The following is a 57,671-nucleotide window of genomic DNA, read 5'->3' as shown; positions in this document are numbered from 1 at the left end:
GGAAGTTTGGTAGTGATATAAAGCTGTTCTCGCGACTGGGGCAATCCTGCGGCTAAAGCGGCACCGAGATATTCTTCGCTTTTGCCGTAACCCCTCGCGGTTTCTAAGTGATTAATTCCACAAGCAACGGCTTGATGCACCGTCTGGTAGGCATCTTCAAAGGAAGCCAGACAGCGCATCGTCCCGCAAGAAAACACTGAAAGCGGTAAATTTGTTTTTCCAAACCGCCGATAACGCATAAAAAGTAAAAAGAAAGAGCAAGAGAAAGCCGCGATCGCCCAAGTAAAAAGTTCATTTTCTTGCTTTTGGCTTTTGCCTTTTTACGTTTGCCCTTGGTGTGCTATGATTCCGTGCTGGAGCCTCCTCGCTGGATCAAATCTTCCGGTCGAAGCTTCGATACAAAATCACGGAAGGCTCGGCGTTCTGCCTCATCGGCATCGCGATCGACAGGGATAGAAGCATCAGCAATGACTTCTTCCATTACCCAAATGGGGCTGCCAGTGCGGATGGCGATCGCGATCGCATCACTAGGCCGAGCATCAATCTCCTTTTTTACCTCACCCTGCCGGACACTCAAGATCGCATAAAAGGTATTGTCCTGAAGCGAGTGAATAATGATCCGCTCTAAGGTCATATTCCAAACGTCCAGGATATTCACCAGGAGGTCATGAGTCAGGGGACGGGGAGGGGTTTGTTTTTCCAAAGCGCTGATAATTGCCTTTGCCTGATCTTGCCCAATATAAATTGGCAAGGCTCGTCGCTCCGAGGCATCTTTGAGCAACACAATCGGGCTGCGCGTCACGGCATCTAATGCAATTCCAGCGACTTTCATTTCAATCATCAGCTTGGCCTCTAGAACACGGTAGGCGTCGGGGGGGATAAAGCAAAGCTATAAACTGGTACTGGAGGTAGTGGGGTTTAACAAACACGCTTGCGGTTCTAATCACCTTACCAAGCGAAGGTACAACCAGCTATGAAGACTTGGTTAAGTTGGGATCAACAAAGCTGTATCTCCCAGTATGCCTCAGTCTTAGAACGATTCGCTGGAGATTTTACTAAAAAATATAGACCGATTGCCTTCATCCCTTCGCTGGTTGTTCGCTATCAGTTATCAGTAGGTCGAAATCCGATTAATTACATCTAATAGCAAGTTGTTTTTCGGTTTTTTCACTGAATCATGAGCGACGATCGTTTGCCAATGACCGTTATTTACCTAATTTCACTTAAAAACAGTGTTTACCGGATTAATTCAAGCTCTAGGAACTATTAATTCTCTGGGAGAAGACCGTTTTGGGCTTTCCTGCGTGGGAGATACTTGTCAGCTGATACTGTCAGATTTAGCGATTGGCGATAGTGTGGCGGTGGATGGCGTTTGTCTGACGGTAGAGGAAATTTCGCCTCAAGGCTTTGTGGCAACCGCTTCTCCGGAAACTCTTAGTCGCACCACCTTAGGACAGCGAGAACAAGCCGCCGCCTACGTGAATTTAGAAACCTCTCTCCGGGTTGGCAGCAAGCTAGGAGGACATTTTGTGACAGGGCACATAGACGGAATAGGCTGTCTGCAAGAGTCGGTACAAACTGCTACTTCCTGGGAAATGCGCTTTGAAATACCGGCAGCAGAGGATGGGGAGCAGCGCCAGATTGCTCGGTACATCATTCCCAAAGGCAGTATTGCGGTCAATGGTGTGAGTCTGACGGTGGCAGATTGCGACCCTGATGGAAGTTGGTTTACGGTAGCGGTGATTCCTCATACTTATGCCGAGACAAACCTACCTTATTTACAGACTGGCAGTTTGGTGAATTTGGAAGGAGATATTCTGGGCAAGTACGTGGAAAAATTTCTGCGTTATCCAGCACGAACATCTGAGCAGAATCCACCCGCTACGATCGGGATGGATGGAATTACACCCGCTTTCTTGGTAGAACACGGGTATTCTTAGAAATCAAAATTCAAAAAGATGAATTTTTAATTCTTAGCTACCTGGTTGCGGGGTTAACGGAGCCGATGACGTTGCTGGAGCTGCGGGAGCAGAATGGGCGGTTTGCAAAGCTTTAATCATTTGCGCCAGACCATATTCCAAGTAGGCATCTGAGTCCACCGCCATCCAGCCTTCTTGCGTTAGCTGGCGGATTTCAAAGTGAAGGTGGGGACCTGTAGAATTGCCGGTACTACCAACCCGCCCAATCACGGTTCCTTGTTCGATCTGTTGACCGGGTTGAACCAAAATTTCCGACAGGTGAGCATAGAGAGTTTCTTGGGTTTCGTTGTGTTTGAGGACAACAGCTTGACCATAGCCGCCCATCCAGTCAGCGATCGCAACCTTCCCCGCAAAAGCTGCCAGAACGGGTGTACCCAGAGGTGCCCCTAAGTCAGTACCTGCATGGAACCGGCGAGTGCCGGAAATTGGATGCGTCCGCCAACCGAAAAGCGAGGTAATTGGCGCAGGAATCGCCAGTGGGAAAATTAAACTGGTATTGCCGTTAGCCAAGCCCCGGAAAATGGTGGGAATCGGGGCTTTGTATTCGGGCACATTGAATGGAATAGAGCTTTGGCTGCTGCCAACGTTATTAGAAGCGATCGCCGTCGATCGAGTAACGGCAGAGGAACCCAAAGACCTAGATCGACGACGGTTAATTGAGCGAATGCCTTGAGGGCGATCGCTTCTTGGGCTAATTGCGACAGGACTTGCAGAGGCAACCAAGATTTGCTGACGGATCTCCCGTTCTGGCTGGTTTACCGCCAAACGGGCGCGGCTGACTCTACGATTCGCCAAGCCAGAGGTCCGTAATGCTTCCGGTACGTCTGTGTCACTTGCGTACTCCCTACGGCTTCTGGTCGGGTAGGTTAATCTAGCAGTTTCCCTTAGACGGTTGGTGTTCCTAGAAGGGATCCGTGCAACACCACAGCTTCCACCAGATAAACCTTGCCCGCTCTGCAAGACTCTTTGACATCCTGTTGACCGTTCCGACAGCACAACGGCAGGTGGTTCATCGTAAGAACGAATCGGCTCCTTGCCTCGACTCGTTGCACCAACACTATAGTCAGTCGGATCGATATAACTATTGTTGTAATCGCTGGAACTTATCCCGCTCTTTTCAGCTTTGCTCGGTCTAAGCTTGGGAGGCTTTACATAAGAAATCGTGTTTGGCTCCACCAACCTGGGAGGAGAAAGCTTTGCTTTTCTTGGAACAGCGACCGAAGTCTCTGGTGCTGATACTGGAAGCGAGCGACGACGGACAACTGCGGGTTCTGGAGCAGAACGGCGACGGCGACGGACAGATGTTGTCTCTAACGCACGCTGACGAGCCAATTGGCGACGACGGACACCCGATGAAGCGTTCTCTGCTGCTGGAGCCGAGCGACGGCGTACAACATTTGGCTCTGGTTCTGGCGCTGAAACTGAACGGCGACGAACAACCGTCGGCTCAGTTCTTCGCGGGGAGTGGGTCTCCATTTTTACAGTAGGCGGTGCCTCTTGAGTGGTAGGCGTGCCTATTGTATCTACGCTTGGATCGCTTTGTGCCCAAACTAAGCCGCTGCTGAGGACACCGATACCTCCAATCCAACTAAGTCCCTGCACCAGGGGACGGCGGCAAAACAGACCAAACTGAGTACAACTAGGGTGGTTTCGCTGGCTCATTTCCGAATCACTCCTCATCTCACTCACTCTATAGGGTCATACTGGTTAGTGTTTTTGGTGTAAAGACATGGTTATTGTCGTTTACCCCATCTATTTTCACTCCCAGAGCTTGTGGAAAATTACCCATCATAGCCAAGACTGATTGTACCGGGCTTGAGGCAGATTTCCTCGGCAGCTGCTAAAGAGTTCAAGCGGACTTGAAGTTCGCCGGTGGATGCGACACCCACAATGACTCCAGAGCGTCCGTCTACGATGACAGAACGCCCCCTGCAACTGAGAAGCTCTACGTAAGCGGGAAGTAGGGCGTCTATTCCTTCTAGGGAAACGTGTCGATATCCGGATAAAATACCCTGCAAAGTTATTGCCGCTAATCTTTCCAAGGCGTTAGCGAACCGTGCGTGTAAGGCATTCGCTTCGATTGGCTGCTGCTGCAAAAAGGATTCCAGATTGATGCCAGTTTCCGGGACTGGATTCGCCCAGTTAATTCCCACACCCACAACGGCTTTGGTAATCCGTCCTTGTTGCACTCTAGTTTCGGTGAGAATGCCCCCTAATTTGCGTTTGCACAAGATTAGGTCATTTGGCCATTTAATCAACGCTGGGATGCCGTAACTCCGCAATGTGGTAGCAATTCCCCAAGCGCTGCATAGGGTCAAATGGGCGCTATTGGTTGCGACTAAATCGGGAGCGAGCGCGATAGATAGGTAAAGTCCGCCTGTACTGGATTGCCACTGGCGTCCCCACTGACCCCGCCCAGCGGTTTGCTGAAGGGCAATGACAACGGTTCCCGGTGTTGCTCCTCGATCGAGCAGTTCCCAAAGGGTTTGATTTGTGGAAGGTAAAGTCTCAAAGATATGGAAAGAAAGCGGTAGAGAAACATCCCCTAAAAAGGCTTCCAGACAATGCCGATCGAATGCCACGGTTGCTAACAAATTGATTCGTAGCATAAGTTAGCATAATGTCACCGATATTTCAGGAGTTCCGAATGGCGATGCTTTCCCGCACCAATTTGAACCTGGGCGCAGGAGAATCACAAACTTCTATAAATACCTGGCACTGGCGGACTTGGGAAGGATTGCCCTATCTAACTTGTAGCTTGCTAGAACGCTGGTCTCACGGATTTTTTACTCAACAATTTTCGCCCCGTTCTCCGGCTGAATTAGTCAGCGTTTTACAGCCGGATGCTAGGGTTTATCGAGTGAAACAGGTGCATGGCAATACGGTGATGACGCCCTCAGGGATCGAAGCGGCAACCAGTGAAGGCCAAGAGGGGGACTCACTACCCCCCGCTGATGGGATTGTCAGCGAGCAGGTTCAGCAGGCAGTGTGGGTGTGCAGTGCCGATTGCACGCCGGTTTTAATCGCCGACCCCCACACGGGACAGGTGGCAGCGATTCATGCGGGTTGGCGCGGGACTGCTACTAGAATTGTCCCCCAAGCGATCGCCCGTTTCCTAGCTTCCGGCAGTCAACTCCAAAATCTGCTGATTGCGATGGGTCCCGCGATCGCGGGTGATGTCTATCAGGTGTCTGTAAATGTGGCATCTGAAGTCGGAGCCAGCATCTTACCAGATAAAGATCCGCAGCAAGATACAGAATCCATTCTTGATGCCTTGCAACAGTTACCACATTCACCGTTATTAGACGATTCGCAACCAGGACGGGTGCGACTGGATGTGCGGCGAGTCAATCAGCTGCAACTAGAACAACTGGGAATTTCTAGCGAACAGATCGCGATCGCGCCTCACTGCACCTACCAGGAACCAGACCGTTTCTTCTCTTACCGGCGGGACAAGCTCAAAAAAGTCCAGTGGTCGGGAATTGTAAGTAAATAAGCTGTTTTATTGTTTAGAAAGGGGGCGCACGTTGAACGTGCGCCCCCTTTGTTGTTTGTGGATATACGTGCCAAAAAAATCGCCTCCAAGTCATGGACTGGAGGCGATCGCTATACGATTTGTCTAACTCAAACTAGAACACCTTGTTGTTGGTCTATTTTCCTGCTTTCAGGAGCATGAGCTAAACCTTTGTCTTCAAACAGATAGCGCGCTATCTGTTTGAGTTGTGACTATTGTTGAGTAGCAGGGGCTGTTGTATCGCTGGATGGGGCAGCATTTAAGCCTTCTGTACCACCTGTGGTTGGAGTAGTAGTCGATGTGCTGGCGTCATCGTCATCGCCATCATCATCGCCATCATCATCGCCCTCGTCATCGGCTTCAGGAGTCGATGTGTTCGCATCATCGTCATCGCCATCGTCATCACCATCATCATCGCCATCGTCATCACCATTGTCATTGGTGTTGGTGTTGGTGTTGTCGTTAGTGTTGGTGTTGGTGTTGGTGTTGGTGTTGGTGTTGGTGTTGGTATTGTCGTTGGTGTTGGTGTTGGTGTTGTCGTTAGTGTTGGTATTGGTGTTGGTGTTGGTGTTGGTGTTGGTGTTGGTGTTGTCGTTGGTTTCAGCGCCAGCGTCACCTTCCACGTTAGTAACCTGCTCGGTTGAAACCTGACGCAGACCGACCAACCCAAAACCTAGACGGCTTTCTGGTCCCACTGACTGATAGGCTGCGACTGCCCGACCTTTCTTCTGTTTGTAGGTACCGAGAGCCAGACCTCGGCTATTTTGGCGCACAACCAGCAATCTTTGCTTGCCACGACCTTTCTCCACAAAGACTCCAACAGGGCCACTAGACGTGGAAGCAACGTTGTAGACCTTATTAGAACTTTGGACGAAGGAATTAGACAGAGAAATCAGATTGAAGGTTGTGCTGTTGTAAATGGTGATAAGCGATCCGCCGTTCCCCTCGGCGCTAGTGCTGGTACCGCTGCCGCCGCCGCTACCACCTGTACTACCAGTGCTGGTGCCGCCGCCTGTGCTACCACCTGTGCTGCCGCCTGTGCTGCCGCCTGTGCTGCCGCCGAAGCTACCACCGCCGCTGGTGCCGCCGCTGCTACCTGTACCTATGCTGCCACCACCGAAGCTGCCGCTAGAGTTGTTGATGACGGTGTTAAAGTTACCATCATTTTGGAAGATGAGGTTGTAGCTCAAGCTTGTTTTAGAACCAAAGCCTGTGTTTTGGCCTGTAGCTGCACCTGCACCTGTCGAGTAGGAGCTGCTGCTGCTCTGGTAAGAGGTATTGTTCGTAGCAACATCGTATCCACTTGTTCCACCCAATTGGCTGGCAACTGCACCAACAGTGAATTGGGTACGACCTTGACTTTCACCTTTGAGTTTGAAGGCGTTCGATCCTTCTTGCCCAAATTCAAACTGGGTTTTGCTGTTATCGCTTAGATAGCCAACCGTGGTGTTGCCATTTATCGAGGTGATGCCATTCCCTTCGCCTGTAACTTTGAACTTGATGGCAGAATTGCTAAAAGCGCTGGGATTTGTCAGCTCAAGCTTAGTGGTGCCACCGAGTTTAATGTCTGTGCCAACTCCGGTGCCCTCAATCTTGAATTTTTCGCCTTCAATTTTGAATTTGGTTTGAGCATTATTGCTGCTGAAGGCTACCTTGTTAGTGCTGCTAAAGGTTTGTGCGTCGCCGGTGCCGGTGCCACTAGCGGTTGTAATTTGACTACTTGTTTGTGAGTCGTCGCTATCGGTTGTAGTTGCGGTGTCAGTATCGCAACCGCAGGGAGTTTGAGTACCAGATTGCGTGCCGGTTGCGGTCGTAGTTCCGCTGGTTGTGCCGGTGCCGGTTGCGGTTGTGGTGCCACCTGTTGTGGTGCCACCTGTTGTGGTGCCGCCTGTTGTGGTGCCGCCTGTTGTACTAGGTTGATCGGAAAAAGTGCTGCTTAAGGTGCCGAATCCTTGACCTTCTAGCTCAAATTTTGTCTTTTGCCCCAAGCTAGTAGATGGAGGAAGAGGAACAGAGCTGCCGCCATTGAACTTCAGGGATGTCGGCAAACCAATATTGCCCGCAGTGAGTTTACCTTCAAAATTACCAACTTCTAAAACCCCAGATTTGGCAGTGTAGTTAGCCTGAGACTGAGTAGATAGTTTGACGTTTGTAACGGGCAGGAAAACCAGCGGAGCCGAACCTGTCTCCTTAGGAGCAATCAGCGAACCGCCCAAAAAGGCGCTGCTGGCAAAGGAATTCAGAGTAAAGTCTAGTTTCGTGGGGATGTTCGAGAAGGGAACAGCTGCGCCACCAGAAGTGAAGGCTAGACCGGATAGGGTACCGACTAAGCTACCTTTGTCATCTTTTCCAGGACGACCAACGTTGCCAGCACCGACGTCTTTGAAGTCTGCTGCCTGGGGTACGAAGCGAGCAGAGCTGGTGTTACCGGAAGTTGTTTGCAGTTGCAGTGTGGTGACAGCAGCGTCAAACAAAACCGGGCTACTTGCACCAGCAGTAGTCCCAGAAGTCGTCTGTGACTGTAAAGGTGAAAAGAAGGCTGCTTGTCCTCCTAACAGACCGCCTGTGATCGAGATCGACTGGGATTGAGTGCTTGTAGCGGAAGTCGTAGTAGGGGCAGGCGCACTCGTCGTAGTTGTCTGTGCGTGAGCCGTGGGAGCTAGAGCGATCGCCAAGCCTCCAGCGATACCGAAACAAACAGCATACTTAGTTGATTTCGCAATCATGTTAGGACTCCATCAGTGAGTATAAGAGGACAGGGTGAATAGCAGAATCTAGCTCAATTCGATAGTCAACAGGGGATCATAAGTTTCTTCAGCATTCATCCTGAGCAAGCTCAGAACTACAAGTATTAGAAGAGAGTAATAACAGCATCCTGATTGAATAAGCATTAGGGCAAGTGTGACTAGCATTAAGTAGAACTAGGTCATACTTGCTTGGCTTTGCTTGTGCCCGTGTTTGGATAAATGACTGTTTGGTTTCTCAACGAGTTCCCAGTTTTTTGCAAAGTTTTTGTAAAGTTATTTACCCGTTTTATATACGTAAATACACTTAAAAAATTGTTCTATTTTCGGCTGTTGCGAGGTTTGCGTTGAAATTACTTACGAAGTTATTTCTAATGTTTTTAGAAAATTATCAGGGAGATCCTTGAATGAATCTCCCTGACAAAGCGATCGCTACTTTTCAGCCCACTTTTAGAAAGTAAAAGTGGTTCGGATGGCACCGATTGTGATTGTGTCGTTGTCCTGGTTGTGAAGCGGATTAAATAATACGATCACCCCTGGCGTGACCGTAATATTGTCAGAAACCCGGAAGCGGTAGAAAGCTTCTACGTGAGTTGTACTTCCTGGCTGACCGCCTTCATCTCCAAAGCCACCCTCACTAATAAAATCAGGGTAGTTTCTTCCAATTGGCAGGTCACTACTGGTAATTTTGGGCGGCTGACCGACATAAATACCGCCGAGGTTGCCTTCACCAAGCAGATCGGGGAAATTGAGGTAAGCCATCCAATTGAATGTCTCTACATTTCCTGATATTCCTTGCGGGTCAGAAGTCGTGTAGCCGCCCCAACCGCCAATTGTAATGTTGGGCGTTGCTCGGAATTCTAAACTGGCACCAAAAGCATTCGTATTAATCGGTCCTCTGCCTGCCGGAGTCGGTAAGAGAACCAAATCATCGCCAACGCCAGTCCCCAATCTTCCAAACGGAGAGTAGGAGTTGACGTATTGCAGAGCAATATCAAGCGTATTCAGCGGCGATACGACTAACTGCAAGCCAGCTGCGGTTTCTCCATCTTGTCCACCGCCGATACCCCCACGAAAAGCATCTGCGGGTCTGCTGGCAGAGTAGACGCCTTGTAAACTGATCCGTGGATTGACTTGCCAGTCAAAGCCTAAGCCTCCACGTCCCCCGGTATTAATAATTGGGTTGCGTTGAGCAAAGCGGGAAAGCGGCCCTTGACCGGCACTTTCTACGCGGTTTGCTCCCCGGAAAACGTTCACTGGGTTAACTCCTTCCGGACCGATGATGAAGGCAAAGTTATTACCAATTAACTGACGATAAGTTAGGTCGCTCAGTACAATGTCGTTCCCGGTGTCTCCTTCATATCCCAAGAAGACCATGTCGTTATTGAGCAAACGAGGTCCCGAATTTCCAGAACCCGCTTGCAATCCAGTCAGCAGCAGGCTGCGAGGACTGAACTGGGTGAACAAACTTAACTGGACGTTGCTAATGACGTTGGGATTTGTATTCTGGTCTTCTAATTGGTTCCCAGTTGATTTTCGGTTCAGGAACAACTCAAATTCATTCTCATTCCGTCCCTGAACGCCGACAACTGCCTGTCCAAATAGCTTCGTCGTGGTTGAGAACTGATGGCTTTCCAAGAAGGCGGTACGACCTTCCAGGTTATCTACCCGCGTCCGCAGGGTCGCCAGTTCCGGTCCAAACTCATCAACGAGTCGTCGCAGGGTTTCTAAATCCGCTTCGGTAGCTGCATCAGCCGAACTAGCGGCAATTAATTTCTCAATTTGCTGAAGACAGGCATTCACCCCTGCGGCAAATTCATAGCGACTGAGTGCCCGGTTGCCGCGAAAAGTGCCATCAGGATAGCCTGCAATACAGCCGTAACGCTCTACAAGACTTCGCAATGCTTCGTAAGCCCAGTCGCTTGGTTCCACATCGCTCAACTGGGACACATTGGTGACTTGATCCAATGGGTTGGCTTCCATGTCCTCTGGGTTTCCCATTTCCAAAGGATCGCCCGCTGGAAGCACTTGTTCGCTAGCCTCTTCAGAGGGCAGCGCTTGAGCTTGCAGGGTGTTGGGATTGCTAACAGTTGCTGCGTCTACAAGAGTGCGAGCCTCTTTTGTTGTTGCAGATGCAGTGAAAGATGTATCCAAGCTGCGACGGCTAGCAGACAAAATAGGAGACTTTGTAGTCGAAAATTTTGGTAAACTAGCTGCCGGTTGCAACTGGCTTGTTTCAGTTGGGGGGGTTAAATTTACCGCAGTGGCAGATTCTTGAGTTGCCGCTAAACTAGGCGAACTTGCTGCCGATTCCGTCTGCGATGCTTTTAGTTCTGGCAGTACATTCGCCGATGCGAGTGTGCTCTCGGATGCAGCTGCCGCCAGCGAATTTGCTGTCGTTTTTGCCTTGGTTACATCCGTTCCTGTCGCTAAATCTGTAGATGTCGAGAATCCCTGAGTTGAAGACTGGACTGCCTCAGCAGCTGTGGTTGGGTCGATATCGGTGGCTGCAATCGCCGGGGAGAGGCTAACTGCTAGTAAGCCAAAGGCTGTAAACACTAGCGCTGAGGATGCTGTTTTCTCTATTCTCCACTGGGATTTCACGGGTCTAAAACTCCTCAAAACACACCATACTTGCTGGAATTCTACAACAATATTGTGTCAGTCGCTACTAACGCTTTGGATTCCTTTTCATTTGTTAGGGATTGAGGTTGGCAGGTGACGTTTACCCAAAAGGAAAGTTCCTGGCTGAGTTTCTTTTTTTTTATAATCGCTGACAAAAAATTGCTCCTAGGGATTAACGGAGAAGCAATTTTTATACACGGAGGTTTGATACTCCCCGCCTAATTACTCAAGGTCATCTGAGACAAGTGTACGATCGCACACTTGTCTGAGATAAGCACAGCCGAAACAGGCGCGATCGCTTCTTCTGGGTCAAATTAGTTTATAAATCCTAACAATGAGTGTCCGAGCGATTTTCAACATCATTTCTGTTTCGTTCGTGCAATAGAGATTGTGCAAATAATTGTCAACTTTCATCTACAATTACCAAATTCAACTGACGCTGCCGCCGGTAGTGTAGAAAAACTTCTTGCTCAATCGACTCGACTGACAAGAGTTCCAGCCTAGGTGCAAAATCTGCCAAAAATCCAGAACCTTCTACTGGCGTCGGTGCTGTCGCTCCTCCTAAAATTAACGGACAAACCGTGAACCAGAATTCATCGATTAAATCAGCCGCCACTAAAGCACCTACGAGTTCCCCACCTCCTAGGACAGCGAGATGTTCCAAGCCTAGCTCCCAGAGCTGTTGAAAAGCAGCAATCCAGCTAATTCCATCTGTCGTTGCCTCCACCTCTAGAACCCGCTCAAATTCTGAGCATCCTTGCCAGCGCTTGGCACCCGCCTCTCCTGTAAGTAACCACCGAGGTACGGGTTGACTAAAAAAGCGCCATTGGGAGTCGAAATTGGCTGATTGAGAGCAAACAATTTGGACTGGTTGGGGCGATCGCCCTCTCTGTTGTCGCCAGCGGAGCAAATCGGGATTCGTGACGCTCAGCGTCGTACCGTAAGCGCGGAGAGTCCCTGCGCCAAATAAAACTCCGTCCGCTTGGGCAATCTGTTTTTCCAGGTGCGCCAGATCCGCTGGAGACGAAAATCGGGCGCGATCGCGACGAATATCCGCAATCTTGCCATCGGCACTCATTGCCAAAACAACTGTCGTAGAAGGGCGTTTCCAGACAAATCCCGTCATCGCTGCTGGTCGCTCAAATATTTAATTAAAGTTTAAGAATTGCTTATATTACGGGAATTAGTGTAGAGATTCCACAAAGTCAACCTTTCCAGAGTATACGAGGATCTGGAACCGTTCTAGGATGGAATGGATCTGTCAAACAGTATCGCTCTACCAACACGATTAACCCAGAAAAAAGTAGGCTAATCAATACCCCCACTCTGATGGGGTGATTTTTGAGAATTCTTGCTATTGGGTTTTACACCTCAAATTAGAGAAGTCCTATGGCTAAGCCGGGTCAATCCTCCTTCCGTCGCATCCTGCTGTCACGCATTTTGCTTTTGAGCGTCCCGGTACTGCTGATGGGGGTGTATGTAACCTACAGAAAAGCACGATCTAGCATACTGGAAACCGCTCGCCAAAATCTTACCGAAAGTGCAGTGAGAAAAGGAGAGAGCATGAGCGAGTCAATTAAAGCGCTCTCTGCCAACTTAGTGACTGCAAGTGAAGCAGTCGTACTGCAATCGCGATCGCCCGAAGCGCATCAAAAATTTTTAAACCAACTCGCCCAACAATTGCCAACGCAAGTCCAGTGCATTCAACTCATCAACGTCGAGACCGGAAACATTGCTGCCAGCACTTGTGGGGAGAAACCCATTAGTACGCTAGATGCAAGTCACTGGCCCCAGCAGCAACAGGAATTACTGTTAGATACTTCCAAGGTGCAGGTGAAATCGCTGCTTCCAGGCATCTCCCCCCTGAATTCAACTGTTAAAGAGAATCAACCCAGCCCAAAAAGCCAACTAAGATTGATTTTCAGTGCGCCTGTTTATGACAGCACGGGTTCTCTGCGTTATGCCCTGAGTGTCCAATCAGCTCTACTGAAACAAGAGCGTGCCAAACCAGGGTCTCTGAGTGGCTATCCAGTGGTGATTGACCAGGATGGAACCATTTTGGCGCATCCGATTACCCAGCGAGTTGGAAGAAATATTAAGCAGGAGGCAGATGGGGAAAGGCTCGAAACGGTCATGAAAAACGCGATCGCGGGTAGAAATGATTTTCTGCACTTGTTTTCTTTCGAGAAAAACGGTGTGGAATTACTCGCAGGGTATACCCCAATTCTCAGCCCGATTAGCAACCAGCCAGATCGCCAGTGGGTTATCTTAGCCGTCACTCGCTTAGATAGTGCCTTATCGGGTCTAAAAGAAATTCAACAGGTGTTGGTGATTCTGACATTTGGCTTAATCGCCGCTAGCCTGCTGGCAACGCTGTATATCTCTCGCGAACTGGCGCTGCCATTGGAGCAATTGAGAGACTACGCTGGGTCGAAAGGGCACTTTCACTCTACAGATCGAGTTCCTCAAAACTTCAAAATCCGGGAATTCAATCAATTATCGGAGGCCCTCGATAATATGGTGGAGCGACTGAAAGCATGGGCAGAAGAAATCGAAACAGCCTGGAAAGAAGCACAAGCAGCGAATCAGCTGAAAAATGAGTTTCTAGCGAATACTTCTCACGAACTAAGAACTCCCTTGAATGCGATCATTGGTTGCATTCGCCTGGTACGCGATGACTGCTGCGATGACCGCGAAGAAGAGATGGATTTCTTACAGCGAGCGGATGATGCAGCGATTCACCTCCTGGGAATCATCAATGACGTTCTGGATATTGCCAAAATTGAAGCGGGTAAGCTTTCCGTCGTTATGGAGGCAGTCGATCTGCGAAAGTTGCTTAAGGAAGTGATTGATTTACAGGCTGTTCCGATTCAGCAAAAAGGTTTGCAGTTTAATACGCCAGATTTGCCAGAATCGATTCCTGTTCGTACTGACCCCGCAAAACTCAAGCAGGTGCTGCTAAATGTGGTTGGCAATGCGACTAAATTTACTGAAAAAGGCAGCGTTACGATTACCACCCGGATAGAGACTAGTTATGGCAAAGAACAGGCAGTGGGGAATTCTGTCCCTCCTAGCTCTCATTTATCGAATGGGGTCACTCAAGCCGCGACAGTGAGTCATGAAGAACAAACAAAAATCCAGGCGGCGGCATCTGTGAGCAATGGGCAAGAAGTTAGAGGAGAAGATGCCTCTAGCATCTCGAATGGAGCTTCTAACCTTTCTCGAAGCCTTCTAACAGGAACTGCGAACTCTCTCAAAGAGCGTCTCGTGCCTTCTGCGCGTGTTGTTGTAACAGTTCACGATACAGGGATTGGTATTGATCCGAATCAACAGCATAAGCTCTTTCGCCCCTTTGTCATGATTGATGGCACGACGACTCGGAAATTTGGCGGCACAGGTCTGGGACTCGCAATTTCTCGGAACTTAATGGAACTGATGGGAGGTAGCATTACGCTATCAAGTGCAGGAGCTGGTCTGGGCACAACTGTGGAGATTGCCGTGCCCATGATTGATACTTCAGTGTTGCCAACTCTTGAGTCTACGAATGCGGCAAAAAATTAAGAATTCAGCTATCTGTTTGACTGCGGAATGAAACCCCTCCTCGTTAACGAGGAGGGGTTTATAGAAGGCATCTCAATGATGAAAATTTACCTCAGACTCTTTCTCAATCTCTCTGTTTACATACAGGGAAACGTAAGATTTCGCGATCGCCTTGAAAGAGGAAAAATTGAAGAAGCTTTAATTTTTCACGGACTGGGGAACTGTAACCGTCAGTCCTCCCTGTTGTAAAGATTCGCTCAGACATCGAAGAATCTGTACCAGCTGGGCACCCACCCATCCCGAAGAAATCTCTGAAGATTGATTCTGGTGGATACAGCTCAAAAAGCGATCGCAAACTCGCCCTAAAGGTTCGCCCGGTTCTATGCTCAATACTTCCCGGCTTTGATTGGCGGGCGTATAAGGACCAGCACTGGTATTTTCAAAGCGTCCATGCTGAATGGTTAGCGGTGCCTCTACTTGTAACTCATCAAAAATCAAAGTTCCCTCACTCCCCACCACACACAGGCGACGCTGTTTATCAGGATTCAGCCAGCACAGATGAATGAAGGCTTGAAAGCCGCTAGGGTAGGTGAGTGTCGCCCAAACAAGGTCTCTTAAAGGATGAAGAATCAGGGATGAGGGAGGAGTCTGAGAATTGACTTCATCTTTCATTCCGGCTTCTTGGTGCAAAAAAACGGTGCCGCTGGCTTGCACCTGAGTTGGCGTTGCCTGAAGCCAATTGTTGAAAATATTAATATCGTGGATGGCTAAGTCCCAGAGTGCGTCAACATCCTGGCGCACAGGACCTAGATGGGTACGGGTGGCGTAGCCATAGCGCAAATCTCCGAGAATTCCAGATTGGATTGCGGTTTTACCGCGTTCAACCGCTGGGTGAAACAAATAGGTGTGGTCTACGAAGAGTTGCCGGTGCTGTTGTTCTGCTAATCGGCACAGTTCCAAGGATTCAGACGGATCGAGGGTGAGTGGTTTTTCTGATAAGACGTGATAGCCTTGCCGGAGAGCGTCGGCGATCAAGGTGTAGTGTGTCGTGGCTGGGGTTGCGATCGCAACTGCCTCGACTTCCGGCATCTGCTGCACCTGGGACCATTCGGTTGTTAGCAGCACGCTGTCATCTAACTTAAACCGTTCTCGAAGTGCTTCCAGGCGCTCCTGCTTCGGGTCTAATACCGCGACCAAGCGGGATTGAGGATGCTCTAGGAAATTCCGCACGAGATGTACACCCCAGCGTCCAGCCCCCAACACAGCAATTCCAGTTTTCATCGTTGTTTATTGTTCGTTGTTTATTAAAGACTGGCTAATTGTTCATTGTCATTCGCCATTAACCAGTCTTCAATTAGCCATGAACTAGGCTAATTGCTAATGGCTAAAAAAGCTTCCCTCGCCGCAGCTTGTTCGGCAGCTTTTTTAGAATGTCCCTTACCTTGACCCAATCGACGCCCTTGCAGCCAAACCTCGGCGGTGAAGCGCTCTGGATCGCCGTGAATTCGTCTGGTTTCCTGGACGCGATATTCTGGCAGCATTTGGTAATGACCTTGCGTCCATTCCTGGAGGGCGTCCTTGTAGTTTTGGTAGGCTGGGTCTGTCCGAATTTCGGATGCCAGTTGTTTAAAATGAGAATCTAGCCACGGACGCACCAGCTCTAAGGTATGCGTACTCAGGTACAGGGCACCCAACACCGCTTCAAAGGCGTCTGCCAACCGCGAGGTAAGACCTGCTTTGTCACCTGCTGCACTTTCAGAAATTAACAGGTAGCGATCTAGTCCGTAACTATCTGCAATACCGGCTAAGGTGCGATCGCTCACCAGTACCTTCCGAATTGCCGAAAATTCACCCACAGAACAATCAGGATAAACTTCCCATAAAAATTCAGACGCTGCCATCCGCACTACCGCATCCCCCAGGAACTCCAATTGCTCATAGTTCGCCGTTGTCGAAATTGTGGGGTGGGTGAGCGCTAAGTTGAGGAGCGACCACTGCACTGGTACCTGCGGTGGAAGCCCTAACTTTTGGATCAGACTTTGCAGCTGCTTTTGACGAGGAGGATAGCTGAGATTCATGGGAATGCGTTGGACTTAGGGGAACCCCAATCATTTTTGCAACATCACTGAACAGCGCCTCAACCTGAGCCATCAGTTCTCGTTGAATTGGTAAGAGGTGGACTTCTTCCCGGAGTTTTTGCTGCAAATCGCGCAGGCGGGCGATGGGTTGACGCAACTTGGAGATTGTCTGCTCTAAGTGTTTGGCACGTCTGAGTTGTAACACGACATCCCCGCTGAGCTGGGTCTTCTGTTCGATGAGTACCGCCAGCATTTTAGCGATCGCCATCACAGTCTGACCGTCTTCCTCATTCCATTGCTTCGGTTCTCTACCACCAACCGTCACCACACCGTAAACGCGACGACGACCTTGCAACGGGGCTGCCATTAACGTTTGAGCCGTGGGCATCAGGGGTTCCATCAAACCATTCTGGCGTACATCTTCGACATAAATCAATCTACCCTCACCGATTGCTTTACCGCTAGCTCCATCGCTAATTCCGACAATTGGTTTGTTGGTGCTGATGTTGCCTGCTGCGGAAACCACCATAAAATTGTCATTGTTCAAGTTGAGGGCAATGACGGCATCGGCGGCACCAAAATTGGTAAATAATATCTGCACCGCATCTCGCAATATACAAGGCAAAGGCTGATACTGCGATAGAGCGGTGGAAAATTTATGCAAGGTAGAAAGCTGCACCCAACGGCGGTGACTCGTGAGTTCGGCTTCTTTGAGCCGTCCCAGCAGGCGTCCATTAATTTCGGCAATGTGGGCACTTTGCTGAACGTAGTTTCGCGTTCGGATCGGCTGGTAAAACGTCCCCATAACTTGGGACATCAGCAACGAAACCCGCGCCACTACCTCTTCATCGTAAGACCACAGCCCATCAAAGCTTTGACTACTGCTGTTGCGTTCTGGCCCTTCCACAGCTTGAGTCAATACCGCCGTCCAGAAATCGGGGGTATCAACCAGCCAAAACCGCTCCCTGGACAAGGCTGAGTTAGGCTCAAGCCCAATAAATTCGATTCCCGGAATTTCGGGGGGATGAACGTCGGGAACACCAAATATAAAGACCCGCCGACATACCTCGCCTAAGTAACTATATCGACGGAGATGTTCGAGGAAGTGAGAGAAACGCTGGAAGCCAGCAAACAAATCAACCGGAAGTTTGTGGTTGAGCAACTGATCTTCGAGCAGATCGCCGATAACGTTCATCGTTGCGATCGTGTGAATACCGCGCAATTCTTGGTATTGGTTCGCAATCGAGCGGAACAATGATATGTCCACTAAGCCACCCTGATTAACAAGAGTTCAAAATCGTGTAAATATCGCTTCTGGCAGACAGATTACCGCTAAATGCTACGGGTGGCTATGCAAAATTTCTTGAAGTCTTGACTTTTGTGACTGCATCAAGAGAAAAACAAGCTCATTTTTACATGAAGCTTCACTGAATTCATTAATTAAATTGATTTAGCCTTAGAAAAGGATTACTTTTCCGACCGCTCGTTTGTACAGCCTCTACAAGCGCGATCGCGATCGCCAACTAACACTGGGCTTTGCTCGTCCTGTTTTTCCGGGAAGACTCGATAGGCGATCGCTCAATTTACCCAATTTTTCAAATGCCTGTTGAGCCGGAGAGTTTCTCGATCTAGACTCACCCTCGCCTCTCTAGCTCTTGTTCACAACAGTAAAGCAATTTAAGGGAGAGAGTCGGTCATAAGCCGGGTTCTGTTCTCCACAGCAGCAGTGCCGCTGGAAGGGCGGTTATCTATCTGGGACGCCTGTTACCAGACGCCTCAAGCGGTTTTAAAACGGAATCGGAAAAAGACCAACCGTGATTCCCTACCTTGCTCCCAACCGGGGTTTACCGAGCCAGCGCCTCTCGACGCTGCTGGTGCGCTCTTACCGCACCTTTGCACCCTTACCGGGATAATTAAACATTAAAAATTCTTCATTTTGCATTTTTAATGTTTAATTATCCCGGCGGTATCTTTCTGTGGCACTATCCTCACGGTCGCCCGCACTGGGCGTTACCCAGCAAGTTTGGTCTTTCGGGAGCCCGGACTTTCCTCAGACTCGCACAAACAGCAAATCTGCAACCACCTGCGCCTACTCTCTCCCGTTCTTCAGTGTGGCATATTCAAGAGCTTTAGAGAGCGAATCTTCGCTTTTGAATTCTCACTTTGCCGATGCAGTTTTTCAAGAAAGATTGGAGATCCCCGCCTAAATTTCGATTATCCTGAATAAAGGGAATGATTTACGTAACTTAATAATTCTGCTGGTTACTGGACTTATGAGATGCATCATCAACCGCCGCGCTCAGTTTTCGGCGAGCCACCGTTATTGGCTGCCAGAATTGAGTCAAGCGGAGAATATACAAGCGTTTGGTCGCTGCACTCAGTCGCCCGGACACGGACACAACTACGTTTTGTTTGTCTCCCTTGCCGGGGATCTGGATGAGTATGGCATGGTGCAAAACTTGTCTGAAGTCAAACGGGTGATCAAACAGGAAGTCACCAGTCAGCTAGACTTCTGTTATCTCAACGATGTGTGGTCGGAATTTCAACAAACCCTGCCCACTACAGAAAACATCGCGCGAACCATTTGGCAGCGTCTAGCACCTCACTTACCGTTGGTAAATATTCAACTATTTGAACATCCCGAACTCTGGGCTGACTATCAAGGAAACGGAATGGAAGCTTATCTGACAATTGGTACCCACTTTAGCGCCGCTCACAGACTGGCTCATCCGAACCTCAGTTACGAAGAGAACTGCGAGATTTATGGCAAATGCGCTCGTCCCAACGGTCACGGACACAACTACCACATGGAAGTAACAGTTCAAGGCGAAATTGATCCGCGCACGGGCATGATTGTGGATTTAGGAGCCTTAAACAAGGTAGTGGAAGATTATGTGCTTGAGCCGTTTGACCATACTTTCCTGAACAAGGATATCGCCTATTTTGCCCAAGTTGTTCCCACCGCTGAGAATATTGCCATTCATATCCGGAATCTTCTGCAAGAGCCTATCCGGGAATTAGGGGCAAAGTTGCATAAGGTAAAACTGGTTGAAAGTCCGAATAATTCGTGTGAAGTATACTGTAGCGAAACCGCTCAAAACTTAGCGGGAATTCAACAGAGCGATCGCTCTCTAACGCCTGTATCTACTTGATGTTTTAGTCGGGAGGCGCAAGTTTTTAGAAAATGTCGGGAACAAACCCGCTATCGATTTGCGTCTACCGAATCCTAAGCAGCGTTCGTCCAGTGGCAAGCAAGGGTTGCATTCCAACGCCTAAAGCGATAAATTGTAAGGTTTTTTGAAAAATTTGTTCAAAGCATGAGAGCTTAACCAGCCGATCCGGGAACACTAAAAAGAGACGACCTAGCCTTATACCGCAAGTCGGTGCTAAGCGAATCAAGGTGTTGAGAAAAATATATGGATCGCCGCGTTAACCATCACAACAGCCAACAAGAGGGCGACCTACCTGAGGAGGAACGCATCACTGTTGTTCCTCCTACAGATATTAGCGCTCATAGCCAGCATCAGCCAAAAACCGATAATTACACTAAGGGAGAAGCCGATCGACTGCTGGAGCAAGGTGCCCAGCAGCACCAAAACGGTCATTTCGAGGCGTCACGACTATCCTTTCATCAAGCACTCACGGTCTACGGCGAACTTCAAGACCAGCGAGGACAAGGAAGAACGCTCGGCAATTTGGGGCTAGTGTACTATGCCTTGGGAAATTTTGCCAAAGCGGTTGAGTATTCTGGGCAAAGTTTAGCGATCGCCCAAAGTATCAACGATCAGCGATTGGAAAGTCAAGCGCTGGGAAATATCGGCAATGCCTACCGTCACTTAGGCAACCATGCCAAAGCCATTGAGTTTCAGCAACAAAGTCTGCTAGTCGTGCGGGAACTGAAAGACTTGAGTGCAGAAGTGGCGGCGCTGAATAATCTTGGACTAGCTTACAAGGCACTGGGAGACTACTCAGCGGCAATTGAATACCAGCATCAAAGTTTAATAGTGGCGCGGGAACTCCAAGACCAAGAGGCAGAGGGTCAGATCCTGAGAAATTTGGGAAATGCTTGCTACGCTTTGGGCGACTATGTCAAAGCGATCGCCTACTATAAGCAGCGTTTAGCACTCGTGCAGCAGACTGGAGATCACCGTATTGAGGTACAGATTCTGAGAAATCTGGGGAACGCCTGCTACGCAATCGGGGACTACTCTGCGGCGATTGACTATGGAGAGCAACGCCTAGCGATCGCTTCGGCAACGGATGACCTCCGCTCCCAAGAGCAGGCACTTTCGCATTTAGGAGTGGCTTACGAGGCATTGAGCAACTACGCTAAAGCAATTGACTACTATGAACAACGCTTAAGGATAGCGCGAATCCTCCAAGACAGCCGAGTCGAAGGGCAGGCTCTGGGAAGCCTCCGAGTTGCTTGCTATGCTTTGGGCGATTACGCCAAAGTGATGGAATACGACCAATAGGATTTAATTAAAAATAAAAATTTATAAGGCAATCTATGTATTGCCGAGAGCTTAGTTGCGCCCGAAAAGCTTGCTAGGTATGTTTTTCAGCTTTAGTTTCTAATCTATATCCGTACAGCGTAGATTGAGCTAAAAAGTTTCTTGATTTTTAATTTTTTATTTTCTCTAGCTACGTCCCGCTTTTGGGAGATGCATGGAGACCGCTCGCCCGATTATCACTAAGTTTTAACCGGAAAATTCTGGACTCAGCGAAGTGGTCTTGGGGTGTCTGATAATATGAGCAAGAGGAATTCACCCCGCAATTGTACCCAGCTATCTTGCCTAAACGATACACAATCGTACCTAAAACAACGATATGGAGGATATGGACACCATGCAAACTGATTATTCCGCTCCAGAGACCGAAAAAACCCAGGTAGAAATGAGAGTTGACGCCCCAGGCGAATTGGCAGCTCTACCCCCAGCCACCCAATCAACGGAAAAGTGGCAGCAAATTGGAGAACAAATTTCCGCATTTTTCGCAGAACTACCCGAATACTTAGGTGAGTTCTTCTCAGAGTACCAGCGCCCCTTGACCACTCTAGGTCTAATATTAGCTGGCATCATTACCGTGAAGGTGACACTGGCGGTTCTGGATGCGCTTAATGATATTCCTCTGCTAGCGCCGACCTTTGAACTGGTAGGAATTGGCTACTCAGCCTGGTTTGTATACCGCTACTTACTCCGAGCTTCTAATCGTCAGGAGTTGTCCGAGGAGTTTAAAGCTCTCAAGTCGCAAGTTGTCGGCGGGGATTCCAATAACTCGTAAATTTCTCATTTCCGCATAGCTCATTTCCGCACAGCATTGTTGCCCTGCGTCTCTGATTTTCTGACTTAGGGGTAGCACACTAGTGACTGCCCCTAATAATTTTAGTTGTAAATTTCTTAATACTGGTAGAAAGCGCGTGTGCCCATCACGTGATATTTTTAAGCGAGTCGAATCCAAAATATCATTTTGGATTTTAGCTTCTAGATTGTAGAAGACTGGCAGGAATTGCATCTCTACCACTAAGTTTGGCGCGATCGTGGGATTTGATCGTTGAATTTACCAGCGATCGCGGCTCATTTGCTCTCGCTGGGTGTAAAGTGTTCAACTGGCATAATTGTCCCGCTCATTTCCGCTCCACTTAAATCGGCTCCGTTCAAATCAGTTTCACTTAAGTCGGCTTGACTCAAATTCGCCTTAATTAAGTCGGTTCTATTCAGATTTACTCCAATGAGGAGGGCGCTAGTCAGATTGGCTTCACACAAGATTGCATCGCTGAGGTTGGCGTAGCTCAAGTTTGCCCTTCTCATATCTGCGCCAGTTAGATTTGCGCCAGTTAAGTTTGCTCCAGTTAACTCAGCACCAATCGGTTCGGTTTTAACGAGCCTTGTTCCAATCAGTCTGGCTTTATCAAAATTGGTTCCGATCAAGTCAGCACCCGTGAGATCGGCACCCGTGAGGTCAGCACGACTCAAGTTTGCCCCACTCAGATCGGCACCTGTTAGGTTCACCCCCCGCAGGTTGGCTCCGGCTAGGTTAACTCCCTCCAGAATCGTCTCGCTGAAATCGACCTGGCGTAGGTTCGCTCCTTCCAGATTTGCCGCCTTCAAATCTAACTTCTGGAAATCCCGTTCTCCAGCAGCATATCGTGTTAAAACCTCATCCCCATCCATTTCTATTGCCTCTAAATTGCTTCCAGTTAGCGTGGACTTAGGAATTTTGGATTTTAGATTGATTTTCGATGAATTGCCAATCTAAAATCTGGCTGGCGATCGCGTACAGCCCTTTGGGCATGAAAACAGCGAAGCAAGGCGTTAGTTTAGGGCTGACTTGTCACTTCGCTACTCGTGCGTGGCTGCATTAGGCATGATGGCACCAGTCATATCAGCGTCACGGAAATTGACCCGATTTAGGTTAGCGTCAATGAGAACCGCTTCAGTGAGAATTGCCCCAGTCAGGTTTGACCAGCATAGTTTTGACCTGTACAAGTTAGCTCCGGTGAGATTCGCTCCTCGCAGAGTCGCCCAACTTACATTTGCTCCCCTCAGATTGGCTTTAATCAAGATGACATTTGTCAGATTGGTTCCGCTCATCTTGGCGCGGCTCAAGTCTGCTTGCGTGAGATTTGCTCCAATTGCACTGGCTCCATTTAAAACAGCGTTCGCTAAGTTGGCTTTCTCCAGGTTGGCTCCAATTAGAATGGCATTCGTTAAGTTTGCACCTTCCAGCACAGCTCCAATCAACGTAGCATTCGTCAAGTTGCTTCGACTTAAGGGTGCATCAATTAGTTTGGCTCCAGTCAGATTGGCATCGCGGAGAATAGTCTCGCTCAAAAGAGCGTGACTCAGGTTAGCTCCGGCGAGGTTAGCTCCGCTGAGATTGGCAGCTCGTAAACTCGCTTCAGTTAAAATCGCTTCGCTCAGGTTGGCGTCAATCAGGCTAGCGCCGATAAGATTTGCCTCGCTGAGATTGGCGCGGAGAACTGCTCCATTGAGATTTGCCTCGCGTAGGTTGACTCCGATTAGGTATGCCCCAATTAGATTTGCTTCGCGCAGGTCTGCTCCCCGCAGGTTCGCTTCGCTCAGGTCAATTCCCATCAGGTCTGCTCTTCGCAGACTTACCTCTCGAAAATCTCGTTCGCCTGCTGCGTAGAGACGTTTCAGTTCATCGGCATCCATCTAGACCTCCCTTCAGGGTACTGCCGCTACAGTCGTTAGGGATGGGGTTCAACCCCTCTCCTAGAGTGGCAGGAAAATAGCGATCGCAGTCTATGCCAACTGCCCAAGGGTGGGATGACAGACGCTCAAAGCCAAAAATAAAGGTTCTAATCGACGATTGGGATCGACACAGAACCATGACACGTTGAAGCAGGAGGCGACACTCCCTAACCCTTGAGTGCGTAAAACCTCCTGGGTACACAGGTAGAGCGAACATTTGTTTAGATCCTTCACTTCGAGCGGGATTCAAAAACGGTGGAACTCGCGTTTGGAGCCTGGGTCAGTTTAATTGTTGGACATTCAGTCAGTGTAGATGCTTGAGCGAGTTTGCCTGTTGGATACTAGAACCAGTAGCCGTGAGGTTGGGAAAGCTTACACTATAACCGTAAGGTTAAGTGTGGGATAAAGTCACTATGCTTCACCGCGCCTAGAATTTTGGCGGAGGGGTGGCAATAGCGTACAGCCCTTTGGGCATGAAAACAGCGAAGCGAGGCGTTAGCCTAGCGCTGACTTGTTAGTTCGCGCATTTTCTATCAAAGATTTACAAGGCTGGAAACTCCTAAATAATCATGAGAACTAGAGGTTAATCTCTAGCTACTGAATCTTATTCCTAACTTGAGCGCTCAACTCCGCTCAATTAACTCTAATTGTTACAAAATAGCTGCCACCTGGTAGCTGTCAGCGGGTAGCTCTTTGACAAGAAGATTCCTGTAATCTAGTTATATGGGGAGACCTTCTCTCAAACACCAAACCTGCAAAGAGAATAGCCGATCCACCGAAAAGCAATCTTAAGGACAGAGAATGCCGGAGAATTTGAGAAGCCAAGTCGTCACCCAAGGCGTACAGCGATCGCCCAACCGGGCTATGTTACGTGCTGTTGGTTTTGGAGATGAGGATTTTACGAAACCCATTGTGGGAATTGCCAATGGGTACAGCACCATTACCCCCTGCAATATGGGGTTAAATGATTTAGCGAAACGGGCTGAAGCTGGAGCCAAGGTGGCTGGGGCGATGCCTCAGATGTTCGGCACGATCACCATCAGCGATGGCATTTCAATGGGCACCGAAGGGATGAAGTATTCCCTGGTGTCGCGGGAAGTCATTGCCGACTCGATTGAGACTGTCTGCAACGGGCAGAGTATGGATGGAGTGCTGGCAATTGGAGGCTGCGATAAGAATATGCCGGGAGCGATGATTGCGATCGCTCGGATGAATATTCCGGCTATTTTCGTGTATGGCGGTACGATTAAACCGGGACATCACAACGGGCGCGATTTGACGGTTGTGAGTGCTTTTGAAGCGGTGGGGCAACACAGTGCCGGGAAAATTGACACGGATGAGTTGCTGCAAGTAGAACGCAAGGCTTGTCCGGGTGCCGGTTCTTGCGGCGGAATGTACACTGCCAATACAATGTCTTCCGCGTTTGAAGCGATGGGGATGAGCTTGCCTTATTCTTCCACAATGGCAGCAGAAGATGCTGAAAAAGCAGAAAGTACCGAGAAATCAGCTTTTGTCCTAGTAGAGGCCATTAGAAAACAACTTTTACCGCGACAGATTGTTACCCGAAAAGCGATTGAGAATGCCATTTCTGTAATTATGGCAGTGGGCGGTTCTACGAATGCCGTGCTGCACTTACTCGCGATCGCTCATACGATTGGGGTTGAATTATCCCTGGATGATTTTGAAACCATTCGCGCCCGCGTTCCAGTTTTGTGCGACCTCAAGCCTAGCGGTCAGTATGTCGCCACTGACCTCCACAAAGCCGGTGGAATTCCCCAGGTGATGAAGATGCTCCTGGTACGGGATTTGCTACACGGAGACGCCCTGACCATCACCGGACAAACCATTGCTGAAGTCTTGGCAGATGTCCCAGAACAGCCCCGCACCGACCAAGATGTTATCCGTCCCTGGGATAACCCGATGTATGCTCAAGGGCACCTAGCTATCCTGAGAGGCAATCTGGCAACGGAAGGGGCTGTTGCCAAAATTACCGGCGTCAAAACCCCTTCAATAACCGGCCCAGCGCGGGTGTTTGAATCTGAAGAAGCTTCTTTAGCAGCCATTCTGGCTGGCAAGATCAACCGTGGAGATGTCCTAGTGATTCGCTACGAAGGTCCCAAGGGTGGCCCTGGAATGCGAGAAATGCTGGCTCCCACTTCTGCCCTGATTGGTGCGGGATTAGGGGATGCTGTTGGCTTGATTACCGATGGACGCTTCTCTGGTGGGACTTACGGCATGGTTGTCGGTCACGTAGCCCCAGAGGCGGCTGTAGGAGGCGCGATCGCTCTCGTGGAAGAAGGCGATACGATTACAATTGATGCACGCGATCGCCTGTTACACCTTCATGTACCCGATGAAGAGCTAGAGCGTCGTCGCGCTGCTTGGCAACCGCCTAAACCGCGTTATACAACTGGCGTACTGGCAAAATATGCCAAGTTAGTTTCTTCTAGCAGTGTCGGTGCCGTGACGGATTTAGATTTAGGTTGAAAACAGTCTTTAACTGTTAGATAAACCAAAAAATGAAGTATAAAAGAAGAACCCTGAAGTTTCTCTTTATACTTCATTTTTTTATAACTTTTAACGCAGATTAACAATAATGAACAGCGATAAACTTCCTCCTGGTAGGATGGGGTTGCCGGTGCTTGGCGAAACACTCGCGTTTGTGTTCGACCCCAAATTTATCGAAAAGCGCTATCAGCAATATGGCTCTATCTTTAAGAGTCATGTTATTGGCAAACCTACGGTTTTTATGGTGGGGCCAGAGGCAGCTGAATTTGTTCTCTCCAGCCACATGGATTGTTTCTCGTGGCGCGAAGGGTGGCCCAACAATTTTAAAATACTGCTGGGCGAATCACTATTTGTGCAAGATGGCGAGGAGCATCGGAGAAATCGCCGCCTGATGATGCCAGCTTTGCATGGCGCAGCGTTAGGAAACTACGTTGCCACAATGGAGTCGATTACGCAAAGCTATCTCGAAAAATGGCAGCAGAAACAGGAATTTACCTGGTTTGATGAGTTCAAACTGCTAACGTTTGATATTGCTAGTCAATTATTGCTGGGTACGAATCCGGGACCAGAAGCGGTACGGTTGAGCCAGTTGTTTACAAGACTAACGAATGGGTTGTTTGCCATCAATCCGCTGCCTTTACCGTTTACGCAGTTTGGGAAAGCGATCGCTGCTCGTAACGAAATCTTAGAGCATTTGGGCAACGTGGTACGCGATCGCCAGCAACATCCGACTAAAGACGTTCTCAGCCTTTTATTACAAGCTAAGGATGAAGACGGTAACGGCATGAGCGAAAAGGAAATCCGCGCCCAAGCAATGCTGTTACTCTTCGCTGGGCATGAAACGACCACTTCAATGCTGACTTGGTTGTGCCTGGAGTTAGCCCGTCACCCAGAGGTTCTGCAACGCGCCAGGGAAGAACAGCAGCAGCTTGCGGCTAGGGGAGGAATAAATTTAGAACAATTAGGGCAAATGCCTTATCTAGACCGAATTCTCTGCGAGACTGAACGACTGCATCAGCCCGTCGGGGGTGGTTTTCGCGGTGTCGTCAAACCATTTGAGTTTAATGGCTTTCAAGTTCCATCTGGGTGGCAGGCGGTGTATTCGATTATCGGGACTCATCGACTAGCAACGGTTTACCCCGAACCAGAGCGTTTCGATCCCGATCGCTTCAGCCCCCAACGGCAAGAACACAAGCAGCGTCCCTTTAGTTTAATTGGTTTCGGTGGTGGACCACGAATTTGTATTGGGATAGCATTTGCGAAAATGGAGATGAAAATTGTAGCCGCCCACTTACTACGGGGTTATCAGTGGGAACTATTACCAAATCAACGCCTAGATTCAGTAGAGATTCCCACCAGCCACCCAAGAGATAGGCTGCGCGTTCGGTTTCAACCGTTGCAAGTGCTATGTGAAAAATAGGAGTGACGCGATCGCACTTGTTCTGGAAAGCGATAACATCACGATTGAGGAACCAAAGGCTATATAAGAACAAACGTCGCAAAAAGCGTTTTCCTCTGGTAGTGCTATGTCTAATCCCATTCAAACAGCGATCGCTTCTTCTATCAATGAGTGGCTGCAAGCTCACCCCTCGGTCTTGCGGCTACTTCAGGTATTCATCTGGGCGACGAATCACCCAATTGTCAGCTTAGTTATTTTGTTGTTTGCGATAGCGATCGCTGGAAGCTTAATCAAAGCAGTTGGTCGCTTAATTGAAACAACTAGCTTATCAATCTTGAAAGCTCCTTTTAAGCTAATTCAGCTCTTATTTGGAGTTAGTTTTCAATCAATATCAAAGTTTGGAGGCTTAGCTTTCAAACAGTTAACAGGTGCCAAGAATGCTGAACTCCCAGCTTTACCGGATTCAAATTCTCTATCTACTCAGCAAGATAAACAGCAACGACTGGCAGAGATTTCCTCTAGGCTAGAAGCGATTCAACAAGAGCAGAACGAGCTGTTACAAGAAGTGGCAGCTATTCTCAATTCAAACAAAATTGATATAGAAGTTTGAAAGAAGCGTTGGTAAAACTAAACATCGCATTTTTTATTTAAAAATACACTATCACAATTTCTGCTGCTCCATTTTTATGACGATTTTTATTACTAGATAAAAAACTACTTTGTCTTACCTATAATCCAATCTTAGTAGAGTTTTCCCGGCTTATTCATATTCCCATTATTATCAAAAACAGTATCAATATTTAAACCAAAATGGTTTACAAACCGTTTTATAAACGACTCCTCTACCGCAGCTTTGCTTTCTTCTTTATTTATAACTTTACTGTATTGAAGTATTGGATCACTCACTGGAGATCCCAATTCATAACCGTTCCAGGTTTTTCTCCCTGAATATAAACGCATATAAGTTGTATTCGTCATCACAGCAGTTATTAACATATCCTTAAAGGGTAGCCCATCATTCCATATATTTATCAAACCCTCGATTTGATTGCTCAGACTCTCTGCCATATCTTTATAAAATAGAATCTTTGTTGAAGGATTATGCAGCAAATTTTGATGGTGAGTATGGTCAGAATCTACTTCTAGAATATTTTCTAAGCAAACCATAAATTCACAGTGACCATTCCTAAAAACTTGAATTTTATGAGCTGATCCCTCTTTTATATTTCTTAAGTCTTGATTGACAACTCCATATTCATTAGGGCTTGTATGATAGTGGTTAACAGTTATTTCAGAATATGAGATGTAGTTTAATAATTTTAAACTATTGATTGAATTGAGTAAAGCTCTGTTTAGGGGATTAATTGCATCATCATTAGATATGTTGAGCGGTGTTATACTAACTATAATCCATACATAATTTTCTGCAAATTTAGCCCATTCTTTTTTCTGGGTCTCTATAAAACTTGAATTATCAATTCGCTCAACGAAAATTCTATTTTGAGCTAGTTGTGTAGAAACCCAATTTTCATGTTCCCTCTTTATTTGCTTCAATTTATCCACCGTCCATTCTTCTGGATTGGAATCAATTAAAGTATGGTGTGTTGGGCATAACAGTATCAAATTAGAGTATTCATCCCTTTCCTCACAGGTAAGATAGCTATCACCACGAGGCCCATTTGGTGATTCAGCAACTATATGAGCCATTTCCCCCAGCGAACTTTCTGCACTATCCGGCGTTAGCTCAATTTTACAACCAGGAAAAGCGCACCGATTTCCCGAACGACCCCAAAGTATTTTCACATCTTTTGTTTTCATATTTCTTTTCACTTGAAATTGCTCTTGTTTTAATCATATCAACCAAACTAAGGTGTTGTTTGGCAGGAAACAACACCTTAGTTTGGTTAAAAAAATGGTGGCATAAAAATTATTTAGTTGAGGTGTCCTGCTTTTGCTAAAGCGCATCAACAAATTAATTTAGTATCTATAAAAAAGCCGTCTCTTCTATAGAGACGGCTTAAATAATTTTGAATCTTGTTACCATTGGAGCAAATTATAAATTGCTCCAACAATCGTTAAAACGATTAGTAGTCGAAGTCGCCGCCCATGCCAGCGCCAGCACCCGCAGGAGCGCCATCTTTCGGCTCAGGCTTGTCAACCACGATACACTCGGTTGTCAGCACCATGCCAGCGATAGAAGCGGCATTTTGCAGAGCGGAACGAGTCACCTTGGCAGGGTCAACGATACCGGCTTCAAACATATCGACGAACTCATTCGTCGCGGCGTTGTAGCCGACGTTGAAGTCCTTCTCTTTGACGCGCTCAGCAATGACAGCGCCATTCTGACCGGCGTTCTCAGCAATCCGCTTCAGAGGAGCAGCCAAAGCACGAGAAACAATCATCGCACCTGTCAACTCTTCATTCTTCAGGTTGGCAGTTGCCCACTCTTCCAGTTGAGGAGTCAGGTGAGCTAGGGTTGTGCCACCGCCAGGAACGATCCCTTCTTCCACAGCAGCTTTAGTCGCGTTGATGGCATCTTCCAAACGCAGCTTCTTGTCCTTCATTTCGGTTTCGGTCGCAGCGCCCACTTTGACGACAGCGACGCCACCAGCCAGCTTAGCTAGACGCTCTTGCAGCTTCTCGCGGTCGTAGGAAGAATCGGTTTCGTCCATTTGACGGCGGATTTGCTCACAACGAGACTTCACAGCAGCTTCGTTGCCTTCGGCGACAATTGTGGTGTTGTCCTTAGTGATGTTGATGCGGCGAGCTTTGCCCAGCATTTCTAACCGGGTGCTTTCCAGCTTCAGACCAGCATCTTCGGTGATCAGCTGACCACCAGTGAGAACGGCAATGTCTTCCAGCATTGCTTTGCGGCGATCGCCAAAACCAGGAGCCTTGACAGCAGCCACATTCAGCACACCCCGCAGGCGGTTAACCACTAGGGTTGCCAGTGCTTCTTTCTCGATGTCCTCAGCGATAATGATCAGAGGACGACCAGCACGAGCGACTTGCTCCAGAACGGGCACTAAGTCTTGGACAAGCGTGATTTTCTTATCGGTCAGCAGGATGAAAGGCTCTTCCAGAACCGCTTCCATCCGCTCCATGTCGGTAGCGAAGTAGGGAGAGATGTAGCCTTTGTCAAAGCGCATCCCTTCGGTGATTTCTAGTTCGGTGGTCATGGACTTCCCTTCTTCTAGGGAGATGACGCCTTCTTTGCCCACCTTATCCATCGCTTCAGCGATCATCCGACCGACTTCTTCGTCGTTACCAGCAGAGATGGTACCAACTTGAGCGATCGCTTTGGAATCTTCTACTTGTTTGGCGTGTTCGGCAATTCTTTCCACCAGGAAGCCAGTGGCTTTGTCAATCCCGCGCTTCAGAGAAATTGCATTTGCACCCGCAGCAACGTTTCTCAAGCCCTCTTTTACAATTGCATGAGCGAGAACAGTTGCAGTCGTAGTGCCATCACCAGCAGCATCATTGGTCTTAGAAGCGGCTTGACGAATTAAGGAGACACCCGTGTTTTCAACGTGATCTTCTAATTCAATTTCTTTGGCAATGGTGACACCATCATTCACGATTTGTGGTGCGCCGAACTTCTTCTCTAGTACCACGTTGCGGCCTTTAGGGCCGAGAGTGACAGCCACAGCTTCAGCTAGGATGTCCATCCCTTTTTCCAGGGCGCGACGAGCGTTTTCGTTGTAAATAATGCGCTTAGCCATAGTTCCTCAGTTGTTTTGAGTTTTGAGTTTTGAGTTTTGAAGGAGTGTTGAGCGTTGAGTTTTGAGTGTTGAGTTAAGCAGATGTTTTTAACTCGGAACTCTCAACTCAGAACTCATAACTTTATGAAACGACTGCTAAAATGTCCTTCTCTGAGAGCAGAACGTACTCTTCTGTGCCGAGTTTGATGTCTGTGCCAGCGTACTTGGAGTAGAGAACCTTGTTGCCCACAGAGACTTCCAACTCAACACGAGTGCCTTTGTCATCGCGCTTGCCAGGTCCCACAGCGACGACTTCCCCTACTTGAGGCTTTTCTTTGGCATTATCAGGAAGAAGAATTCCACCAGCGGTTTTCTCTTCAGCAGCGCTCACTTTCACAAAAACGCGATCGCCCAGCGGCTTAACAGTGGATACGCTTAGAGATACAGCTGCCATACAAACTTCGCTCCTATTACAGGTTTGACTCAAGACACACGATTCGTTCGTTGAGAATTAGCACTCTCAACCTCTGAGTGCTAATTTAGCCCAACCAGTGTGCGATCGCAACAAAATTCTTTGTACGGGTTCCCGAACTTATCCGGTTGTCGGAAGACTTTAGTAGAAATGCTTAAGACACAAAGATAGCTTTAGTCATTGGGATGGCATAGCGCGATCGCACTCAATCTGCTAAAAAAAATTGGAACCGCTAAAATCTCCTAAAAAACGGATATCTCGCTTCTTCCAAGGAAATCAAATAAATAATGACTGAAAACACAGTGGCTGAATCTAGCCCTGAAATTCCTGAAACTTGTCAATCATCAGACCCAAACGCTCTCGCCGCTTGTGTGCAGACCTTGGGACTGAATCAAATTCAGCGCCATGTCTTCATCTGTGCCGATCCAACCTTACCCCAGTGTTGCTCCAAGGAAACCAGTTTAGAATCTTGGAATTACTTGAAAAAGCGACTTAAAGAGCTAAAACTAGACAAGCCTTCCGACAAAAGCCCTCTTTGCATTTTCCGCACCAAAGCAAACTGTCTGCGAGTTTGCTCCCAAGGCCCAATTCTAGTCGTTTACCCAGATGGTGTTTGGTATCGTAGAGCGACTCCTGAAGTCATTGAGCGGATTATCCAAGAACATCTGATTGGCAACAAAATTGTGCAAGAATACGCTTTCTTAGTTCATCCACTACCAAAACCCTATACAGTAACATAGTAGCTACGTTATATTCTTCCGTGTACCTACTAGATTTTCGTCGTTGTGACCCATGTCAGTGACTATAATTTTCTAAAAAGAGATTATAGGAATTGCCTAGACTTAGTAGGAGTCGGTGCAGCAGGGTGCTGAAAAAAACGTAAACTATACGTACAAAACGGTTAAAATTTTCACAATTCCAGGCTTGGCGAGTGGCACAGCATGAAAGACACCAGTATAAGAGATAACAAACGACTGTTGCTGATTGATGACGACCCCAACCTGATTTTGCTGGTCAAGGACTACCTGGAATTTCGGGGGTACGAAGTCATCACCGCTGAAAATGGTCGGGAAGCACTGGAAGTTCTAGAGCATGATATTCCTGACATGATTATCTGTGATGTCATGATGCCAGAGATGGACGGAATTGCCCTTGTGCAACACGTCAGAGAAGATCCCCGCATCAGCTGGATTCCAGTTCTATTCCTCTCAGCGAAAGGTCAAAGCCAAGACCGAGTCAAGGGTCTCAATACTGGGGCAGATGTCTACATGGTCAAGCCCTTTGAGCCTGAAGAATTGGTGGCGCAAGTGGAATCTTCTCTTAAGCAGGCCACTCGCCTAATTCATCATCCAGCTAGAGGAACTGAAGGAGGGTCGAAACTCCAGGTACCTGACACTGTAGAATTAACCCCGACCGAGCTGAAAGTAGTTCAGTTTGTGGCAAGAGGTATGGCAAATCGAGAAATTGCTGAGCAGATGAACGTCTCTCAGCGCACGATTGAGAGCCACGTATCCAATATGTTAGGTAAAACGAATCTCCATAACCGCACGGAGTTAGCTCGTTGGGCGATTGAGAGTAATATGGCTTAACAAATAAAAAGGCAAAATTAATAATAGAAATTATTAATTTTGCCTTTTTAAATTTTCGTTACCACCCATCTTGTTCGCTGTCAGATTTGCCCCACAGTTCTAGATCCAGTTCATTCAAATAAGTTAAGGCGCTTTGAAGTTGGCGAGTCGATCCTGAGAGTTCTAGGTCAAACCAGCCATCATCTCTAGCGTTGGCTCCTAAAAGGGCAGCAGCAATATTAACTGTGACACCGTGGTGAGAGACTAGTCGTGAGATGATTGGATCTTCCTGATATTCCTTGGGAATGCGGATTCTGACACGCATTTTAGTAGGTCTGTTATCTTCGTGCCCAGTCGTAGATTGAGCTGGTTTAGAGGTATTTACAGGCAAGTCATTTGTACTGTACATAGTCTTCAATTCCTCCTATTCAACATCTTTAATACTGGTTTTACGCTCTAGAATTTCTTTCAAGACCAGGGTCACTAACGCGAGTGCGCCAAGCAGAACGGCGGCTGAGAAAGATGCTTGAGTCTGGTATTGCTTATAAGCTTCCTCCACAAACAACGGCAGGGTTTGAGTTTTGCCCGCAATATTGCCAGATACAACCGAGACGGCACCAAACTCGCCCATGACTCTGGCGTTGGTCAAAATGACGCCGTAGAGGAGACCCCAGCGAATATTCGGCAGAGTGACGCGCCAGAAGATTTGCCAGTCATTCGCACCCAACGTTTTAGCCGCTTCTTCTTGATCTGAACCAGCTTCTTCCAAAACGGGAATCACTTCACGGGCGACAAAAGGCATCGTAATAAATGCGCTCGCCAATATCATTGCAGGCGCGGCAAAAATAATTTTTATGTTTGCTGCCGCTAGCAGCGACCCAAACCAACCATTGCGTCCATAGAGCAGCACGATCATCAGTCCAGCGACAACTGGGGATACGGCAAAGGGGATGTCTAAAAGGCTGATGAGAAAGGTTCGACCCCGAAATCGATGTCGTGCGACCACCCAGGCTGCACAGAGTCCAAACACGACATTCATCGGTACGACAATTAGGGCGATCAAGATAGTCAGCTTTACAGCATGAAGAAAGTTGGGTTCCGTCAGATTGTGTATAAAGGGGCCAATCCCTCCCTTAAATGCTTGCACAAAGACGTTGATGGCTGGAATGAACAGAATTACAGCTAAGTAAGCGATCGCTACCCCAATCAAAACAAATTTTACCCAGCTTTTTTCCTTCTGGATTGAGGAGACTTGAGGCGTTTTTGAATCTGGATTAAAAGACTTCCCTGCTACATTAGAGTTCATACCGTCGTCCCCACGCTTGCAAAAGATTAATTACGATTAGAACTAACAGCGAAATTACTAATAAAACGGTGCCAATCACCGTTGCGCCTGAATAGTCATATTGTTCCAATCGCTGAATAATCAAAACAGAGGCGATTAAGTCCTTAAAAGGTATATTCGCCGCCACAATTACGATCGAGCCATATTCTCCAACAGCACGGGCAAATCCCAACGCTACACCTGTTAAAATTGCTGGCATTAAAGGTGGCAAAACAACCCGCCAAAAGGTCTGAAATTTAGAGGCTCCCAAAGACCAAGCGGCTTCTTCAATTTCATGCTCCATTTCTTGCAATACAGGCTGCAAGGTTCGCACCACAAATGGCAAGGAGATAAACACCATCGCGATCCCCACTCCCAATCGCGTGAATGCCACCTTAATCCCCAAAGGTGCTAGCAGGGAACCAATCCAACCGTTCTCGCTGTAGACCGTTGCCAGTGTCAAACCCGCGACTGAAGTAGGCAGCGCAAAAGGCAAATCAATGGCTGCATCAATGAACCGTTTGAATGGAAACTCATAGCGAACCAAAACCCAAGCAATCAAAACGCCAAACACCCCATTCAGCAGTGCCGCAATCAAGGCTGTGATGAAGGTGACATCGTAGGTCGCAAGAGCGACGGGACTGGTAGCAATCCTCCAAAAATCAATCGGTTTCTCTGTACTTGCTTTCAACAGAAGGGCGGACACGGGCAGGATGAGCATGAAGGTGAGATACCCCAAAGTAATCCGCCAAGGCCAGGACATACTGGTTATCTGGTGAAATGGGTTTTTCGACACAGAAGTTTGTTGAGGAGGAGCCGATACAGCCATAGGAAAGTATCCAGGATTATAAGGATGATGAAATTTGGTACTTGTTCTTGGTTTTACTGGTGGCTAATTGCTAACGAATCTTAATCTTTTGTTGGTTGATCATGATGCAACTAGCAATTAGCTCCTAGTCAGTCTTTATCTGCCACCAGCTTGAATTTTGTCAAAAATTGTTCCGTCATCAAAAAACTTCTTCTGGATCTCGTCCCAGCCCCCTAAATCTTGAGCGGTGAAGAGAGTTTTAACTGGGGTATACTGCTTCGCGACTTCTTCCCCTACTGTCGGATCAACGGGTCGGAATCCCACCTTGGCAAATTCTCGTTGGGCTTCTGGGGTATACAGAAACTTGACAAACGCTTCTGCAATTTCTCTTGTGCCGTGTTTGTCAACGTTTTTGTCCACAACGGCGACAGGGCTATCGATGGAGATATTCGTATCGGGCACGACATAAGGCAGTTTCTGACCGTTTTGTCCAGCCAATATTACTTCGTTTTCATAGTTGATTAAAACATCTCCCTGTCCTTGCTTGAAAAAGACATCGCTGGCTTCGCGGGCGTCTCTCGGTAGCACGGGGACATTCTTGTAAACTTTAGTGACCAATTCTTGGGCTTTAGCATCATCACCGCCCGTTCTGGTCACAGAACCCCATAAACCTAAGAAGTTCCAGCGAGCGCCACCAGAAGTTTTGGGGTTAGCTGTAATGACTTGCACGCCATCTTTGGCTAAGTCTGCCCAGGTTTTAATTCCTTTAGGATTGCCCTCGCGAGTAACCAGTGCTGCAACAGATCTGGTGACAATTGCACCATTCGGTGCTTCTTTCTCCCAACCAGTTTCAATCAACCCGGCTTTCTCAATCTTCTCGGTATCAAGAGCGAGAGCCAGGTTTACAACGTCCGCCTCTAAACCATCGATTACGGCACGGGTTTGGGAGCCAGATCCACCATAGCTTTGGTTGAAGGTAACGTTTTGGTTGTGTTCCTGCTTCCACTTAGCAGTGAACTGGGGAATAATTTTTTCGTAGGCGGCGCGAGTCACTGCGTAGGAGACGAGGGTTACTTGTGCATCGCCGGTTTTTGCCGCGGGACTAGCACTACCTGGAGCAGTAGTTGTCGGGGAATTAGAGTTGCTGGGGGCGCAAGATGCGATCGCTACGCTTAAACTCATCCCCAATAGGAACAGAGACACAAAACCCTTCCGGGAAGTGACCTTCAGCCATCTGGCTGTCTGTTGTTTCCACGGTTGAAGTGCCTTAAGCCGAGTAATTTGCCACAAACGCATGAACGCTCTCCTTGAATCCCCGGTACATCGGTCGGGATACCGTAATTTTGGGTACGAACATAGATTTTACAGCAACTAAGAACGTTTGTGTCTAGTTCTGCGAAATTTCAACCAGAGGTTTGGTTGAGAGGAAGGGGAGGGCGATCGCGACTCCAGCCCAAATTAGTTTTGATGATTTGGCTGATGTTCCTGGGAAAGAATTGAGTATTAATACTGAAAGGACTGGATATTTAATTCAAAAATTGCTATTCTATACATTGGTTGCTGGTGTAGCTCAGGGGTAGAGCAGCTGATTTGTAATCAGCCGGTCGCAAGTTCAAATCTTGTCACCAGCTTTTTTTGTGAGTTTGTGCCTTTTAGTTTCCTAGAGTCGTTATCGAGTCTGAACTAGCTGACTGACAAAAGGCTAATTTAACCGATGAGCTGACAGCACATCCCTAATTTCAATATCCTCAAGTCCTTAAGTAGCCATGATGAACTGCGTTCTGGTATAGACAGCTCATCATGGCTACTTAGGAACGCGGATTAAATAATTCACACTCATTCACGTTCTATAGGCGCATGGCAATGCCATACCCCTATGCAGGAAATTGGCAGTTAATAAATCTATGCTCCTTAGCACCGTTCTGACACCGTCTCTGCTAGAACCAAGTTCAACCGCCTCACTGCGCTTTAGAAAAACGTGGCTCTAACGAAGGTCTTCTGAGTATTGATTTTGAAAAGCTTTGTAACTAATTCACGCTGCCTTAAAACACGAATCGAAAATTTCTGCTTTCCGTAGTTTTCCCATACGTAGTTTAAACAAGCATTTCATCAAAACTTCATCAAAACTTCATCTTTTGAGCGAAAAGAGGCTGCTAATTAAAGAATTTGTAAAGATAGACTCTGACTGAAAACCGTAGTGATAGTTCCTCCGTACAGTACACAGTCATTGTCAATCACCCTTAAAACTAAGCATATTTGCGTAGTTTTAGTTACTTGTTGAGCTTGACTGACAAAACTAGAAAAAATTAGCAGTCGGAGAACTACCCATGAAACTAATTAAGCTTGGTACAGCGATCGCTGCATTAACTGTAGCCACGATGTTCGATCTGCTCGGCGTTGCCAAACCCGCAGAGGCAGCGACCATGAAGCTGATTGGTCTAAACGACGATAACGGTCTAGTTTTCTTCAACCGCAAACTTTCCAAGGTTAGTAAAACTGTTGAGGTCACGGGGCTTAAGGGCGAAAATTTGCTAGGTATCGACTTTCGACCAGCCGATGGTCTTCTCTACGGTGTCACAGACAAGAACGGTATTTATACGATTGATACCACCACAGGTGCTGCGACTTTGGTAAGTAACCTCAGCGCTCCCTTCTCTGGAGGAGTCACGTCAGGATTTGACTTCAATCCAGTACCTGACCGCCTGCGGCTTGTCGGTAGCAATGACCAAAACCTTCGCATTAACGTAGATAGCGGTGCCGTGATTACCGATGGAACCTTAGCCTATGCGGCTGGCGATCCCAACTTTGGCACTAACCCCAATATTACCGCTGCGGCCTACACTAATTCGTTTGCTGGGACAACCACAACCGCACTGTACGGAATTGACTTTGCTCTCGACACATTGGTTCAGCAGAACCCGCCCAATGCTGGCATTCTGAACACGATTGGCTCCCTAGGTGTTGATTTCGGCGAAACTGGAGGATTTGACATTGTAACGACCAAGAAGGGAGGTAGCATTGTCAATAATGCCTTCGCAGCTTCTGGCTCGAACATTTACAGCATTAACTTGACCACAGGTGCTGCTACAACACTGGGTACTTTTAATGGCGGCGGCAATATTGTTGGTCTTGCTGCCACCTCCGTTCCGGAGCCTGGTACTGTTGGCTCTTTGCTCGGTTTCGGTGCGCTTGCCTTACTAAGTCGCAGCCGCCGTCGTGTCAAGTCAGCTAATTAAATATAGTTTCAAGATTTCATACTTTGCCTTTGTGCTTTTTGGGCTTTCAGTAGGGCGGGCATTGCCCACCCTACTGAACTTAAAAATCTACAGTTAATGGCGCACGAGGGAAGGGGATCACATCCCGAATATTGCCCATTCCGGTCATAAATTGTACTAAGCGCTCAAACCCCAAACCAAAGCCAGCGTGAGGAACCGTGCCATAGCGACGTAAATCGAGATACCACCAATAATCTGCTGGATTTAGCCCTTGAGCTTGAATTCGTCGTTCTAGCACATCCAGACGTTCTTCCCGCTGCGATCCCCCAATAATTTCGCCAATTTTGGGAGCGAGGATATCCATTGCGCGGACGGTTTTTTCATCGTCGCTCAAACGCATATAAAAGGCTTTAATTTCTACTGGGTAGTCGGTGAGGATGACAGGTTTTTTGAAGACTTCTTCAGCCAGATAGCGTTCGTGTTCTGACTGCAAATCCAAGCCCCATTTGACGGGATACTCGAATTTTTTATCGGCTTTTTCCAAAAGCGCGATCGCATCCGTATAAGCCAACCGTTCAAACTCGTTGTTAATGATATTGTCTGCTGTAGCGAGAACGGAGTTATCAATCCGCTGGTTAAAAAACTCCATATCTTCAGGACACGTATCCAGCACATACTTAAAAACGTGCTTCAGGAAGGCTTCTGCTAAGTCCATATTGCCTTCTAAATCGCAGAAAGCCATTTCTGGTTCTACCATCCAAAATTCTGCCAAGTGGCGAGAAGTATTGGAATTTTCTGCTCGGAAGGTGGGGCCAAAAGTATAAACATTGCTGAATGCCATTGCCATGACTTCCGCTTCCAGTTGCCCGCTGACGGTGAGATAGGCAGGGCGTCCAAAAAAGTCTTTGCTGTAGTCAATCTCCTGAGCGTTTGTGCGGGGGATATCCTTCAGGTTGAGGTTGGTGACGGTAAACATCTCTCCCGCCCCTTCACAGTCGCTAGCGCTGATAATCGGAGTATGAACCCAGAGGAATCCTCGCTCTTGAAAGAATTGGTGAATTGCATAGGAACAGGCGTTGCGGACGCGGAACACTGCGCCAAAGGAATTGGTGCGCGATCGCAAATGTCCAATTGTTCGCAAAAACTCAAATGAGTGACGTTTCTTTTGCAACGGATAGGTTTCGGGATCGGCTTCCCCATAGACTTTCACCGTTTCTGCCTTCAGCTCAATCCGCTGTCCTTTTGCCGGAGACTCTACCAGCACACCCGCAACTTCTACAGAAGCACCCGTGTTCAGCTGCTTAATGATGTTTCCATAATCTGACAAATCCGGATTGAGTACCACTTGGAGATTAGCCATTGATGAGCCATCGTTGACTTCAACAAAGGCACATTCTTTCAATTCCCGCTTCGTTCGTACCCAGCCTTTGATCGTCAGCGGCTCATCTGGCTGACCATTTCGCAATATGTCTGCAATCCGTCGAGTCACCATGTTGTTATCTGTTGTTATCTGCTAAGTGAAGGTTTCGATAGTTAAAGGGTTGAAAATTGAGGGTTGAAGCTTTAACTTTCAACTTGCCACCTTTTCAACCTGCTAACCCCTACCCAGCGCAGGACTTCAAGATCCAGCCTACAACAATGCCAAGTCCTGCAAAGCGGACAGCTTGCCAAAAAGGTTCTTTTAAACTGTCCCAAGAAAATAGACGACTTTCTAAGTTAAGTTCTATAGTATCCAGCTCTTCTTTGATGCGCCGCAGCTCGACTTGAAGTTGTCGCTGCTGGGAAAGCTTTTGTTCCTTTTTTATATCGTCTAATCGCTGTTGGAGTTCTGCTTGCCGTTGCTTGTCTTGCTGCACTTGGGCATAGCGTTCTTTGAGATCCGCAAGCGAAGTCTCAACGTCCAAGAGCGATCGCTCAAATTGCTCTTGATCCCCAAGTGGGGAAGGTGATGGATCTGATCCTTTTGGACGGCGCGGCATACAGTAGAGTAGGGATAAATGCGAGTCTATCTTCAGTATGTCTCAACCGACCCAGCTTTCTAAAACCTCTGACTTGAACGAACTGAGTACCCTGGAACTCGCTCAAGCTCTGGCAGAACGCTTGAGTATTCAACCGAATGATTGGCATCGGCTCAAATCTAACCGCAAAGTTCGCGCTGGCGAACAAGCTATCGCCGCACTGGTATTCCTCCTGAAAGATCAACCGGAAGAAGCGTTGGTGCGCTTTCAGCAGGCTTCTGGCTGGCTGGACAAGTCTATCTCAGCACCGCCTTGCCCAACTCATGGACACAACCGTTAGAAAAGCAGGGGTTGCCGGAAGCGATTTCTGACTTGCTTGCAGAGTCTGAGTTCCGTTCCCTGGTGGTTCCAGTGGACTTGATCGAAGATTTGGTGGAGGATACACATGCCTCTGCCGCTTTCTGCTTCGTCGTCAGGGAGATGTTGTTCGGGGTCAGAATGGCAATCACAGGGGGGAGAAAAGCCCGTTCCTTCGTCTGAAATTACCCACCAATATTGTCCTTCTACCATCGAAAAGCGGACGGACACGGTCTTACTGGGATCGAGCTTATTGCCGTGTTTTGCCGCATTGACTAGCGCCTCTTGCAGCCCTAGCCGAATTTCTGCTTGCCACCGGGATGGAATCTGAGCTAACAGAAGATCCAGAACGGGACAAAGGTAGAGGGTAGAAGCGAAGCTTATCGTGCCCCAAGTTCGCCTTACCGGACGCTGTGAGATAGCAATCACTCAAAAAACCTCTAGACTTTCATTCAATAGAATTAACAGTCAGATGCCGAAGGGTATGCGCGTAGCGCTATACAGCTTTGATACGAGTAGTTTTGGACTCATCTTATGCGTACAACATCTCTTGCGTACAATCAGAGGAATCACGTAGATTCGAGATGATGTCCAGGCTTAAGTACACCTATCGCCAAGCATTAATCATTGCGTATTTGTCCGGTACTCTCTTTTTTTAATCGAGGATACCAACTACATTTTTCCGTTAGATTACTTGGCAAATTGCTAGCTTTCTGACGGATACGAATAACTTGCTAACTTCTGACCTCTAGAGGAGTGCTTTCTATCCTAAAAGTTGTAGGATAAACCACTTTCTCTATTGTAACAAAATCTTCTAAAAAAGCCACCCCGAACCTCAGTCAAGTACACTACAGAGGGCCGTCATTGGCGTACAAGAACGGCGGCACATTCAACGTGAGACGTTTGGGGAAAGAAGTCAGCAGGTTGTACGCGGGTTAGCTTATAGGCACCCGATTGACACAATAATTTAAGATCGCGAGCTAGGGTAGCGGGTTTACAACTAACGTAGACAATCCGACTCGGCTGAATTTCTAAAAGGGTTTCTAAGACATCGCGACCGTCCTTCGGACGCCCTGAGCTAACGCATCCCTGCCGCGGGGGATCGAGCAATACAATATCTGGCTTCACGTCCAGCGTGGGCAACAACGTCTCTACGGTTCCCGTATAAAACTTTACATTCGTGATGTTATTCAATTGGGCATTGAGAGTCGCTTGCTCGACTGCTTCTGGCTGCATCTCCAAGCCAATTGCCTGCTTTACCTTCTGCGCCAACGGCAAGGTTAACGTGCCAATGCCGCAGTAGGCATCTACTAGCACCTCATTGCCTTGCAGATTCAGTTCATCAGCGATCGCCTGTAACAGCGCTTCAGCTTGCTCTGTATAAACTTGAAAAAAGGTGTCGGGACGCACTTGGAACTGTAAACCCGCGAATTCCTCAAGCAAGTAAGGTTGTCCGGCGATACAGCGGGTTTCCCTGCCAAAAATTGCATTGGTGCGATCGGGATTGCAGTTCAGCGAGACGCCCACTAGCTGGGGGTACTGAGTTAACCACTCCTGAGCTTGAGCATCGATCCCGGCAAGATTCCAATCTTTGACGACCAAGGTTAGCAATATTTCGCCCGTGCGTCGCCCAATCCGCAGCCCCAAATGACGGATTTTCCCTCGGTGAAGTTTTTCATCATAAATTCCCCAACCCCGCTCCTGGATGTCTTGCTTGACTTCTGCCAGCAAGGGATTCAAACGCGAGTCTTGAACCGGGCATTGATTCAAGTTAATCAGGTGGTGGCTGCCTTTTTGGTAATAACCTGCTTGGACTTGACCCGTAGATGACCGTTTTACCGGATAGGTCGCTTTGTTGCGATAGCCCAACGGATCGGCAGCGGCTAGGACGGGATCGACCGTTGGCTGGGCGATCCCGCCAATGCGTTCTAGGGCTTGGATTACCTGATTTCTCTTGGCTTCTAGCTGGTGTTGGTAGTCAATATGCTGCCACTGACAGCCCCCGCACTTATCTGCCACAATGCAGGATGGACGGATGCGATCGCTAGATGCTTCCAAAATCTCGTCCAATTTGCCGTGGGCATATTGAGGTTTGACTCGCACTAAGCGCACGCGAACGCGATCGCCCGGAACCGTATCCGGGACAAAAACTACCCGACCTCCCAAACGACCCACTCCGTCACCGCTGTCACTAAGATCGCTGATGATTATTTCCACCAGTTGACCTTGTTGCCAAAGGTCTTCACCCGCCTCGCTAGAACCTGTATTTAGTGATTTTGTTAGTGACATATTATCTCTGTCTCTTTATTTGTGTCCCACGGACTCGTTAAACTACGAATGATATTCTGAATCATCCCGATAATCATGAGTGTAGTTAGCCAAGTTATTCTCAAAGCAGACGACGAACTTCGTTACCCCAGTAGTGGCGAACTCAACAGCATCAAAGACTTTTTGCAAACTGGCGCACAGCGGGTGCGTATCGCCAACACGCTGGCTGAAAATGAGAAAAAAATTGTTCAAGAAGCCAGTAAGCAGCTCTGGCAAAAACGCCCGGACTTCATTGCGCCAGGGGGAAATGCCTACGGGGAGCGGCAACGGGCGCTGTGCCTGCGGGATTACGGCTGGTACTTGCGTCTAATTACCTACGGAGTTCTGTCCGGTGACAAGGAACCGATTGAAAAAATTGGTTTGATTGGCGTGCGGGAAATGTACAATTCCCTCGGCGTTCCTGTCCCAGGCATGGCTGAATCTATCCGTTGCTTGAAAAAAGCCTCCCTCGACTTACTTAGCGAGGACGATGCAATAGCCGCGGCTCCTTATTTCGACTACATTATTCAAGCCATGTCCTGATTCTATCGCTATCAAACAGAACATGCGAGCGCGGGTGAAGAAGAAAGATTCTTCTTCACTTCTTGTCTTTATGCTTGTAGCGACATGCTTGTAACGACAAAAAACCGACAGTCTCTCTACAGAATCTGTCGGCTGGTCGTGTGTTCCCTATTGATGACTCGGCTAGAGTTCAGTCGTCTCTTAGTATGACCACTCAGCCATACAGGGAGAACGATATCAATCATCTTCTTCTGTGATTGCGATCGCACAAGAAGATCGCTTACGAATGCGTAGGACAAAGTTGCAGGCGCAGTAGTATCTTGCGCGATCGCCCAAAAGACAAAAATCTCCCCAGCCTAAAAAAAGCCTAAAAAGGAGACCATAGTTTGCTAGCTCAGTGTAGACTCTTGGTACAAGATTGATACGCCAAAAGGAGCGCAACGAATGGAATGTCTTTCCTGAAAAGATTGCCTAGGGCAACCCTGGCGTTGCTTCTGGGTACTTATTGCGTATACGGCTGGTTGTTTTCCTTTACATATACCTGGGAGATTTTGCTGTTAGAGATAGGAGTAGCCTTGTTGATAGCTTTGGTTTTAACGGCTCCTATCAGGCTCTTAAGAATCTTTTTTGCCCGTTGGATGAATTCCGATACTAGAGCCTTCCTTTCAGTCATAACCGGAGCTTTGGCTGGGGTCTTTATCCTCACCTGGATTAATATTTTTGCCAATATTTTTGTTCTACTCTCAGCAGGTGCCCTAGCTAGACTAGACCTTCAAACTGCTAAATTCAATGCACTGCAAGCTTTTTGGATTCTCGTTGCCGTATCTTGGAGCGGGTTTGGTTTAGGCTTGATACTAAATCGTTTGTTGCTACATCCATCTTTTTAGCCAACGCCTCCATCAGCTTCTGTCTTGCCTTTAGTAGGCACAAACCATAGATTGCAGCGCTGATTGACTGACAAAAGGGCATGGGACTGGAACAAAAGCTAGGAGGGAAGCAGAGCTTGATTTAAGCTGATGAGTTACCACACTAATCGGTCAAATCAATGTCACCTACTTCCCGTCTTTCTGATGCGTTGTGTCCTTATCTGGGTCAATGTGAGATTCCGTGGCAAGATGTGCGCCATCTGCAAACGCTCTGTTGGATGATGATTGGCATAATTCAAAGCCAAAATGTTCATCTCAATAGATTTGAGGTGTATGTCATCAGTCGGGCTAAAGTTGCTCAGTCGCACCAACCACGGTTTCGGCGTTGGTTATCGAATCGACGAATTGATGTTGTTTCAGCCCATCATGCCCTCATCAAGCAAGCTCTCTGCCAGTGGAAGAGCCAACGACTGTATCTGAGCTTGGACACAACCGTAGTGTGGAATTGTTTCTGCATCGTCTGGATTGGGGTGGTGTATCGGGGCAGAACGGTTCCGGTAGCTTGGCGAGTGGTGGCGCAATCGAGCAGTAAGGTACGGTTGTGGACGCTTCAACGGGTGCTGCGGCAAGCGGCACGAGTGATGCCCCCTGGCGTAGCCGTTGTCCTGTTAGCAGACCGGGGCTTTGAGCAATGGCAAGTTGATGAAGTACCTCAAAGAAACCCTGGGTTGGCATTTTCGGATTCGCATTAAGCGCTCATTCCAGTTTCAACTTAAGGGGCAGTGGCGCAAAGTATCGTCGGTGGCGTTGCAACCGGGGCAAGCCTACTTCACTCCTGGGGTTGCAGTCGGCAAAACCAAGCCCTATTCGAGCGTCTATCTTGCATTTGCCCATGATAAGCAAAGTAATGAAACCTGGGTGATTGTGAGTGACGAACCAACCACCCTGCAAACTTTTGCCCAATATCGCTTGAGGTTTCAGGTGGAAGAATCGTTTTTGGACATTAAGTCGAACGGGTTAAAACTGGAAGCGTCAAGGCTGCGGGACAAGTTTGCCCTGTCTCAGTTGTGCGCTGTCATTGCCTTAACAATGTTATTTCTGGTATTACAAGGAGTGCAAGTCGTTGTATCAGGCAAGCGTCGTCAAGTCGATGCTCACTGGCAACGAGGGATGAGTTACCTCAAACTGGGTTGGAACTGGATTCGCCTTGCCATTACACAGCAATGGAAAATTCAGGTTGCTCCGTTTCTCCCTGGTGCACCTGACCCGCAACCTGCCCTTGCTTCCAAGCGACAATACGATGAATCCTGCAAGCGTGAATTTACGGTCCTCACCCGCATTCCTGCTTCTTAATTTTGTCAGTCAAGCAGGATTGCAGCCTATCGCGCCTTTAATTTCTCTCAATGGACACTGTAAATACCGTCACACAGGGCAAGTCAATGGGTGCTAGATTTCTGGAAACTAGAGTAAGCGTTTAACTGTCCTCTTGCTCTACAGCAGTCTTGCTGTGGGGCAGTTTTGTTTTTAACACCTACGAAGGAAAGTTAAAGAGAGCGATCTCATCTCTTCTGGTAAAGTCTACCTGCGCGGTATCCCTTAATCTTGCTCCGGTAGCTGAACCTGCACTCCGCCTTCCGGCGTAATAATGACTTTACCACCCAGCGCCTCAATCCGACTGATAGCAATCTTGCGCGTGCGATCGTCAATAACTGGATTTGTTAACACCAAAATCCAGCCAGACACTTGAGCCTTTCTGCTATTAGGGTTGCGAACTAAAAACTCAGATGTTTGGCGAGAAATTTCTGCTACTGATTTGCTTTCTGGATCGGAATAAACCTTCGCCCATTCCACTGCCTTCTCAAAGGATTGCCTTGCCGCTTGAGCATTTCCTAAAAACAACAATTCGTCCATCCCTTTGTAACGCCAAATAAAATAAGACTTGGGTGGAACTTGAGGAGTAAGTGACTTTAGCCCTTTTTCCATCAAAGCAACAGATCGTTCTGGCAGCGCTGCGTATAAAGAACTACTAGCTGAAAGAAAAAGATACGCTTCCCGAAATCTGGGATCGCGGTTTACTATTATTTCAAAATATTCTGGGCTGAGGGTATAGCCAGTAACTTTACGAACTTCATCATCACCAAAATACTGTGCAAATCCAAGAAATACCCAGTCGGCCAAAAGATTATCAAATCCAAAGTCCGGAAATTTCTGGAGCAAATTGAGACGGATGTTTTCTGCTTCTACTTCTTTTTCTAGTTCTTCTGCTGAGGCAATTTTTGCTTTTGAACTTAGTTTATTTAATTGAGGTATCTGTAATACTCCAATTGCCAAAACACACAGCAGGGCTAAGAAGGACGCACCTACTAGTTGACTGAAGCTTTGACGAAATCGAGAAAGCATTTATATCACCTGCTTAAAAGTAAAAAAGTATAACTAGTCTTTTAAAAGTTTAAAGTTTTTTCTTTATCGTTTGTAGCTGTATAAATAATATAATAAGATTGATTAAGTTTTTATAATAAATATGATATTTTCTTCTAGAAGTATATTAGTTTAAGATGATGATAGTCTAACTTTGATAAGAAATGATAAAAACTGAGTTGGAGTATGGCAACTTCTTTGGCTTCTGCTGATGCATATTGGAAATATCTCGAAAAGGCTTGTATTTGCCTCGATTCAAATGTGCGATCGCGTATAAACACCATTCTTGATGGTACTTCTTGGGATGACCCCACATCCGCCTTAGATTTAAATAATATTGCAGTAGTGGCACTCATTGAGGCAGAACAGTCTCACGAGCCATCTGTGCGTTCGCTTTATGTTGAGATGGCTTTAGAGGCCTTAAATAGGGGGGCAGAGTTGGATGGTAATCCCCTCTGCACAGCTCATCTGGCTCTAGTCCTAGCCATGATTGGAGAAAGCGAACAAGCGATGCAGACAGCTTTTTCTACCTTTGTTGCTACCCTCCAGCCTGCTTATATCAATGATAAACCAATTGCTCTAGGTATAGTATATCTACCTCCTACTCCCACTAGCTTAATAGATTTCCAGTATGAGAAACTAGCTCAAATTCTGCAAATTGAAGATGGCTATTCTCAAGCACTGTTGTTATTCAGTGAAATTTTGTGTTGGGCAACTCTCGTCTTTTACAATAAAACAGGACTACGATTATTAAATTTAGCTGCTCAACTATCACCCGATTCCCTTGCAGTTAATCTAAAACTGGGAATTTCTAGTTTGATGAATAATCAATGGGAAGGACTCTTGTATTTAAACCGCGCTAGGCAAAAAGCAGCAAATTCGGCAATTATGCTGCAAGCGCTACATTTAGCTTATCGAGATATACAACAGATAGAACCTGCTGGTTTATGGCTAGAAATTGGGCGAAATATCAGCAAGAAAATGCCAGGTTCTGTAGAGTGGAAATGGACTAATAAAGAAGCTGACAGTTTACTAACTTATGTACCTTTCGAGGGCAAATTATTATTAGCGGTTGAACCAAGTTTACGCAGTATTGTAACCAGCGTACTGATTGCTGAAGGAGACTGGTTCGAGAAAGAAATGGAGTTTTGGCGAAACTGGATAAAACCCGGTATGACGGTTATCGATGTGGGTGCGAATGTAGGAGTATATACTTTCAGCGCTGCTTTAAAGGTGGGAGCGGAAGGATGCGTACTAGCTGTTGAACCTTTTTCAGGCTGCGTTCGTTGTTTGCAAGAAACCTGTAAAGTTAATGACTTAAGTTGGGTTAAAGTTTGTGCAGGAGCAGCAAGCGATCGCAATGGCACAGCCCGATTGTCTCTCCATGCTGCTAGTGAACTTAACGAAATAGTTTCTAGTGATGCAGAAGCAACAAACCAGCATGGTAATTTTGAGGAAATTGACTGCTTTTCTCTTGACAGTCTAATTGAACGCGAACATGTCAAGCAGGTTGATTTATTGAAAATTGATGCTGAAGGACATGAAATGAAAGTGTTAGAGGGAAGCAGCCAGATTCTCAGCGAATTTACTCCTGCTATACTTTACGAAAATATTGCAGGTAGTAAAAGCAGTAATCTAGCTGTTGCCGATTTTCTGACATCCAGAGGCTATCAACTATTTCGATATCAGCCTTACCTACAGCAGCTTATTCCAGTTAATTCTGCTGAAGATTTGCAAGGTAAATTGAATATAATTGCTTTGCACACCCAGGAATTATAAAACCTCAGTCGTTAATAATTATTAAACACTCAAAAGCGAGGAATATAAAATGTCAGTTTTTCTTTCCAGTTTAAAGAAAAGCGGTCACTTGAATCAGCTCCATCTAACTATATGTAATGTTGGTTCTCGTAAATTAGGAAGTCACGATGACTACACCAGCCTTGGCTGGGATATCTTTGCACCTCGGCTCACTATATACGGATTCGATGCAGATGTAGATGCTTGTGATGAAGCGAACGCTGAGCTTGAAGCTAGACAAATAAATTGGACAGAAAAACACATTCCCTTAGCACTGGGAAATTCTGTAGGAGAGTCTACACTCTATGTAACCAAACATCCCATGTGTAGTTCCTTATATCCACCCAATGAACCATACTTAGCTAGGTTTGGCGGACTTCCAGAGTTAGTAAATTTAGATTTTACTCTAGAAATTGAAACCACAACTTTAGATGCTTTTTGTCAAACAGAGGGAATCCAAGAGATTGATTTTCTTCAGGTTGATGTTCAGGGTGCGGATCTGCAAGTTTTGGAAGGAGCTTCTGAGATATTAAAACGCAGTACTCTGGCTGTTCAAGTTGAAGTTGAATTTTCTCATTTATACGATAAACAGCCTTTGTTTGCGGATGTAGACACTTATCTCCGAAAAAAAGGCTTTACATTATTTGACTTAGCTACTTCTTATCGTACTCGTGCGCGATCACCTATTCATTCAAGAGTTCGTGCTGGACAATTACTTTGGGCAGATGCGTTTTACTTCCGAGATTTGATTAGAGAGGATATCAGTATCCCTTTAAAAACACCAAAGCAAATTTTTAAGTTAGCTTGCATGGCCGATATAATGAATTTTCCAGATTATGCTCTGGAACTATTGGAGTATTTGACTCTGCAATATGGAACTGATGCAAATTATAATTTTGCTAACAATATCATTGAGAGTTTGGCTCAATTTCCTGGGCTGATACAGCAAGGATTAGGTTCCTTGCCTATTGTGGAAAAAATTCGCGATCGCGTTAGTGGCGATGTTCAAGGTTTGCTTGCTTAAGTACGATTGCCTTGAGTATACTTTTCCCACATCTGCTCGTAAGCCTTTTCCATTTCGCGGGTGAACTGCTTAGCATTCCACAAAGGAGCTGTTTGCCGCGATTGTTTCAGTTTCCAAGCAACTTGTTGCCGCAAAACTGCATCTTTCCCTAAACGAACTCCCCATTCTACATATTCTTCATCCGTCCAAGCGATACCTTCTGTTATACCTGCATTTATCATCATGCCGTAGCTGTTACGTGCAGAAAATTGCTCACCCACTCGCGTTACCAAAGGAATACCCATCCAGAGTGTTTCTAGAGTAGTTGTAGCTCCGTTGTAGGGATAAGTATCCAGTACCACATCAGCAACACCCAGGTTAGCTCGATGAACTTCTTCTGAAATGTCAATTGGCATAAATTTCAGGCGAGCGCAATTCACACCCTCCTCTACAGCAATCTTTTCAAAAAAAGTTCGTGAAGATTTTTCATCAGATGGGCCTTTGATCAGAAAATAGCTATTCGGTACTTCTTTGAGAATCCTCATCTGTAGTCGTACATTATCGGGGTTCCGTTTATACCCCTTCTGTGCAACAAAGTACACAACAGCATCATTGGGAATATCTAGCTGATCGCGCCGCAGAGTAGGCGCAGCTACTTCAAACCCATCAACTGCGACATAGGTATTGGGCAGCCGCCAAATAGTTTCTGTATAGTGTTCCTGAGCATAATCAGGCAGAACATAAGGATCTGCAATAAAGTAGTCAATGGATGGTAACCCTGAAGCATCCCATCCTAACCAACTTACTTGAATTGGAGCAAGCTTTCTGTTAAAAATTTGACACGTATGCCCAGATGTAATACTATCGAGATCGACTAGAATATCAAGTTCATCCTCCTCCATTTGCTTAAGAATTTCTAAGCCGAGAACATCAGCACGGTAAGCACGATCGCTGTTACCAACAAACCAATTTTGAGTAAAATCATCAATCGATAAATAGCCTACCAGATAAGTGTGAATTTGGAACCGTTCCCGATCGTGATGCTTAAATAGCCAGCGAGATATCCAGCCTACCGAGTGTCTTCTTAGGCATTGAGAAACATAGCCAATTTTGAGAACTTTTTTCTTTTTAGTTAATATTTGAGTAGAAGGCACCTTTTGATTTTCTTCTACTCTTGCTGCTTCTTTTATTGATTTTTGATGATTTTCATAGCAAATCTGAGCAATCTTATTTTGAATCAAGCGATTATTAGGAAGGTCATCTTTGAAGTATGGGGCAAAAAATGGTGTGACCAAAAGAGATGGTAAATAGTCTACGTTTATATTTAGTGGCCATTCTTTTATAAGTGAAAGCAGCAGTTCTTTATGTAATGCAAATGTCAAACACGATTCTTCCCAATACCCCGATGCAGACATCAATGCTCTAATTATTAGGTAATTGCTGTAAACCTTTTCTAGTAAAGATGTAGATGACTCATAGCAGTGCTTTGCTGTTTCTATACCTTTATCGTATTCATAACAGTTTTGATAAAAAACTGTTAGCTGCGACTGAATCTGAGGAAGGTTATTACATCTATCTAGACACAATTCAGCATAGCGCGATGCTATTTTAGGTTGGTTTCCAGAGTAAGCAATTTTTATACAAGTAAGTATCACAATATCAATTATTGTTTGAGGCTCATTACCATAGTTTATGCAAGCCTCAGTAAATGCGAGAACTGCCGGGTCAGCATAGGCATAAGTCATAAGGCTTACTAAAACTTGTTGCAATAAATTAAACTCTACATTGCATTCCTTTTCCTGCAACAACTCAATGATTCCTGATTCTGTTATATCTTTACCTGTAAAGTTTTCCAGTTGAATAGAAAGTAAAATAATATGTAAGATATTGTTAGCATCTGTTGGAGCAATTTCCCGGATATGTTGGCGGATAGCCCAGGCAATTTGATAATCTTCAATAACTTCTCGTCGCTCTGCTTCTGTTAGCAGAACTTGAACCAATTCCGCTGTCCACAGCTCTATTTCTTCTAGTTCTCCCTCTGCAATTCCCAGCATCCAAGTTGTCTGAGCCTCAGCTTCCTGCCCCTGCAACAGAAGCATTAATCCCAAAAGCCAGTAATAAGCCTTTACTTCAGGTTCAACTGAAATTGCTGTCTCGTAAAGGTCTGCTGCTTTGCTATAAAATCCTTGAAGTAGGTATTGATTTGCTTGTTTTTGCCAATCCGTAGCAGTTGTTACAACTTGTGAAGAAGTCATAAAATTTTAAATTTTAGTATTAACTAACGTATGTTTATTTTAAGTCCGAATTCTTAAAAAATAAGTGGGTGGGTAAATCTATACCACCCACTTATTTTGTCAAGTTCAACCTACTGTTTCCGTCATGCAGGTATTTGTTGGATAGTAATTACTGTGTACCACCAACTTGAACTTGGTTAGTATTGCATCCGGCACCAGCAGCAGTACCAGTACCAACGAGGGGAGTTGTACCAAAACCGCCAGCTGTTTTGCTCTCACACAAAACGGCAACGCTTGTGTACTCACCAGCACCAGCAGCAGTGCCAGTACCAGCCAGAATCAGGGATACATAGCCAGTATAGTTTTTCAGAGGTGCAGTAATGTTGGAAGGTATACTAGAATAGCTTGACGCGTATGAACCAGTGCCTGCACCAGCGGTAGATGCACCGTATATATAGTTGACAGTTTGGGTTTTGATGCCAATGCCCGAAGCCGGGATAGCTGCCGAACCACCACCGATGAAAACGCTTTTTTCCGTGAAGTTTGCCTGCTGAGCTTTATTCAGGGAACCGACGTAAGTCTTGGCTTCAGACTGCTTGCCCTTGTTGGCTTGGCTAAGGAAGGACGGCAGAGCAATGGCAGCCAGAATACCGATAATGATGATAACGACGAGTAGTTCAATCAGGGTGAAACCTTCGTCCTGCTTTTTCTGGTTGAGGTGTTGCAGAAATTTGGCTTTCAGTTCGGTCTTCATGAGCGTTTCTCCTTGGGGTGGGGGATGCTTGACTTGTACTCCTAGATGTAACTTACCCACATCCGATCAATTTCATATCATCCTCCGCAAAAAATTTTGGTTACCGTTTCCAAAGCTCTTACGCAGATAGTTCTAAAAGTACATAGCGAAAGAAATCTAGCTTGCTGAGAAGTTCTTTCACTTCGTTGAGGGCTTCCATGAAGGTCACAGGTTCCAAGGTTACAGGGTTCAGCGGTTTTACCTTAAGCCAGCGTTCCGTCAGAAATTTAACAGGCTTTGGCTCTTCCCACAGGGGTAGCAAGCAAATTAGTATACTACTGTCTATCTGGACAGGAGCCATAGCTGGGTGGGTGACATAACCGCTAATTTCAAAAGCTTTCTGCTCCACAAGGCACTTTAGAAGGTCTTCCTTGACCTGAGAAGTCCTTAGTTGAGGATGTAGATGTACCTTAGCGGCTTGCCAATCCGATAATTCCCACTGTTCAACTGGCGTGAACGAGTCTGCGTGACTCGAATGACCGCACCAAAAATCCAACAACCGATGAACTGGGTGCATAAGTTCAAAAAGATGCAGCCGTTCCTCTGTAGAAACTTCTGGTAAACTCATCCCCCAAAAAGCTGGCAAATTTTCTGGCTCATTAAATAAGTCAGTGACATCCCAGTGTCGCCAGTTCACCATGCTGATAAATTCTAGGTCTGCTGCTCTCAGAGCAGCGAACAAATCAGGAATCGTGTAACCTTTATCACCTTGGAACAGATAGTTCATCAACACCCCCTCTTTGCCATCTTCTTTTTCATAGCTGGGATTCCAAGTTTTAGCTTTTATGTCAACACCGTCTTTTAAAGCCTTCATGGTTTCTACAGCAATTTCTATTTCCATCTCCTCTGGGTTACTATCCATTAGCCCCATCATCTTGAAAACTTCTTGGGTACGATAATGGGTAAATCTTTGCAAGGAACTATGCAAATTACTGCGAATAATACCTTTTGGCTTTAGTATAGATTTCAGGGCGGCTAAGCCAACAGATATATCTGGGAACAAATAAAGAAGCTCATCACAATTAATATAGTCAAATTTTAAACGTAGTTTTGGTAAGTCATAAAGAGAGAGAATGTGAAACTCTGTATTTTCAAAACCATGATATGTTAGGCGTTGTTGTGCTAATTTGATTGACTCTTCTGATATGTCTATGCCAACTATTTTTGCGCCTGGATTTGCTTCTGCTAATATTAAGGTTTTGTAGCCAGTACCACAACCTGCATCTAAAATTAATTTTTCTTTAGTATCTATAATTTTTTGATTTCTTAAGTAGTAAGGTGTTACTAAATTATGAATAAAAAGATAGTTAGGATTATCCTTAGGAGATTTATCTATTGGAATTCTGGGATAGGGTCCAAAGTCAAATTGCTGACGAATTCTTTCTAGTAACTCTGATGCTTGGTCGTTCATGCGGAATACTTCCTGATACTGGAATTTTAAACATTTGGGAAGCGGGTCAAAATATAGTTAATGCCAGCACTCCCCCTTCAAGGGTTCCCATTTATGGGCAAAAATATACAGCTAGCGAAAGTTTCTTACGCTCATCGCCTCCCCATCCTCCCAAACCGCTATACTAGACTAAGCGTAGTCGTTATGAGTTTGTATAATTACCATGACCAACCCAACAGTAGAGAACTTGGTGATTATTGGTTCTGGCCCTGCGGGATATACCGCTGCTATCTATGCGGCGCGGGCGAATCTGAAACCCTTTGTGTTTGAAGGCTTTCAAGCTGGGGGGCTACCTGGTGGGCAGCTGATGACCACGACGGAAGTGGAGAACTTTCCGGGGTTTCCAGAAGGGATTACCGGACCAGAATTGATGGATCGGATGAAGGCTCAGGCTGAGAGATGGGGGGCTGAGTTAGTTACCGAGGATGTGATATCGGTGGATTTGAGTCAGCGTCCTTTTACTGTTCGGTCTGAGGAACGAGAAGTTAGAACTCATAGTATTGTAATTGCTACGGGGGCGACGGCGAAGAGGTTAGGGCTGCCCAGCGAGCATGAATTTTGGAGCCGGGGGATCTCGGCTTGCGCGATTTGTGATGGTGCGACGCCTATCTTCCACGGTGCGGAACTGGCTGTGGTTGGTGGGGGTGACTCGGCGGCTGAGGAATCAGTTTACCTGACTAAGTATGGCGATCGCGTTCATATGCTGATTCGCGGCGACAAGATGCGGGCAAGTAAAGCGATGCAGGATCGGGTGCTGAATAACCCTAGAATTACCGTTCACTGGAACTCTCAGCCTGTGGATGTTGTCGGTGAAGATGGTCGGATGACCGGGATTAAGCTCAAACATACTCAAACGGGTGAAGAGAGTGTTCTCCCTGTTAAAGGATTGTTCTACGCGGTTGGTCATCAGCCCAACACCTCCCTATTTAAGGGACAGATGGAATTGGATGAGGTTGGTTATATCGTCACGAAGCCTGGTTCGGTGGAGACGAGTGTAGAGGGCGTCTTTGCTGCGGGTGATGTCCAGGATCGTGAATATCGTCAGGCGATTACTGCGGCGGGTACTGGGTGTATGGCAGCAATGTTGGCGGAACGATGGCTATCCGTTAATGGTTTGCTCCAAGAGTATCGTCAGCAGATACATACGTCTGAAGAGCCAGATACACCGGCAGATGAACCGGGTGATAAGATAGCTGAGCTGAATCCAGAAGCGGCGTTTAACCCGCAAGCGACGCGGCATGAGGGTAGCTATGCGCTGCGGAAGCTATTCCATGATAGCGATCGCCTGCTGATGGTCAAATATGTCTCGCCCAATTGCGGGCCTTGCCATACGCTAAAGCCGATCTTAAATAAGGTGGTGGATGAGTTCGATGGCAAAATCCACTTTGTAGAAATTGACATTGCGGAAGATAGAGACATTGCCGAGAATGCTGGTGTTACCGGAACGCCTACAGTGCAGTTCTTCAAAAACAAAGAATTAGTGGGTGAGATGAAAGGCGTTAAGCAAAAGAGCCAGTTCCGCCAAATGATTGAGCAATATGTCTAGCAAGGGTTTTAGGAATCAGGCGCATAGAATTCGCAGCTATACCAACAAAACCCGCTAGACAAGGGTTTAAAATGAAGTCCGCGTAGCATCCGGACTTCGCTTTCTGTTCCCTTCTTCTGAAGGGGGGTTGGCGTAGCCGCGATTTATCATCGCCAGGATATATTGATGACCCCGACAAAACTTCCCTTACCTCGACTTTTACGTTTATCTGGGCGTCCCAGTCTCTCCATGCAGATGATGCGGGTGGGAATTGTTATCACCTTGATGTTCGTGCTAATAGCTTTTCTCACTCCCGCATTTCAGGCTTGGGGATGGGTGCAAAATCCCTTGGAGTCCTTAGCTAATCCGATTCATGAGCCGCCCTCGTGGCGTCATTGGTTTGGTACCAGTCGCCAAGGGTACGATGTTTTCTCGCGCACCCTATTTGGGAGCCAAGCGGCGCTGCAAGTGGTTATCTTGGCAACCGTGTTGAGCCTTGTCATCGGGGTGCCGTTGGGTTTAGTCAGCGGTTATTTGGGTGGTAGGTTGGATCGGGTGCTGCTATTTTTGATGGATACAATTTATACGTTACCGGGGCTGTTGCTGTCGGTGACGCTGGCGTTTGTGGTGGGACGAGGGGTCTTAAATGCCGCGATCGCGCTCAGCATTTCCTACATTCCCCAATATTATCGAGTCGTCCGCAACCATACGGTTAGTGTTAAAACAGAACTGTTCATCGAAGCCGCTCAAGCAATGGGGGCAGACACTTGGAGGGTTCTCTCTCGCTACCTGTTTCTTAATGTGATTCAGAGCGTGCCTGTATTATTCACTCTGAATGCTGCCGATGCAATTTTGATTTTGGGCAGTTTGGGTTTTCTAGGGTTAGGGCTTGCCGATCAGGTTCCAGAATGGGGCTACGATCTCCGTCAGGCGCTGGATGCTCTGCCTACTGGCATTTGGTGGACAGCGCTTTTCCCAGGCTTAGCGATGACGCTGATGGTGGTAGGGTTGTCTCTGGTGGGAGAAGGATTAAGCGAGTTTGTGAATCCCCGGTTGCGGAGAGAAAATTGGAACCAAAAATCCCCTGAATAGAGTCAAATATTTTATCGGTAATGGGTAATCGAAACCTTTTTATACAATGACCCATTACCAACGATCCATTACCAATAAGCACTGCTGCTGAGATATGAAAGACAATATTTCTTTAATTGCTGCCGCTACAGGTGGTTTTATGTTATCTATTGCGATCGCTGGGATACTTAGGGCGGCACCTGTCACAGGTTTGAAGGTGCAAGCCAGTCCCAACACGGCCCAAGTATCGGATTTGCAGCTTAAACCTGTTTATCCCGATGAAACTGTTAGTTATACCCTGAATGAAAGGTTTTCTGTAAAAAATTCAATGCGCGTTCTTCCACAAATTAAGGGGGCGTTGAATAGTTTTCACACTTTGACGGAAAAAAGTAAATCTGCTTTGGGAGAAAAAGCTATCTCTGAGGTAGGAAATACTGATTGGGAAGTTCAAAACTTGGGCTTTACTAACTGGGTTGCTTCCGTTGAAGGGACAATTAAAAAGCAAGATTATCAGATGAAAAAGCTGGAGTTTGAATTAGCGAAAAAGCAGTATGAAGACAAAGAAATTGTAAAAGCAGTATTAGACCAGAAAGCGGTAAGTTATCAGCAGGCTAAGCAAGAATTTCAAAAGTTCTGGAATTCCTTTAAAATTTCAGACTGATATTAAGGGTCGTGGAT

At 46.9% G+C, this 57,671-nt stretch carries 52 protein-coding genes, 1 tRNA gene and 1 other RNA gene (1 of these 54 running past the window's edge); 25 read left to right on the top strand and 29 right to left on the bottom strand.

Annotation, left to right across the window (positions count from 1 at the left end):
- Both NDA06_RS12395 and NDA06_RS12390 read right to left on the bottom strand, forming a co-directional pair.
- Positions 1-239: the 5' portion of an aldo/keto reductase gene (locus NDA06_RS12395; RefSeq protein WP_190986313.1), read on the bottom strand. 889 nt of this gene lie to the left of the window's left edge; 239 of the gene's 1,128 nt are visible here — the first part of the coding sequence; its start codon is at positions 237-239; its stop codon lies beyond the left edge, outside the window.
- 101 nt (positions 240-340) lie between these two features.
- Positions 341-841: a bifunctional nuclease family protein gene (locus NDA06_RS12390; RefSeq protein ID WP_190412793.1), complete on the bottom strand. Its 501-nt coding sequence runs from the start codon at positions 839-841 to the stop codon at positions 341-343.
- A 132-nt stretch (positions 842-973) separates the two neighbouring features.
- Between NDA06_RS12390 and NDA06_RS12385 the strand changes: the two genes are divergently transcribed.
- On the top strand, positions 974-1,144 hold the full coding sequence (locus NDA06_RS12385) for a hypothetical protein (protein WP_190439813.1): 171 nt from the start codon (positions 974-976) through the stop codon (positions 1,142-1,144).
- An 88-nt stretch (positions 1,145-1,232) separates the two neighbouring features.
- On the top strand, positions 1,233-1,940 hold the full coding sequence (locus NDA06_RS12380; RefSeq protein WP_190986312.1) for a riboflavin synthase: 708 nt from the start codon (positions 1,233-1,235) through the stop codon (positions 1,938-1,940).
- Between the two features lie 33 nt (positions 1,941-1,973).
- Here NDA06_RS12380 and NDA06_RS12375 read toward each other — a convergent pair whose 3' ends face one another.
- Both NDA06_RS12375 and NDA06_RS12370 read right to left on the bottom strand, forming a co-directional pair.
- A complete protein-coding gene (locus NDA06_RS12375) occupies positions 1,974-3,641 on the bottom strand; it encodes a M23 family metallopeptidase (RefSeq protein WP_190429673.1) in 1,668 nt (555 codons plus the stop codon).
- A 119-nt stretch (positions 3,642-3,760) separates the two neighbouring features.
- On the bottom strand, positions 3,761-4,588 hold the full coding sequence (locus NDA06_RS12370; RefSeq protein ID WP_190429672.1) for a biotin--[acetyl-CoA-carboxylase] ligase: 828 nt from the start codon (positions 4,586-4,588) through the stop codon (positions 3,761-3,763).
- Positions 4,589-4,683: 95 nt separating this feature from the next.
- On the opposite strand from NDA06_RS12370, the gene pgeF reads away from it, so the two are divergent.
- Positions 4,684-5,475: a peptidoglycan editing factor PgeF gene (pgeF, locus tag NDA06_RS12365; protein WP_190986317.1), complete on the top strand. Its 792-nt coding sequence runs from the start codon at positions 4,684-4,686 to the stop codon at positions 5,473-5,475.
- 230 nt (positions 5,476-5,705) lie between these two features.
- On the opposite strand, the gene NDA06_RS12360 is transcribed toward pgeF, so the two are convergent.
- The 3 genes from NDA06_RS12360 to NDA06_RS12350 all read right to left on the bottom strand — a co-directional run bounded on the left by NDA06_RS12360 (position 5,706) and on the right by NDA06_RS12350 (position 11,988).
- A complete protein-coding gene (locus NDA06_RS12360) occupies positions 5,706-8,219 on the bottom strand; it encodes a hypothetical protein (protein ID WP_348251735.1) in 2,514 nt (837 codons plus the stop codon).
- A 468-nt stretch (positions 8,220-8,687) separates the two neighbouring features.
- Positions 8,688-10,841, bottom strand: a complete 2,154-nt coding sequence (locus tag NDA06_RS12355; RefSeq protein ID WP_347277041.1) for an iron uptake porin — start codon at positions 10,839-10,841, stop codon at positions 8,688-8,690.
- Positions 10,842-11,265: 424 nt separating this feature from the next.
- Entirely contained in the window at positions 11,266-11,988 is a 723-nt protein-coding gene (locus NDA06_RS12350) for a RibD family protein (protein ID WP_190986310.1), read from the bottom strand.
- A gap of 263 nt (positions 11,989-12,251) precedes the next feature.
- Here NDA06_RS12350 and NDA06_RS12345 point away from each other — a divergent pair, with 263 nt between their 5' ends.
- The gene (locus NDA06_RS12345; RefSeq protein WP_190986309.1) at positions 12,252-14,423 is read left to right on the top strand and encodes a sensor histidine kinase; all 2,172 of its coding nucleotides are present in this window, start codon (positions 12,252-12,254) and stop codon (positions 14,421-14,423) included.
- A 177-nt stretch (positions 14,424-14,600) separates the two neighbouring features.
- Here NDA06_RS12345 and NDA06_RS12340 read toward each other — a convergent pair whose 3' ends face one another.
- The 3 genes from NDA06_RS12340 to NDA06_RS12330 all read right to left on the bottom strand — a co-directional run bounded on the left by NDA06_RS12340 (position 14,601) and on the right by NDA06_RS12330 (position 17,747).
- Positions 14,601-15,683, bottom strand: coding sequence for a Gfo/Idh/MocA family oxidoreductase (locus tag NDA06_RS12340; protein ID WP_190412800.1), 1,083 nt, complete (start codon positions 15,681-15,683; stop codon positions 14,601-14,603).
- Between the two features lie 89 nt (positions 15,684-15,772).
- Positions 15,773-16,402, bottom strand: a complete 630-nt coding sequence (rnc, locus tag NDA06_RS12335) for a ribonuclease III (protein ID WP_190412910.1) — start codon at positions 16,400-16,402, stop codon at positions 15,773-15,775.
- A complete protein-coding gene (locus tag NDA06_RS12330; protein WP_190412801.1) occupies positions 16,338-17,747 on the bottom strand; it encodes a DICT sensory domain-containing protein in 1,410 nt (469 codons plus the stop codon). The genes rnc and NDA06_RS12330 overlap by 65 nt, the downstream gene beginning before the upstream one ends.
- 220 nt (positions 17,748-17,967) lie before the next feature.
- Here NDA06_RS12330 and NDA06_RS12325 point away from each other — a divergent pair, with 220 nt between their 5' ends.
- Positions 17,968-18,090 carry a hypothetical protein gene (locus NDA06_RS12325; RefSeq protein ID WP_277877569.1) on the top strand — a complete coding sequence of 41 codons (123 nt, stop codon included), beginning with the start codon at positions 17,968-17,970 and terminating at the stop codon, positions 18,088-18,090.
- A gap of 71 nt (positions 18,091-18,161) precedes the next feature.
- Here NDA06_RS12325 and rnpB read toward each other — a convergent pair.
- An RNA gene (gene rnpB, locus NDA06_RS12320) (RNase P RNA component class A) lies at positions 18,162-18,577 on the bottom strand.
- A 176-nt stretch (positions 18,578-18,753) separates the two neighbouring features.
- On the opposite strand from rnpB, the gene NDA06_RS12315 reads away from it, so the two are divergent.
- From NDA06_RS12315 to NDA06_RS12305, 3 genes are all read left to right on the top strand, one after another.
- Positions 18,754-19,632 (top strand): 6-carboxytetrahydropterin synthase, encoded by an 879-nt coding sequence (locus NDA06_RS12315; protein ID WP_190986308.1) that lies wholly within the window; start codon positions 18,754-18,756, stop codon positions 19,630-19,632.
- 264 nt (positions 19,633-19,896) lie between these two features.
- Complete coding sequence (locus NDA06_RS12310) at positions 19,897-20,955, top strand: tetratricopeptide repeat protein (protein ID WP_190412803.1); 1,059 nt, start codon at positions 19,897-19,899, stop codon at positions 20,953-20,955.
- Positions 20,956-21,376: 421 nt separating this feature from the next.
- Entirely contained in the window at positions 21,377-21,763 is a 387-nt protein-coding gene (locus NDA06_RS12305; RefSeq protein ID WP_347275920.1) for a CAAD domain-containing protein, read from the top strand.
- 293 nt (positions 21,764-22,056) lie between these two features.
- Here the strand turns inward: NDA06_RS12305 and NDA06_RS12300 are convergent, their stop codons facing one another.
- From NDA06_RS12300 to NDA06_RS12290, 3 genes are all read right to left on the bottom strand, one after another.
- Positions 22,057-22,653 (bottom strand): pentapeptide repeat-containing protein, encoded by a 597-nt coding sequence (locus NDA06_RS12300; protein WP_190986307.1) that lies wholly within the window; start codon positions 22,651-22,653, stop codon positions 22,057-22,059.
- A gap of 168 nt (positions 22,654-22,821) precedes the next feature.
- Positions 22,822-23,658, bottom strand: coding sequence for a pentapeptide repeat-containing protein (locus NDA06_RS12295; RefSeq protein WP_190412806.1), 837 nt, complete (start codon positions 23,656-23,658; stop codon positions 22,822-22,824).
- The gene (locus NDA06_RS12290; protein ID WP_190412807.1) at positions 23,645-23,836 is read right to left on the bottom strand and encodes a hypothetical protein; all 192 of its coding nucleotides are present in this window, start codon (positions 23,834-23,836) and stop codon (positions 23,645-23,647) included. The genes NDA06_RS12295 and NDA06_RS12290 overlap by 14 nt, the downstream gene beginning before the upstream one ends.
- Positions 23,837-24,498: 662 nt before the next feature.
- On the opposite strand from NDA06_RS12290, the gene ilvD reads away from it, so the two are divergent.
- From ilvD to NDA06_RS12275, 3 genes are all read left to right on the top strand, one after another.
- On the top strand, positions 24,499-26,184 hold the full coding sequence (ilvD, locus tag NDA06_RS12285) for a dihydroxy-acid dehydratase (RefSeq protein ID WP_190986306.1): 1,686 nt from the start codon (positions 24,499-24,501) through the stop codon (positions 26,182-26,184).
- 109 nt (positions 26,185-26,293) lie between these two features.
- A complete protein-coding gene (locus tag NDA06_RS12280; protein ID WP_190986305.1) occupies positions 26,294-27,625 on the top strand; it encodes a cytochrome P450 in 1,332 nt (443 codons plus the stop codon).
- A 106-nt stretch (positions 27,626-27,731) separates the two neighbouring features.
- On the top strand, positions 27,732-28,214 hold the full coding sequence (locus tag NDA06_RS12275) for a hypothetical protein (protein WP_190986304.1): 483 nt from the start codon (positions 27,732-27,734) through the stop codon (positions 28,212-28,214).
- 131 nt (positions 28,215-28,345) lie between these two features.
- Here NDA06_RS12275 and NDA06_RS12270 read toward each other — a convergent pair whose 3' ends face one another.
- The 3 genes from NDA06_RS12270 to groES form a co-directional block, all read right to left on the bottom strand.
- The gene (locus NDA06_RS12270; protein WP_190986303.1) at positions 28,346-29,422 is read right to left on the bottom strand and encodes an HNH endonuclease; all 1,077 of its coding nucleotides are present in this window, start codon (positions 29,420-29,422) and stop codon (positions 28,346-28,348) included.
- Positions 29,423-29,688: 266 nt separating this feature from the next.
- Entirely contained in the window at positions 29,689-31,326 is a 1,638-nt protein-coding gene (groL, locus tag NDA06_RS12265) for a chaperonin GroEL (RefSeq protein WP_190412812.1), read from the bottom strand.
- 121 nt (positions 31,327-31,447) lie between these two features.
- A complete protein-coding gene (gene groES / locus NDA06_RS12260; protein ID WP_190986302.1) occupies positions 31,448-31,759 on the bottom strand; it encodes a co-chaperone GroES in 312 nt (103 codons plus the stop codon).
- Positions 31,760-32,064: 305 nt separating this feature from the next.
- Between groES and NDA06_RS12255 the strand changes: the two genes are divergently transcribed.
- Together NDA06_RS12255 and NDA06_RS12250 are read left to right on the top strand one after the other, a co-directional pair.
- Entirely contained in the window at positions 32,065-32,517 is a 453-nt protein-coding gene (locus NDA06_RS12255; RefSeq protein WP_190986301.1) for a ferredoxin, read from the top strand.
- 201 nt (positions 32,518-32,718) lie between these two features.
- Positions 32,719-33,366 carry a response regulator transcription factor gene (locus NDA06_RS12250; RefSeq protein ID WP_190412815.1) on the top strand — a complete coding sequence of 216 codons (648 nt, stop codon included), beginning with the start codon at positions 32,719-32,721 and terminating at the stop codon, positions 33,364-33,366.
- A 58-nt stretch (positions 33,367-33,424) separates the two neighbouring features.
- Here the strand turns inward: NDA06_RS12250 and NDA06_RS12245 are convergent, their stop codons facing one another.
- From NDA06_RS12245 to NDA06_RS12230, 4 genes are all read right to left on the bottom strand, one after another.
- A complete protein-coding gene (locus NDA06_RS12245; protein ID WP_347275919.1) occupies positions 33,425-33,670 on the bottom strand; it encodes an NIL domain-containing protein in 246 nt (81 codons plus the stop codon).
- Between the two features lie 99 nt (positions 33,671-33,769).
- Positions 33,770-34,651 carry a sulfate ABC transporter permease subunit CysW gene (gene cysW, locus NDA06_RS12240; protein WP_190439852.1) on the bottom strand — a complete coding sequence of 294 codons (882 nt, stop codon included), beginning with the start codon at positions 34,649-34,651 and terminating at the stop codon, positions 33,770-33,772.
- Positions 34,641-35,498 carry a sulfate ABC transporter permease subunit CysT gene (gene cysT / locus NDA06_RS12235; protein WP_190427910.1) on the bottom strand — a complete coding sequence of 286 codons (858 nt, stop codon included), beginning with the start codon at positions 35,496-35,498 and terminating at the stop codon, positions 34,641-34,643. The genes cysW and cysT overlap by 11 nt, the downstream gene beginning before the upstream one ends.
- Before the next feature lie 135 nt (positions 35,499-35,633).
- Positions 35,634-36,773, bottom strand: a complete 1,140-nt coding sequence (locus NDA06_RS12230) for a sulfate ABC transporter substrate-binding protein (protein ID WP_190686964.1) — start codon at positions 36,771-36,773, stop codon at positions 35,634-35,636.
- Between the two features lie 263 nt (positions 36,774-37,036).
- On the opposite strand from NDA06_RS12230, the gene NDA06_RS12225 reads away from it, so the two are divergent.
- Positions 37,037-37,108 (top strand) — tRNA-Thr (locus NDA06_RS12225).
- A 696-nt stretch (positions 37,109-37,804) separates the two neighbouring features.
- Entirely contained in the window at positions 37,805-38,713 is a 909-nt protein-coding gene (locus tag NDA06_RS12220; RefSeq protein ID WP_242033975.1) for a DUF4394 domain-containing protein, read from the top strand.
- A gap of 79 nt (positions 38,714-38,792) precedes the next feature.
- Here the strand turns inward: NDA06_RS12220 and asnS are convergent, their stop codons facing one another.
- Positions 38,793-40,184, bottom strand: coding sequence for an asparagine--tRNA ligase (gene asnS, locus NDA06_RS12215; RefSeq protein ID WP_190412823.1), 1,392 nt, complete (start codon positions 40,182-40,184; stop codon positions 38,793-38,795).
- Positions 40,185-40,293: 109 nt separating this feature from the next.
- Positions 40,294-40,671, bottom strand: coding sequence for a DUF2203 domain-containing protein (locus tag NDA06_RS12210; protein WP_190986629.1), 378 nt, complete (start codon positions 40,669-40,671; stop codon positions 40,294-40,296).
- Positions 40,672-40,708: 37 nt separating this feature from the next.
- Here NDA06_RS12210 and NDA06_RS12205 point away from each other — a divergent pair, with 37 nt between their 5' ends.
- Complete coding sequence (locus NDA06_RS12205; protein ID WP_190427741.1) at positions 40,709-40,990, top strand: DUF6439 family protein; 282 nt, start codon at positions 40,709-40,711, stop codon at positions 40,988-40,990.
- Here the strand turns inward: NDA06_RS12205 and NDA06_RS12200 are convergent.
- Complete coding sequence (locus NDA06_RS12200) at positions 40,987-41,436, bottom strand: ATP-binding protein (protein WP_190427744.1); 450 nt, start codon at positions 41,434-41,436, stop codon at positions 40,987-40,989. The genes NDA06_RS12205 and NDA06_RS12200 overlap by 4 nt on opposite strands.
- A gap of 432 nt (positions 41,437-41,868) precedes the next feature.
- Positions 41,869-43,296: a 23S rRNA (uracil(1939)-C(5))-methyltransferase RlmD gene (gene rlmD, locus NDA06_RS12195; RefSeq protein WP_190986630.1), complete on the bottom strand. Its 1,428-nt coding sequence runs from the start codon at positions 43,294-43,296 to the stop codon at positions 41,869-41,871.
- 75 nt (positions 43,297-43,371) lie between these two features.
- Here rlmD and apcD point away from each other — a divergent pair, with 75 nt between their 5' ends.
- From apcD to NDA06_RS12175, 4 genes are all read left to right on the top strand, one after another.
- Positions 43,372-43,857, top strand: a complete 486-nt coding sequence (apcD, locus tag NDA06_RS12190; RefSeq protein WP_190429046.1) for an allophycocyanin subunit alpha-B — start codon at positions 43,372-43,374, stop codon at positions 43,855-43,857.
- 428 nt (positions 43,858-44,285) lie between these two features.
- Positions 44,286-44,723: a hypothetical protein gene (locus NDA06_RS12185; protein ID WP_190429045.1), complete on the top strand. Its 438-nt coding sequence runs from the start codon at positions 44,286-44,288 to the stop codon at positions 44,721-44,723.
- A gap of 158 nt (positions 44,724-44,881) precedes the next feature.
- Positions 44,882-45,454, top strand: a complete 573-nt coding sequence (locus NDA06_RS12180; RefSeq protein ID WP_190986631.1) for a hypothetical protein — start codon at positions 44,882-44,884, stop codon at positions 45,452-45,454.
- Complete coding sequence (locus NDA06_RS12175; RefSeq protein WP_199300601.1) at positions 45,405-46,055, top strand: transposase; 651 nt, start codon at positions 45,405-45,407, stop codon at positions 46,053-46,055. The genes NDA06_RS12180 and NDA06_RS12175 overlap by 50 nt, the downstream gene beginning before the upstream one ends.
- Positions 46,056-46,298: 243 nt before the next feature.
- On the opposite strand, the gene NDA06_RS12170 is transcribed toward NDA06_RS12175, so the two are convergent.
- Positions 46,299-47,102, bottom strand: a complete 804-nt coding sequence (locus tag NDA06_RS12170; protein ID WP_190527790.1) for a hypothetical protein — start codon at positions 47,100-47,102, stop codon at positions 46,299-46,301.
- Positions 47,103-47,306: 204 nt separating this feature from the next.
- Here NDA06_RS12170 and NDA06_RS12165 point away from each other — a divergent pair, with 204 nt between their 5' ends.
- Positions 47,307-48,899 (top strand): FkbM family methyltransferase, encoded by a 1,593-nt coding sequence (locus tag NDA06_RS12165; protein ID WP_190986632.1) that lies wholly within the window; start codon positions 47,307-47,309, stop codon positions 48,897-48,899.
- A 49-nt stretch (positions 48,900-48,948) separates the two neighbouring features.
- A complete protein-coding gene (locus NDA06_RS12160; protein WP_190527786.1) occupies positions 48,949-49,941 on the top strand; it encodes an FkbM family methyltransferase in 993 nt (330 codons plus the stop codon).
- On the opposite strand, the gene NDA06_RS12155 is transcribed toward NDA06_RS12160, so the two are convergent.
- The 3 genes from NDA06_RS12155 to NDA06_RS12145 all read right to left on the bottom strand — a co-directional run bounded on the left by NDA06_RS12155 (position 49,938) and on the right by NDA06_RS12145 (position 54,358).
- Positions 49,938-52,175, bottom strand: coding sequence for an O-linked N-acetylglucosamine transferase, SPINDLY family protein (locus NDA06_RS12155; protein WP_190536183.1), 2,238 nt, complete (start codon positions 52,173-52,175; stop codon positions 49,938-49,940). The two genes, NDA06_RS12160 and NDA06_RS12155, sit on opposite strands and share 4 nt — an antisense overlap.
- A gap of 148 nt (positions 52,176-52,323) precedes the next feature.
- Entirely contained in the window at positions 52,324-52,908 is a 585-nt protein-coding gene (locus NDA06_RS12150; protein WP_190527781.1) for a type IV pilin-like G/H family protein, read from the bottom strand.
- A gap of 118 nt (positions 52,909-53,026) precedes the next feature.
- Positions 53,027-54,358, bottom strand: coding sequence for a class I SAM-dependent methyltransferase (locus NDA06_RS12145; protein ID WP_190527779.1), 1,332 nt, complete (start codon positions 54,356-54,358; stop codon positions 53,027-53,029).
- A gap of 202 nt (positions 54,359-54,560) precedes the next feature.
- Between NDA06_RS12145 and trxB the strand changes: the two genes are divergently transcribed.
- From trxB to NDA06_RS12130, 3 genes are all read left to right on the top strand, one after another.
- Entirely contained in the window at positions 54,561-55,943 is a 1,383-nt protein-coding gene (gene trxB, locus NDA06_RS12140; protein ID WP_190986633.1) for a thioredoxin-disulfide reductase, read from the top strand.
- A gap of 165 nt (positions 55,944-56,108) precedes the next feature.
- Positions 56,109-57,014, top strand: coding sequence for an ABC transporter permease (locus NDA06_RS12135; protein WP_190426687.1), 906 nt, complete (start codon positions 56,109-56,111; stop codon positions 57,012-57,014).
- A gap of 94 nt (positions 57,015-57,108) precedes the next feature.
- Positions 57,109-57,654 (top strand): hypothetical protein, encoded by a 546-nt coding sequence (locus tag NDA06_RS12130; RefSeq protein ID WP_190439885.1) that lies wholly within the window; start codon positions 57,109-57,111, stop codon positions 57,652-57,654.
- Positions 57,655-57,671 lie beyond the last annotated feature (17 nt).

It is taken from the genome of Trichocoleus sp. ST-U1 (genome assembly GCF_039961835.1).
Classification (GTDB): Bacteria; Cyanobacteriota; Cyanobacteriia; order Cyanobacteriales; family FACHB-T130; genus FACHB-T130.
Note: the sequence above shows the minus strand (reverse complement) of the source record. Positions and strands in the feature narration are given on the sequence as shown.

What these genes read in the sequence shown, in the direction of transcription:
- NDA06_RS12390 (WP_190412793.1), bottom strand. Translation starts at nt 841, where the DNA reads ATGATTGAAATGAAAGTCGCTGGAATTGCATTAGATGCCGTGACGCGC.
- NDA06_RS12385 (WP_190439813.1), top strand. Translation starts at nt 974, where the DNA reads ATGAAGACTTGGTTAAGTTGGGATCAACAAAGCTGTATCTCCCAGTAT.
- NDA06_RS12375 (WP_190429673.1), bottom strand. Translation starts at nt 3,641, where the DNA reads ATGAGCCAGCGAAACCACCCTAGTTGTACTCAGTTTGGTCTGTTTTGC.
- NDA06_RS12370 (WP_190429672.1), bottom strand. Translation starts at nt 4,588, where the DNA reads ATGCTACGAATCAATTTGTTAGCAACCGTGGCATTCGATCGGCATTGT.
- NDA06_RS12360 (WP_348251735.1), bottom strand. Translation starts at nt 8,219, where the DNA reads ATGATTGCGAAATCAACTAAGTATGCTGTTTGTTTCGGTATCGCTGGA.
- NDA06_RS12350 (WP_190986310.1), bottom strand. Translation starts at nt 11,988, where the DNA reads ATGACGGGATTTGTCTGGAAACGCCCTTCTACGACAGTTGTTTTGGCA.
- NDA06_RS12345 (WP_190986309.1), top strand. Translation starts at nt 12,252, where the DNA reads ATGGCTAAGCCGGGTCAATCCTCCTTCCGTCGCATCCTGCTGTCACGC.
- NDA06_RS12340 (WP_190412800.1), bottom strand. Translation starts at nt 15,683, where the DNA reads ATGAAAACTGGAATTGCTGTGTTGGGGGCTGGACGCTGGGGTGTACAT.
- NDA06_RS12315 (WP_190986308.1), top strand. Translation starts at nt 18,754, where the DNA reads ATGAGATGCATCATCAACCGCCGCGCTCAGTTTTCGGCGAGCCACCGT.
- NDA06_RS12310 (WP_190412803.1), top strand. Translation starts at nt 19,897, where the DNA reads ATGGATCGCCGCGTTAACCATCACAACAGCCAACAAGAGGGCGACCTA.
- NDA06_RS12305 (WP_347275920.1), top strand. Translation starts at nt 21,377, where the DNA reads ATGAGAGTTGACGCCCCAGGCGAATTGGCAGCTCTACCCCCAGCCACC.
- NDA06_RS12300 (WP_190986307.1), bottom strand. Translation starts at nt 22,653, where the DNA reads ATGGATGGGGATGAGGTTTTAACACGATATGCTGCTGGAGAACGGGAT.
- NDA06_RS12295 (WP_190412806.1), bottom strand. Translation starts at nt 23,658, where the DNA reads ATGGATGCCGATGAACTGAAACGTCTCTACGCAGCAGGCGAACGAGAT.
- NDA06_RS12290 (WP_190412807.1), bottom strand. Translation starts at nt 23,836, where the DNA reads ATGGTTCTGTGTCGATCCCAATCGTCGATTAGAACCTTTATTTTTGGC.
- ilvD (WP_190986306.1), top strand. Translation starts at nt 24,499, where the DNA reads ATGCCGGAGAATTTGAGAAGCCAAGTCGTCACCCAAGGCGTACAGCGA.
- NDA06_RS12280 (WP_190986305.1), top strand. Translation starts at nt 26,294, where the DNA reads ATGAACAGCGATAAACTTCCTCCTGGTAGGATGGGGTTGCCGGTGCTT.
- NDA06_RS12275 (WP_190986304.1), top strand. Translation starts at nt 27,732, where the DNA reads ATGTCTAATCCCATTCAAACAGCGATCGCTTCTTCTATCAATGAGTGG.
- NDA06_RS12270 (WP_190986303.1), bottom strand. Translation starts at nt 29,422, where the DNA reads ATGAAAACAAAAGATGTGAAAATACTTTGGGGTCGTTCGGGAAATCGG.
- groL (WP_190412812.1), bottom strand. Translation starts at nt 31,326, where the DNA reads ATGGCTAAGCGCATTATTTACAACGAAAACGCTCGTCGCGCCCTGGAA.
- groES (WP_190986302.1), bottom strand. Translation starts at nt 31,759, where the DNA reads ATGGCAGCTGTATCTCTAAGCGTATCCACTGTTAAGCCGCTGGGCGAT.
- NDA06_RS12255 (WP_190986301.1), top strand. Translation starts at nt 32,065, where the DNA reads ATGACTGAAAACACAGTGGCTGAATCTAGCCCTGAAATTCCTGAAACT.
- NDA06_RS12250 (WP_190412815.1), top strand. Translation starts at nt 32,719, where the DNA reads ATGAAAGACACCAGTATAAGAGATAACAAACGACTGTTGCTGATTGAT.
- NDA06_RS12245 (WP_347275919.1), bottom strand. Translation starts at nt 33,670, where the DNA reads ATGCGTGTCAGAATCCGCATTCCCAAGGAATATCAGGAAGATCCAATC.
- cysW (WP_190439852.1), bottom strand. Translation starts at nt 34,651, where the DNA reads ATGAACTCTAATGTAGCAGGGAAGTCTTTTAATCCAGATTCAAAAACG.
- cysT (WP_190427910.1), bottom strand. Translation starts at nt 35,498, where the DNA reads ATGGCTGTATCGGCTCCTCCTCAACAAACTTCTGTGTCGAAAAACCCA.
- NDA06_RS12230 (WP_190686964.1), bottom strand. Translation starts at nt 36,773, where the DNA reads ATGCGTTTGTGGCAAATTACTCGGCTTAAGGCACTTCAACCGTGGAAA.
- NDA06_RS12220 (WP_242033975.1), top strand. Translation starts at nt 37,805, where the DNA reads ATGAAACTAATTAAGCTTGGTACAGCGATCGCTGCATTAACTGTAGCC.
- asnS (WP_190412823.1), bottom strand. Translation starts at nt 40,184, where the DNA reads ATGGTGACTCGACGGATTGCAGACATATTGCGAAATGGTCAGCCAGAT.
- NDA06_RS12210 (WP_190986629.1), bottom strand. Translation starts at nt 40,671, where the DNA reads ATGCCGCGCCGTCCAAAAGGATCAGATCCATCACCTTCCCCACTTGGG.
- NDA06_RS12205 (WP_190427741.1), top strand. Translation starts at nt 40,709, where the DNA reads ATGTCTCAACCGACCCAGCTTTCTAAAACCTCTGACTTGAACGAACTG.
- rlmD (WP_190986630.1), bottom strand. Translation starts at nt 43,296, where the DNA reads ATGTCACTAACAAAATCACTAAATACAGGTTCTAGCGAGGCGGGTGAA.
- apcD (WP_190429046.1), top strand. Translation starts at nt 43,372, where the DNA reads ATGAGTGTAGTTAGCCAAGTTATTCTCAAAGCAGACGACGAACTTCGT.
- NDA06_RS12185 (WP_190429045.1), top strand. Translation starts at nt 44,286, where the DNA reads ATGTCTTTCCTGAAAAGATTGCCTAGGGCAACCCTGGCGTTGCTTCTG.
- NDA06_RS12180 (WP_190986631.1), top strand. Translation starts at nt 44,882, where the DNA reads ATGTCACCTACTTCCCGTCTTTCTGATGCGTTGTGTCCTTATCTGGGT.
- NDA06_RS12175 (WP_199300601.1), top strand. Translation starts at nt 45,405, where the DNA reads ATGAAGTACCTCAAAGAAACCCTGGGTTGGCATTTTCGGATTCGCATT.
- NDA06_RS12170 (WP_190527790.1), bottom strand. Translation starts at nt 47,102, where the DNA reads ATGCTTTCTCGATTTCGTCAAAGCTTCAGTCAACTAGTAGGTGCGTCC.
- NDA06_RS12165 (WP_190986632.1), top strand. Translation starts at nt 47,307, where the DNA reads ATGGCAACTTCTTTGGCTTCTGCTGATGCATATTGGAAATATCTCGAA.
- NDA06_RS12160 (WP_190527786.1), top strand. Translation starts at nt 48,949, where the DNA reads ATGTCAGTTTTTCTTTCCAGTTTAAAGAAAAGCGGTCACTTGAATCAG.
- NDA06_RS12155 (WP_190536183.1), bottom strand. Translation starts at nt 52,175, where the DNA reads ATGACTTCTTCACAAGTTGTAACAACTGCTACGGATTGGCAAAAACAA.
- NDA06_RS12150 (WP_190527781.1), bottom strand. Translation starts at nt 52,908, where the DNA reads ATGAAGACCGAACTGAAAGCCAAATTTCTGCAACACCTCAACCAGAAA.
- NDA06_RS12145 (WP_190527779.1), bottom strand. Translation starts at nt 54,358, where the DNA reads ATGAACGACCAAGCATCAGAGTTACTAGAAAGAATTCGTCAGCAATTT.
- trxB (WP_190986633.1), top strand. Translation starts at nt 54,561, where the DNA reads ATGACCAACCCAACAGTAGAGAACTTGGTGATTATTGGTTCTGGCCCT.
- NDA06_RS12135 (WP_190426687.1), top strand. Translation starts at nt 56,109, where the DNA reads ATGACCCCGACAAAACTTCCCTTACCTCGACTTTTACGTTTATCTGGG.
- NDA06_RS12130 (WP_190439885.1), top strand. Translation starts at nt 57,109, where the DNA reads ATGAAAGACAATATTTCTTTAATTGCTGCCGCTACAGGTGGTTTTATG.